The 56,428-nt window shown below is 65.0% G+C and carries 54 protein-coding genes and 1 tRNA gene (1 of these 55 cut by a window edge); 36 read left to right on the top strand and 19 right to left on the bottom strand.

The features are described from left to right. Both AC4BCK_RS10200 and AC4BCK_RS10205 read left to right on the top strand, forming a co-directional pair. On the top strand, positions 1-980 hold the 3' portion of the coding sequence (locus AC4BCK_RS10200) for a 3-oxoacyl-ACP reductase (protein ID WP_174174494.1). Its footprint begins 361 nt before the window's first position; only the last 980 of its 1,341 coding nucleotides appear in the window; its start codon lies beyond the left edge, outside the window; the stop codon is at positions 978-980. After that, positions 977-1,888 carry a MaoC family dehydratase gene (locus AC4BCK_RS10205; RefSeq protein ID WP_251420119.1) on the top strand — a complete coding sequence of 304 codons (912 nt, stop codon included), beginning with the start codon at positions 977-979 and terminating at the stop codon, positions 1,886-1,888. The genes AC4BCK_RS10200 and AC4BCK_RS10205 overlap by 4 nt, the downstream gene beginning before the upstream one ends. Here the strand turns inward: AC4BCK_RS10205 and AC4BCK_RS10210 are convergent. From AC4BCK_RS10210 to AC4BCK_RS10230, 5 genes are all read right to left on the bottom strand, one after another. After that, positions 1,885-3,003 (bottom strand): FUSC family protein, encoded by a 1,119-nt coding sequence (locus AC4BCK_RS10210; protein ID WP_246255866.1) that lies wholly within the window; start codon positions 3,001-3,003, stop codon positions 1,885-1,887. The two genes, AC4BCK_RS10205 and AC4BCK_RS10210, sit on opposite strands and share 4 nt — an antisense overlap. 80 nt (positions 3,004-3,083) lie before the next feature. Next, positions 3,084-4,193 carry a serine hydrolase domain-containing protein gene (locus AC4BCK_RS10215; RefSeq protein ID WP_251420118.1) on the bottom strand — a complete coding sequence of 370 codons (1,110 nt, stop codon included), beginning with the start codon at positions 4,191-4,193 and terminating at the stop codon, positions 3,084-3,086. Positions 4,194-4,233: 40 nt separating this feature from the next. Further along, positions 4,234-5,331: a glutathione S-transferase family protein gene (locus tag AC4BCK_RS10220; protein ID WP_363955907.1), complete on the bottom strand. Its 1,098-nt coding sequence runs from the start codon at positions 5,329-5,331 to the stop codon at positions 4,234-4,236. Positions 5,332-5,340: 9 nt separating this feature from the next. Continuing rightward, positions 5,341-6,081: a M50 family metallopeptidase gene (locus AC4BCK_RS10225; RefSeq protein ID WP_310110636.1), complete on the bottom strand. Its 741-nt coding sequence runs from the start codon at positions 6,079-6,081 to the stop codon at positions 5,341-5,343. Positions 6,082-6,241: 160 nt separating this feature from the next. After that, entirely contained in the window at positions 6,242-6,544 is a 303-nt protein-coding gene (locus tag AC4BCK_RS10230; protein ID WP_066275770.1) for a DUF4193 domain-containing protein, read from the bottom strand. Between the two features lie 211 nt (positions 6,545-6,755). On the opposite strand from AC4BCK_RS10230, the gene AC4BCK_RS10235 reads away from it, so the two are divergent. The 4 genes from AC4BCK_RS10235 (at position 6,756) to AC4BCK_RS10250 (ending at position 10,514) form a co-directional block, all read left to right on the top strand. Further along, positions 6,756-7,901 carry a glycosyltransferase family 9 protein gene (locus tag AC4BCK_RS10235; protein WP_310110642.1) on the top strand — a complete coding sequence of 382 codons (1,146 nt, stop codon included), beginning with the start codon at positions 6,756-6,758 and terminating at the stop codon, positions 7,899-7,901. Beyond that, positions 7,898-8,869, top strand: coding sequence for a glycosyltransferase family 9 protein (locus tag AC4BCK_RS10240; RefSeq protein ID WP_364273275.1), 972 nt, complete (start codon positions 7,898-7,900; stop codon positions 8,867-8,869). The genes AC4BCK_RS10235 and AC4BCK_RS10240 overlap by 4 nt, the downstream gene beginning before the upstream one ends. Before the next feature lie 73 nt (positions 8,870-8,942). Continuing rightward, entirely contained in the window at positions 8,943-9,167 is a 225-nt protein-coding gene (locus AC4BCK_RS10245; protein ID WP_174174479.1) for a hypothetical protein, read from the top strand. 360 nt (positions 9,168-9,527) lie between these two features. Beyond that, entirely contained in the window at positions 9,528-10,514 is a 987-nt protein-coding gene (locus AC4BCK_RS10250) for a metallophosphoesterase family protein (protein WP_251420113.1), read from the top strand. Between the two features lie 279 nt (positions 10,515-10,793). Here AC4BCK_RS10250 and AC4BCK_RS10255 read toward each other — a convergent pair. Further along, positions 10,794-10,876: transfer RNA gene (locus AC4BCK_RS10255), tRNA-Leu, on the bottom strand. 171 nt (positions 10,877-11,047) lie between these two features. Between AC4BCK_RS10255 and AC4BCK_RS10260 the strand changes: the two genes are divergently transcribed. Both AC4BCK_RS10260 and AC4BCK_RS10265 read left to right on the top strand, forming a co-directional pair. Continuing rightward, a complete protein-coding gene (locus AC4BCK_RS10260; RefSeq protein ID WP_490566883.1) occupies positions 11,048-12,352 on the top strand; it encodes a M20/M25/M40 family metallo-hydrolase in 1,305 nt (434 codons plus the stop codon). Positions 12,353-12,362: 10 nt separating this feature from the next. Beyond that, entirely contained in the window at positions 12,363-13,523 is a 1,161-nt protein-coding gene (locus tag AC4BCK_RS10265; protein WP_490566884.1) for an acyl-CoA dehydrogenase family protein, read from the top strand. On the opposite strand, the gene AC4BCK_RS10270 is transcribed toward AC4BCK_RS10265, so the two are convergent. Further along, entirely contained in the window at positions 13,520-13,753 is a 234-nt protein-coding gene (locus AC4BCK_RS10270; RefSeq protein WP_174174473.1) for a DUF5703 family protein, read from the bottom strand. The two genes, AC4BCK_RS10265 and AC4BCK_RS10270, sit on opposite strands and share 4 nt — an antisense overlap. 39 nt (positions 13,754-13,792) lie before the next feature. On the opposite strand from AC4BCK_RS10270, the gene AC4BCK_RS10275 reads away from it, so the two are divergent. Then, positions 13,793-14,059: a hypothetical protein gene (locus AC4BCK_RS10275; RefSeq protein WP_104187157.1), complete on the top strand. Its 267-nt coding sequence runs from the start codon at positions 13,793-13,795 to the stop codon at positions 14,057-14,059. Positions 14,060-14,069: 10 nt separating this feature from the next. On the opposite strand, the gene AC4BCK_RS10280 is transcribed toward AC4BCK_RS10275, so the two are convergent. After that, positions 14,070-15,005: an aldo/keto reductase gene (locus AC4BCK_RS10280; protein ID WP_174174471.1), complete on the bottom strand. Its 936-nt coding sequence runs from the start codon at positions 15,003-15,005 to the stop codon at positions 14,070-14,072. A gap of 52 nt (positions 15,006-15,057) precedes the next feature. Here AC4BCK_RS10280 and AC4BCK_RS10285 point away from each other — a divergent pair, with 52 nt between their 5' ends. Continuing rightward, positions 15,058-15,891 carry an undecaprenyl-diphosphate phosphatase gene (locus tag AC4BCK_RS10285; protein WP_174174468.1) on the top strand — a complete coding sequence of 278 codons (834 nt, stop codon included), beginning with the start codon at positions 15,058-15,060 and terminating at the stop codon, positions 15,889-15,891. A 15-nt stretch (positions 15,892-15,906) separates the two neighbouring features. Next, positions 15,907-17,184, top strand: coding sequence for a cysteine--1-D-myo-inosityl 2-amino-2-deoxy-alpha-D-glucopyranoside ligase (gene mshC / locus AC4BCK_RS10290; protein WP_174174466.1), 1,278 nt, complete (start codon positions 15,907-15,909; stop codon positions 17,182-17,184). A 48-nt stretch (positions 17,185-17,232) separates the two neighbouring features. On the opposite strand, the gene AC4BCK_RS10295 is transcribed toward mshC, so the two are convergent. Continuing rightward, a complete protein-coding gene (locus AC4BCK_RS10295; RefSeq protein WP_104187148.1) occupies positions 17,233-18,138 on the bottom strand; it encodes a PAC2 family protein in 906 nt (301 codons plus the stop codon). A gap of 151 nt (positions 18,139-18,289) precedes the next feature. Here AC4BCK_RS10295 and AC4BCK_RS10300 point away from each other — a divergent pair, with 151 nt between their 5' ends. The 18 genes from AC4BCK_RS10300 to AC4BCK_RS10385 all read left to right on the top strand — a co-directional run bounded on the left by AC4BCK_RS10300 (position 18,290) and on the right by AC4BCK_RS10385 (position 38,725). Further along, a complete protein-coding gene (locus AC4BCK_RS10300; RefSeq protein WP_310110662.1) occupies positions 18,290-19,024 on the top strand; it encodes an HAD family hydrolase in 735 nt (244 codons plus the stop codon). Next, positions 19,021-20,187, top strand: coding sequence for a site-2 protease family protein (locus tag AC4BCK_RS10305; RefSeq protein WP_174174462.1), 1,167 nt, complete (start codon positions 19,021-19,023; stop codon positions 20,185-20,187). Before AC4BCK_RS10300 ends, AC4BCK_RS10305 begins: the two co-directional genes overlap by 4 nt. A 93-nt stretch (positions 20,188-20,280) precedes the next feature. Further along, positions 20,281-21,348, top strand: coding sequence for a tRNA (adenine-N1)-methyltransferase (locus AC4BCK_RS10310; protein WP_174174460.1), 1,068 nt, complete (start codon positions 20,281-20,283; stop codon positions 21,346-21,348). Between the two features lie 82 nt (positions 21,349-21,430). Then, entirely contained in the window at positions 21,431-23,182 is a 1,752-nt protein-coding gene (gene arc / locus AC4BCK_RS10315) for a proteasome ATPase (protein WP_174174458.1), read from the top strand. Further along, positions 23,179-24,849: a depupylase/deamidase Dop gene (gene dop, locus AC4BCK_RS10320; protein ID WP_174174456.1), complete on the top strand. Its 1,671-nt coding sequence runs from the start codon at positions 23,179-23,181 to the stop codon at positions 24,847-24,849. The genes arc and dop overlap by 4 nt, the downstream gene beginning before the upstream one ends. Before the next feature lie 85 nt (positions 24,850-24,934). Further along, a complete protein-coding gene (locus AC4BCK_RS10325) occupies positions 24,935-25,138 on the top strand; it encodes a ubiquitin-like protein Pup (protein ID WP_104187137.1) in 204 nt (67 codons plus the stop codon). An 81-nt stretch (positions 25,139-25,219) separates the two neighbouring features. After that, a complete protein-coding gene (prcB, locus tag AC4BCK_RS10330) occupies positions 25,220-26,041 on the top strand; it encodes a proteasome subunit beta (RefSeq protein ID WP_174174454.1) in 822 nt (273 codons plus the stop codon). A gap of 1 nt (position 26,042) precedes the next feature. After that, positions 26,043-26,753 (top strand): proteasome subunit alpha, encoded by a 711-nt coding sequence (gene prcA, locus AC4BCK_RS10335; RefSeq protein ID WP_174174452.1) that lies wholly within the window; start codon positions 26,043-26,045, stop codon positions 26,751-26,753. A gap of 13 nt (positions 26,754-26,766) precedes the next feature. Then, positions 26,767-28,131 (top strand): Pup--protein ligase, encoded by a 1,365-nt coding sequence (pafA, locus tag AC4BCK_RS10340; protein WP_104187131.1) that lies wholly within the window; start codon positions 26,767-26,769, stop codon positions 28,129-28,131. 111 nt (positions 28,132-28,242) lie between these two features. Next, entirely contained in the window at positions 28,243-29,205 is a 963-nt protein-coding gene (locus tag AC4BCK_RS10345; protein ID WP_251420226.1) for an FKBP-type peptidyl-prolyl cis-trans isomerase, read from the top strand. Between the two features lie 35 nt (positions 29,206-29,240). Then, on the top strand, positions 29,241-29,636 hold the full coding sequence (locus tag AC4BCK_RS10350; protein WP_066275847.1) for an FKBP-type peptidyl-prolyl cis-trans isomerase: 396 nt from the start codon (positions 29,241-29,243) through the stop codon (positions 29,634-29,636). Between the two features lie 104 nt (positions 29,637-29,740). Continuing rightward, entirely contained in the window at positions 29,741-31,720 is a 1,980-nt protein-coding gene (locus AC4BCK_RS10355) for a helix-turn-helix transcriptional regulator (RefSeq protein ID WP_251420109.1), read from the top strand. A gap of 10 nt (positions 31,721-31,730) precedes the next feature. Further along, on the top strand, positions 31,731-32,075 hold the full coding sequence (locus AC4BCK_RS10360; protein ID WP_174174448.1) for a hypothetical protein: 345 nt from the start codon (positions 31,731-31,733) through the stop codon (positions 32,073-32,075). Between the two features lie 32 nt (positions 32,076-32,107). Beyond that, positions 32,108-32,380 carry a Sec-independent protein translocase subunit TatA gene (tatA, locus tag AC4BCK_RS10365; protein ID WP_174174446.1) on the top strand — a complete coding sequence of 91 codons (273 nt, stop codon included), beginning with the start codon at positions 32,108-32,110 and terminating at the stop codon, positions 32,378-32,380. A gap of 48 nt (positions 32,381-32,428) precedes the next feature. Beyond that, positions 32,429-33,223: a twin-arginine translocase subunit TatC gene (gene tatC, locus AC4BCK_RS10370; protein WP_174174444.1), complete on the top strand. Its 795-nt coding sequence runs from the start codon at positions 32,429-32,431 to the stop codon at positions 33,221-33,223. Positions 33,224-33,243: 20 nt separating this feature from the next. Beyond that, on the top strand, positions 33,244-36,177 hold the full coding sequence (locus AC4BCK_RS10375; protein ID WP_490566885.1) for a DEAD/DEAH box helicase: 2,934 nt from the start codon (positions 33,244-33,246) through the stop codon (positions 36,175-36,177). Between the two features lie 54 nt (positions 36,178-36,231). Beyond that, on the top strand, positions 36,232-37,887 hold the full coding sequence (locus tag AC4BCK_RS10380; RefSeq protein ID WP_310110693.1) for an amidohydrolase: 1,656 nt from the start codon (positions 36,232-36,234) through the stop codon (positions 37,885-37,887). A 94-nt stretch (positions 37,888-37,981) separates the two neighbouring features. Then, positions 37,982-38,725: a polyprenol monophosphomannose synthase gene (locus AC4BCK_RS10385; RefSeq protein ID WP_174174438.1), complete on the top strand. Its 744-nt coding sequence runs from the start codon at positions 37,982-37,984 to the stop codon at positions 38,723-38,725. Between the two features lie 111 nt (positions 38,726-38,836). Here the strand turns inward: AC4BCK_RS10385 and AC4BCK_RS10390 are convergent, their stop codons facing one another. From AC4BCK_RS10390 to AC4BCK_RS10410, 5 genes are all read right to left on the bottom strand, one after another. Continuing rightward, positions 38,837-39,184: an RNA polymerase-binding protein RbpA gene (locus AC4BCK_RS10390; protein ID WP_013600997.1), complete on the bottom strand. Its 348-nt coding sequence runs from the start codon at positions 39,182-39,184 to the stop codon at positions 38,837-38,839. A gap of 260 nt (positions 39,185-39,444) precedes the next feature. Further along, entirely contained in the window at positions 39,445-40,386 is a 942-nt protein-coding gene (locus AC4BCK_RS10395) for an SPFH domain-containing protein (protein ID WP_066275863.1), read from the bottom strand. 33 nt (positions 40,387-40,419) lie between these two features. Then, positions 40,420-40,884 (bottom strand): NfeD family protein, encoded by a 465-nt coding sequence (locus tag AC4BCK_RS10400; RefSeq protein WP_471898490.1) that lies wholly within the window; start codon positions 40,882-40,884, stop codon positions 40,420-40,422. Positions 40,885-41,008: 124 nt separating this feature from the next. Further along, the gene (locus AC4BCK_RS10405) at positions 41,009-41,893 is read right to left on the bottom strand and encodes a putative RNA methyltransferase (RefSeq protein WP_400634686.1); all 885 of its coding nucleotides are present in this window, start codon (positions 41,891-41,893) and stop codon (positions 41,009-41,011) included. A gap of 99 nt (positions 41,894-41,992) precedes the next feature. Beyond that, positions 41,993-42,667: a peptide deformylase gene (locus tag AC4BCK_RS10410; RefSeq protein WP_363955924.1), complete on the bottom strand. Its 675-nt coding sequence runs from the start codon at positions 42,665-42,667 to the stop codon at positions 41,993-41,995. Between the two features lie 59 nt (positions 42,668-42,726). On the opposite strand from AC4BCK_RS10410, the gene AC4BCK_RS10415 reads away from it, so the two are divergent. After that, entirely contained in the window at positions 42,727-43,149 is a 423-nt protein-coding gene (locus tag AC4BCK_RS10415; protein ID WP_174174430.1) for a nuclear transport factor 2 family protein, read from the top strand. On the opposite strand, the gene AC4BCK_RS10420 is transcribed toward AC4BCK_RS10415, so the two are convergent. Genes AC4BCK_RS10420 through AC4BCK_RS10430 form a run of 3 tightly spaced genes read right to left on the bottom strand, consistent with a single transcriptional unit; the run spans position 43,146 to position 46,219 of the window. Further along, positions 43,146-44,321, bottom strand: a complete 1,176-nt coding sequence (locus AC4BCK_RS10420; RefSeq protein WP_251420105.1) for an FAD-dependent oxidoreductase — start codon at positions 44,319-44,321, stop codon at positions 43,146-43,148. The genes AC4BCK_RS10415 and AC4BCK_RS10420 overlap by 4 nt on opposite strands. A gap of 1 nt (position 44,322) precedes the next feature. Next, positions 44,323-44,973: a methyltransferase domain-containing protein gene (locus AC4BCK_RS10425; protein ID WP_490566906.1), complete on the bottom strand. Its 651-nt coding sequence runs from the start codon at positions 44,971-44,973 to the stop codon at positions 44,323-44,325. 49 nt (positions 44,974-45,022) lie between these two features. After that, positions 45,023-46,219, bottom strand: coding sequence for a type III polyketide synthase (locus tag AC4BCK_RS10430; protein ID WP_251420104.1), 1,197 nt, complete (start codon positions 46,217-46,219; stop codon positions 45,023-45,025). Between the two features lie 416 nt (positions 46,220-46,635). Here AC4BCK_RS10430 and AC4BCK_RS10435 point away from each other — a divergent pair, with 416 nt between their 5' ends. The 4 genes from AC4BCK_RS10435 to AC4BCK_RS10450 all read left to right on the top strand — a co-directional run bounded on the left by AC4BCK_RS10435 (position 46,636) and on the right by AC4BCK_RS10450 (position 50,186). After that, the gene (locus AC4BCK_RS10435) at positions 46,636-47,742 is read left to right on the top strand and encodes a tyrosine-type recombinase/integrase (protein WP_490566886.1); all 1,107 of its coding nucleotides are present in this window, start codon (positions 46,636-46,638) and stop codon (positions 47,740-47,742) included. Next, positions 47,736-48,074, top strand: coding sequence for a helix-turn-helix domain-containing protein (locus AC4BCK_RS10440; RefSeq protein ID WP_217432637.1), 339 nt, complete (start codon positions 47,736-47,738; stop codon positions 48,072-48,074). Before AC4BCK_RS10435 ends, AC4BCK_RS10440 begins: the two co-directional genes overlap by 7 nt. 565 nt (positions 48,075-48,639) lie before the next feature. Then, positions 48,640-49,581: a recombinase XerD gene (locus AC4BCK_RS10445; RefSeq protein WP_490565905.1), complete on the top strand. Its 942-nt coding sequence runs from the start codon at positions 48,640-48,642 to the stop codon at positions 49,579-49,581. A gap of 77 nt (positions 49,582-49,658) precedes the next feature. Continuing rightward, on the top strand, positions 49,659-50,186 hold the full coding sequence (locus AC4BCK_RS10450; protein WP_251420661.1) for a hypothetical protein: 528 nt from the start codon (positions 49,659-49,661) through the stop codon (positions 50,184-50,186). 396 nt (positions 50,187-50,582) lie between these two features. Here the strand turns inward: AC4BCK_RS10450 and AC4BCK_RS10455 are convergent, their stop codons facing one another. Beyond that, positions 50,583-52,166, bottom strand: a complete 1,584-nt coding sequence (locus AC4BCK_RS10455; RefSeq protein ID WP_364273238.1) for an alpha/beta hydrolase — start codon at positions 52,164-52,166, stop codon at positions 50,583-50,585. Between the two features lie 202 nt (positions 52,167-52,368). Between AC4BCK_RS10455 and AC4BCK_RS10460 the strand changes: the two genes are divergently transcribed. Further along, on the top strand, positions 52,369-53,415 hold the full coding sequence (locus AC4BCK_RS10460; protein WP_251420103.1) for a M12 family metallopeptidase: 1,047 nt from the start codon (positions 52,369-52,371) through the stop codon (positions 53,413-53,415). A gap of 383 nt (positions 53,416-53,798) precedes the next feature. On the opposite strand, the gene AC4BCK_RS10465 is transcribed toward AC4BCK_RS10460, so the two are convergent. Beyond that, positions 53,799-54,590 (bottom strand): AfsR/SARP family transcriptional regulator, encoded by a 792-nt coding sequence (locus AC4BCK_RS10465; protein ID WP_490565906.1) that lies wholly within the window; start codon positions 54,588-54,590, stop codon positions 53,799-53,801. 446 nt (positions 54,591-55,036) lie between these two features. Here AC4BCK_RS10465 and AC4BCK_RS10470 point away from each other — a divergent pair, with 446 nt between their 5' ends. Beyond that, the gene (locus tag AC4BCK_RS10470) at positions 55,037-56,392 is read left to right on the top strand and encodes an alpha/beta fold hydrolase (RefSeq protein WP_363958894.1); all 1,356 of its coding nucleotides are present in this window, start codon (positions 55,037-55,039) and stop codon (positions 56,390-56,392) included. The last annotated feature ends 36 nt before the right edge of the window (positions 56,393-56,428 follow it).

Raw genomic sequence — 56,428 nt, forward strand, 5'->3', positions numbered from 1 at the left:
AGGCAGATTCCCCCGCCGCTGCGGCTGCCCGCCAGGGGATCGACGGGTTCCTGCGTTCGCTGGCGAAGGAACTGCGCGGGGGCGCCACCGGCAACGGCATAGTTCTCCGGCAAGGAGTCCAGGCAACAAGCGCAAGTTCCCTGGCCGCCCTCCGGTTCTTCCTTTCGGGCCGTTCCGCCTTCGTGGACGGGCAGTTCATCACCGTGTCCAGCGCCTCCGGTGAGCCCGCCCGCGACGTTGACCAGCCACTGGCAGGCAAGATTGCCGTTGTGACCGGAGCAGCCCGCGGCATCGGCGCAGCCATTGCACGCACCCTGCACCGTGACGGCGCAACGCTCATCCTTGTCGACGTTCCGGCAGCCGGTGACCAGCTGGCAGCCGTGGCGAACGAGGTCCGGGGGACAGCCCTGCAGCTGGACATCAGCAGGGACGACGCCGGGCAGCGGATCATCGGGCACGCGGCACAGCGCCACGGTCGTCTGGACATCATGGTCCACAATGCAGGCATCACCCGGGACAAGCTGCTCGCCAACATGGACCACTCGAAGTGGAGCTCGGTGATCGGCATCAACATCACCGCGCAGCTCAGGATCAACGAAGCGCTGCTTGCATCCGAACACTTCCGGGAATCACCACGTATTGTGTCTGTTGCTTCCACCAGCGGCATCGCCGGCAACAGGGGGCAGACCAACTACGCGGCGTCCAAGGCAGGGGTAATGGGAATGGTCAGGGCCAGTGCTCCGCTCCTGGCAGCGCACGGGGGAAGCATCAATGCGGTGGCCCCGGGCTTCATCGAAACCGAGATGACGGCACGGATCCCCTTCGCCGTCAGGGAGATCGGGCGGCGGCTGAATTCGCTGCAGCAGGGCGGCAGGCCAACGGACGTTGCGGAAACCATCGCGTTCCTGGCAAGCGACGCCGCCGCGGGAATCAACGGGGAGGTCCTGCGGGTATGCGGGCAGAACATGGTGGGGGCATGACTTCCGCCCAGCCGGTCATTCTTGGGGAGATGCCGTCGCTGTCCAAACTGTACGTCAATGCCGCAGCGCAGGCCGCCCGCCGCAGGCTTTTGGGCGCCCATGACGGAACCGCCCTGCCGGCTGAAAGCCATGAAGTGCGGGGCGTCGCCGTCGACGTTGCCACCCTGACCGCGTACCAGCACCTGATCGGGGAAACAGCCAGCGACGTGCTGCCCGCCGGGTTTATCCACGCCCTCGCCTTTCCTTTGGCCATGAGCGTGATGAACAGGGACGATTTTCCCTTGCCGTTGCTCGGTATGATCCACCTTCGGAACAGTGTGGAGCAGCGGATTCCCGTACTTTTCACGGACGCCCTGGATATCACCGCCAGGGTGGAGAACCTTCGTGGGCATCGTTCAGGCACACAGGTGGACGTGATCGCCGAGGTGCGCCGGGCAGGAACAGCCGAGGTCTGCTGGCTGGGAATCTCCACCTACCTTGCCAAGGGAGTCTTCCTCCCGGGCATCGACAAGCCGTCCCCGGCTCCCGACCGGGCCGACTTCAAGGCGCCGGATCCCACGGCCCTCTGGCACCTCGGTGTTGATACCGGCCGTGCCTACGCCGCAGTATCCGGCGACTTCAATCCCATTCACTTGAGCGTGCTCTCCGCCAAGGCACTGGGAATGCGGCGGTCCATCGCGCACGGCATGTACCTTGCCTCGAGGGCGCTCGCTGACGTAGGCCCGTCCCGTGGTGATTCCTTCGCCTGGGACGTGGACTTTGACGCCCCGGTGTTCCTTCCCTGCAGGGTCGCGTTGGAGATTACAACAGTGGAGGGTTCTGCCGGGGCGTGGGGCCGGTCCGACTTCGTGGCCTGGAATCCACGTTCAGGCCGGCGCCATTTCCACGGTTCAGTGCGCGCCCTCTAGGCAGCTGTCCGGACAGCCCGCAGGATCCGGTGGAGGCTCAGGAGGACCGATTCGGACGCCGGAACCATCCCCTGGTCCGGCTGCCTCCCGGCGGTGGCAGCGAGGCAGGCTTCCACCGCCGTCCTGGCCTCCTTGAGCTTCTCTTCCTGTGTGGCCGGGTCATCTTCGCTGAACGAGCGCAGAAGATCCCCGGCTGACTTCAGGGCGTCAGCCAGCGGGGCGTTGTCCTGCAGCGGCACCCCATACGGCACGTCGCTCTCGTAAATGACATCCGACAAGACGTCCGTAATGTCCTGGATGTGGAAGGTCACCCGCTCCAGTTCGCGCAGGTTGCGGTAATCGAGGTCAACGTCACGCGGGTGGAGCTTGCGCCGCGGGTTTGCCCGGCGGCTGGCGTCGGCCTCCTTGACAAGGTGCCGGACGGAGCGGGCAGCGGCCGAGAGCTCGTCCGAACGGCGCGACCAGTCCTCGTGCTTGGGCGGCCACTCTTCCAGGAGCGCCTTGCCCATGTCCGTGAGCTGTTTGCCGAGGGCGATGCGCAAATCGTCCAGGCTGGCTGCCGCGGCATTGAAGTGCAGCGGTGGAAAGATCAGGAAATTGACGCCGATTCCCACCGCCACTCCCACACCCATCTGCAGGAGGTAGCCGAACGAAAAATCGTCCGGGTTGCTGCCGCCGACCAGCAGGACCAGCAGCGCCGCCGTCGGAATCCAGTCACTGCCCTTGCCAATTCCCGGAAGGCCGCCCAGCAGCACGCCAATGCCCATGATCAGTGCCACGGCAAGGGGCGACGGATCGGTCACGTTGACCAGCACGAACGCAAGGCCGATGCCCATGGCGAGTCCGGCGAGGGCCTGCATGCCCTGCTTAACCGAACCGGCAACATTGTGGTACATGGCCACCAGCGCGCCGAGTGGTGCGTAGTAGGGATAGTTGGCAGCCGCGCCCGGCATCAGGGGTGCGATCAGGAACGCCACTCCGGCGGCAACTGCCGCTTTTGCCGCCAGCTGGAGCCGCTGTGTTGCAAAGGCCGCAGACAAGCCCGATACCGCCTGTTTGAGGAAAACGGTCCCCCTGGCCCAGCGGGCGTCCGGGCGTATTTTAGGCTTGGTCATCCGCACAACGTTACGGGCGACCTACGGCTGTGGACAAAGCTGCTGGTCAGGCGTCCGCGGCGGCACGGGCGCAGGACGGTTCAGGACAAATCCGCCGCCGATCGGCGTACTTCAGCGGCCAGGCGGTGTGCACGGCCAGGTGTCCGGCCGTCCTCCTGCCGCTGCGGGATGTAACCGAAGCCCAGGCCATAGACCGGGTCCGCGAACCCGAGGGCGGCGTTGGCCCCCTCATGCCCGAACGCACGGTGGCTGCCGAAGTTGCGCGACGGGTGCGGTTTCATGAACACAACGGCGAACGCGTTGTCCAGCCCGGAGGAGCGGTCAAGCCCCCACGCCTGTTCCCGGGACATGAGGTCGACTGTCGCTGCGTTGAGGAACGGTGTCCCTCCGTTGGTGCCCGTGGTGGCCGCGGCGTAGAGGCGGGCCAGGCCTTCAGCGGTTCCCACCCCTCCGGCCGCGGACATTCCTGCGGCCCGGACAGCGCGGATGTTGGGGAGTTCCATGATGGTGCTTACGGGGGCGTTGCTGTTCAGGCCTTCAAGGCTGAGCGGATCCAGCCAGGGCTGTTCCGGGCCGGCCGAGTAGAGGACGTTCCGGTAGCGGGATTCCTGTTCGGCCGGGAGTCCGAGGAAAAAGTCGACGCCGAACGGACGCCGGATCCGCCGCTCGTACACCTCCTGCAGCGTTTCTCCGGCAGTGCGGCGGCACAGTTCCTCCATGATGATCCCGATGGTGAGCGCGTGGTAGCCGAACTGCCTGCCGGGCTCCCAGGCCGGGGCCGCTGCGGCGAGCCGGGCGGCGGCGGCCGGAGTGGTGAACTCTTCCAGGGGGAAGCCGCCTTCAACCCCCATAAGCCCGGCCTGGTGGGACAAGGCCTGCCGGACCAGGAGCCGGTCCTTTCCATGTACGCCGAACTCCGGCCAGTAGTGGGCCACGGTTTGGTCCAGGTGCAGCAGTCCGTCCTGCACCAGCAGTCCGATCACCATGGCGGCCACCCCCTTGGAGCAGGAGTACGCCCCTGTCACGGAGTCCGGAGCCATCTCCGGCCCCCCGGACAGCCCGACCACCTGGACACCGTCCCTGTACGCGGCCAGCTGCGCGCTGTACTTCGGGTCATCGCGAAGAAATGAGTCGAACAGTTCAAGGACACCGCCATATCCGGGCGCCACAAAGCCGTGTGATGTCTGCATGGCGCAAGTCTAGCCGGAAAGCGCTTACCGCATGCTGCCCCTACGATTCCGGAGCAGCCCCGTGGCCGGGCTCCACTTCCTCGCCCTTCCTGACTGGTCCGGGCGGCGTGCCGTCTCCAAAGGGACGGCCGCCAAGTGCTTCCCGGCCGTGGGCTTCCAGCCAGCCACTCAGGTCCGGGCCCGCAGGAACGATGCCTGTGGGGTTGATGTCCTCATGGACGATGTAATAGTGCTGCTTGATCTGCACGAAGTCGATGGTGTCCCCAAAGCCCGGGGTCTGGAAGAGATCCCGGGCGTAGCCCCAGAGGGCGGGCAGTTCGTTGAGTTTCTGGCGGTTGCACTTGAAGTGGCCGTGGTAAACGGCGTCGAAGCGTGCCAGCGTGGTGAACAGCCGGACATCCGCTTCCGTGATGGTGTCGCCCACAAGGTAGCGCTGCCCCGAGAGCCGGTCTTCCAGCCAGTCAAGTGCCGACCACAGCCGGGCGTAGGCGGCGTCGTAGGCTTCCTGGGAGCCAGCAAAGCCGCAGCGGTATACCCCGTTGTTGACCTCGGTGAACACACGCTTGTTGACCTGGTCGATCTCCTCCCGCAGAGTCTCCGGGTACAGGTCCGGCGCCCCCGGCCGGTGGAACTCCGTCCACTCAGTCGCGAAGTCCAGGGTGATTTGGGGGAAATCGTTGGTCACCACGGCGCCGCTGGCCACGTCCACGATTGCCGGGACGGTAATGCCCCGCGGGTAGCCAGGGAAACGTGTGAAGTAGGCATCCTGGAGCCTTTCGATACCCAGGACCGGGTCCACGCCCCCCGGATCGAGGTCAAAGGTCCACGACCGCGCATCATGGGTGGGGCCGGGCTGTCCCAGGGAAATGGCGTCCTCCAGTCCAAGCAGGCGCCGGACGATGACAGTCCTGTTGGCCCAGGGGCAGGCACGTGCGGCGATCAGCCGGTAGCGGCCCGCCTCCACGGGCCAGCCGGGCTCGCCATTGCTGCCCGGGGAGCCATCTTTGGTGATGCGGTCCTCGATGTAGTTGGTATCACGGTTGAATTCCGCTCCACCGGTGACATAGGCGCCGCGGGTACTGTGCTCTGCGCCGCCCACCACGGTGGCCTGCTGGGTGGTGTCCGTTTCCTGGCTCATGGGACCAGCCTATGCTCCCGCATACAGGACTGTGGAGATGGGCTGCCAGGCCCACAGCCAGGAGCCCGCCACCAAGGCCGCGAAAAGGATGATCCAGACGCCTGAGGGGACTGAGGTAGCGCGCCACAGCAGGTAGGCGTCAGAGCTGGCCAGCCGTTCCCGCCGGCGCAGGTGAAGGTGTGCCAGCTTGATCAGGTCGCGCACGGCGGCCACCAGCAGTGCCACCCCCAGGATGACGGCCACATGCCCTACGAATGCCTCCGGTACCAGAAGGATCAGGAGCACCGACGCTGACATCGCGGTGACGGTTATGAGGATGCCCGCAAGATTGCGCAGGAACAGCAGCGAGGCAGCCAGGGCCAGGCCGCCGGCCATGATGGCGGCCGGACCCCAGCCGTTGAACCCGCACCAGACAAAGGCAGCACCCACGATTGCCGGGACCGGATACCCCCAAAAGCAGGACCATGCACTGGCGAGCCTGCTGCGGCTATAGGTTGTGGTGGTGCCTGAATGGTCGAGGCGGAGCCGGATGCCTGACAGCCGCTGGCCGCTGATTAGTGCAGCGACCGCGTGCCCCATCTCGTGTGTTGCCGTGGCCAGCAGGCCGAAATACCTCCACGACCGGCGCGGGACTGACAGGGCTGCAGCTACCACCAGGGCCAGTACCAGCTCGGTAAGAGTCACGCTCGGGGCGTCTGCGCGGCTGAAGGCGTCCAGCAGTCTGTTCCAGGGGTCGCCGGATATGTTCATCAGGACCAGGTGCCGGCCGGGTCATCGTGTGCCATACGCGCCACAGTACCGGGGCCTCCTGGGTGCCGGCTTAAAAACCGAAAGGCACGCCAATGTGAGGGCGTGCCTTAGGATCGGTGGGGCCACGGACGTTCCCGAAGCCCCACGTCGACTGTGTTAACTAGCCTTCGCACTCGGTGCAGTAGCTGTGGCCATCCTTCTGGCGAGCAATCTGGGACCGGTGACGGACCAGGAAGCAGGAGTAGCAGGTGAATTCATCCTCAGCCTGCGGGATGACCTGTACCACGAGCTCTTCGGCCACGAACTCGCCTCCGGGCACGCCTGCGCCGTCGAGCCCGTCAGCCTCATCCAGCTCAAGTACAACGCTGCGCGCGTCGGGAGCATTTGCTGACTGGAGCTGCTCGAGTGAGTTGTCCTGCGATTCCTTGACGTCGGAGCGCAGTTCATCGTAATCGGTTGCCACTTTAGGTGCTTCTCTTTTCTTTGGTTCGCCTGTCGCGTATGAAACGTACAGCATCAAGAGGCTATTCCCCAATAGCCGGAGTATGTTGACCGTCCGCGGGGTAAGGGTTGAACGGACAGCAGCCCGCGCTTATTCACAGCAGCACGGGTGCAGGGCGGAGGAGGACGCAACGTACCGCGGCGTTCTCCGCACTATAAGTAAGGGGTATACGTTGGAGCAGCTCACTGCAGAGTTCGGTGGTTCCCGGCGGGCAGGAACCGGTGTCGGCCCTGTCCTGGAAAAGTTCCAGGACGTGACGAGGATCGCTGTACTTCGTGGGGGAGGCCTGGGCGACCTCGTCTTTGCCATCCCCGCCATATCCGCCCTCAAAGCGGCCTACCCCGAGGCATCAATCACCTTGCTGGGCACGCCCGTGCACCAGGCACTGCTTGCCGCCACTATAAGTCCCGTGGACGAGGTGTGCATCCTGCCGTTTGCTGAAGGCGTCCGCCCCGGAGGGGAGAACGCGGAGGAGCTGGAAACATTTTTTCGCGAGATGCGCGGACGGCAGTTCGACCTGGCCGTCCAGCTCCACGGCGGAGGGCGCTATTCAAACCCGTTCCTCCTTCGCCTCGGCGCCCGGCACACGGTGGGCACACGGACGGCGGACGCCGCCAGCCTGGAGCGTACGGTTCCCTACCTCTATTACCAGCACGAACCGCTCAGGGCATTGGAAGTGGCCGGCCTGGCCGGCGCTTTTCCCGTCGACTTGGAGGCCCGCCTGGCGCCGGCGCCGGGACTGGCCCGTCCCGCCGTCGCCATGGACGACGACGGCGTCGCACCTTTGGTGGTGATGCATCCGGGCGCTACGGATCCCCGCCGCCGGTGGCCGGTTGGGCGGTTTGCTGAACTTGCGTCGGCGTGCGCCGCGGACGGGTTCAGGGTTGTTGTTGTCGGGGACGGGAGCGAACAGGAACTGGCCGCGCAGATCGCGGAGCAGGCAGCCTCCACGCACGTCCGTTCCCTGGCGGGGACCCTGGACATGGGCGGGCTTGTGGCGATCCTGGCCGGTGCGGCCGCAGTAGTAGCCAACGACAGCGGCCCCCGACACCTCGCCCAGGCACTGGGAGTCCCCACTGTAGGGATCTTTTGGGCAGGGAACGTCATCAACGCCGCGGCGCTGGGCAGGAGCCTGCACCGCATCCATGCATCCTGGGTAACGGCCTGCCCTTCCTGCGGGATAGACGTCACCCAGGTTGGATGGACGGCGCCCAGGTGCCCGCACGACGATTCCCTGGTGGCCGATGTTGCGGTGCGTGATGTTTACGAGGACGTGCGGAGCCTGGCCGCCACCGAGCTGCCGGCGGAGGACGCATGAGCGGCGGGGAGGTCCTCGCTCAGCCCGCACCGGGGAATCACGGCGATGGAAGACCGGAGCTCCTGGTGCTTCGGGCACTGAAGCTGGGGGACCTGCTGGTGGCCGTGCCTGCCCTTAAGGCTCTCCGCCGCGCCTATCCCGGGCATCGGCTGCGGTATGCGGCGCAGGGATGGCTGTCCGAGGCATTGGGACTGGTAGGAGGCTACGAGCTCCTGCCCACCCACGGCCTGGACGAGCCGCTGGCTGTGGAACCCGGCGTGGTGGATGTTGCAGTAAACCTGCACGGCAGTGGTCCCGAGAGCCAGGGACGGATTGAGGCCCTGCAGGCGCGGCGCACCATCGGGCACCGGAGCCGCCACCGGGACGGGCCGCCGTGGCGCGACAGGCTGCATGAGAGGGAGCGCTGGGCCGCACTCCTGGAGTGGCACGGCATCGAAGCTGATCCGCTGGACATCCGGCTGAATGCTCCCCGTCAGCCCAGCCCCGTTCCTGCAGCCACCGTTCTGCATGTCGGGGCAGCCTATGGCAGCCGCCTCTGGCCTGCCGAGCGGTTCGCCGCCGTTGCATCCGCGCTCGCCGTGGCCGGGCACAATGTCGTCTTTACGGGCGGAAGCGGGGAGAGGGAACGTGCACTGGAGGTATGCCGGCTGTCCGGGCAGTCCGAACACGCCGTGCTGGCCGGACGGCTGGGCTTGGGCGAGTTCGCTGCAACCATCGCAGCAGCCCGGCTGGTGATCTCCGCTGATACCGGGGCCGCGCACCTGGCGTCCGCCTACGGGACGCCTTCGGTAGTACTGTTTGGGCCTGCTCCGCCCGAAATCTGGGGCCCGCCCCCGGGTCCGCACATAGTCCTGACCCGGGCTGAGCTGCGACGGGGTGACACGTTTGCCCACCGGCCGGACCCTGCCCTGCTGGCAGTCACCGTGCAGGATGTCCTGGCTGCGGTGGGAGAACTGGGCGTCCTGTAGAGCTCCCTGCACGCGGCGAAATCGAGCGTGGACTCATCTCTCTTTGCCCTTCTGCACGGCCTAAAATGTAGCTATGGGCACTGAGCTGGAAATTGCCTTGGTATTGTCCACGGCGTTCCTTTGGGTCACGGGCACATTCGCAATACTCTCCGCCATCGACCGTTCGGAGAGGAAGGCCCGGCGCCGGGAGCGCAGGGCCAGCCGGGCCGGTAAGCGCCGCGTCCTGTACAGGCCGGCAGTCAAGGGTTCGCGGCTCGCGGAAGGCACCACGCCCCCACGGCCACTACATCCGCAGTGACGCTGCCCGCTGCGCCTGGCCCTGCCGGCACAGGCGGGTCCCGGCACCAGCAGATGGCCAAGGGGAGCCTCGACGGCCCACACAGCCCCGTTACCAAATCGTTGACATCCGCCGCGCTGCCTTCAGTGCGCCTGGTCCGTCTACTGCAGGAATGCCCTGACGGCCGTGCACACAGGCGCTGACCAGCAGGGAGACGGGTACGGCCCGGCACCTGGCGGGAACCTGGCCTCCGGAGGGCAGCCGTGGGGCGGCACCCCCCGCCCATTGTCCTCCTCGACCACACCGGTAGGATCGCCTCAAGTTACAAACCCACTACGCATCCCGGGGGTTGGTTCATCCATGTTTCGGAGCACGAGGTCGGTGAGGCAGCTGCTGGCCGCCGGAATGGCAGCCCTGGGCCTGGTAGTCCTGGCCGCTTGCGGGTCCCCCGAGGAAAAGTCCGTACATTTCACCGCTGCCGGGGACATCGGCCTGGGCGAGGGCGCACTGGCGGTGCTGGACACGGTGGCCGGACTGAAACCGGACTTCAACATCGCGCTCGGTGATTTCCCGTACGAACCCGGTGCCGACCAGGAATTCTGCGACATGGTTACCGGAAAGCTGGGAGCGGACTTCCCGTACCAGCTGCTTCCCGGAAACCATGAGAGTGACGGCTCTGACGGGGACATCAAGAAGTTGGCAGCCTGCCTGCCTAACAGGCTTCCCGGCCTGCAAGGCGACTACGCGGAGCAGTGGTTCGTGGACGTGCCGCAGGAAGAACCCCTGGTGCGGATCATCGTGGTTTCACCTGGCATCGAATTTTCGGCCGGCAAGCTCGACTATTCAAAGGGCAGCGATCGGTGGAACTGGACGGAAAAGGCGATTGACGGAGCGCGGGCGGAGAGCATCCCCTGGACAGTGGTGGCCATGCATACTCCCTGTTTCACGATGGGACGGTATGCCTGCGCAGCGGGGGAGTCTCTCACCAACATGCTGATCAGCAAGAAGGTGGACGTGGTCCTCAACGGCCATGAGCACCTGTACCAGCGGACGCACCAGCTCGGCTTCAGCGACCGGTGTGAGTATATGGCAGTCAAAACCGTTGAGAAGAGATGCGTGGTGGACACCGGTGACTCCATGACCCAAGGCAGGGGAACGGTCTTCATCACCGTGGGCATTGGCGGGCGGACCCCCCGCGAAATCAATCGCGACGATCCCGAGTCGCACTACTTCGCCTCCTGGTCAGCCGGCAACCACAATTCGACCCTGGGGACGTTGGATGTGACCGCAACCAGCAGCCGCATGGACGTGAAACTTGTCCCCGCGGACGGCTACACCTTCTCTGATTCCTTCAGCATCCGGAAGTGACCACGGACGCGGGGTTCGCCACAAAGAGCAGGGCCGGGAACTAAGTCCGGGCGGTGAGTGGAGCCGGCGACGGCTGGGGGGCGAGCACACGTGGTCTCAGGCGTGTGCTCTCGTCGCCGGCTCCGTGAACAACACTAGGATCTGCGTGGGGCGGGCACACGAGTAGTTAGTACCTGCTTTGGAAGAACCCGTTACGCGTCCAGGTATACCGGCAACCGGAACCTCAGGCACAGACAAAGAAGCCCCGGAAAATCACTGATTTTCCGGGGCTTCCGTTTGTGCGCGGAGGGGGACTTGAACCCCCACCCCCTTTCGAGGACTAGCACCTCAAGCTAGCGCGTCTGCCATTCCGCCACCCGCGCAGGTGGTGATTCGGAAACCGTTTCCGCTTTTCAGCGTTTCGCGTTTCTCCGAAGCAGCGAGAAAAACTCTAACACGACTTTTCCTGAAACATCGAATCGGGCCAAGTGGGTAGGCTGAGGGCAGTGCATCAGCGCTGCACCAGCCAGTCATTTCCCAGTGAGGAGCCCTCCATGCCTGACGTCCTGCCCGAGGATGAAGTTGTCCGGATCTGCCAGGAACTCATCCGGATAGACACCTCCAACTTCGGCGACGGGTCGGGGCCGGGGGAGCGTGCCGCGGCAGAGTATGCCGCCGGGCTTATCGAGGAAGTCGGCATGGAAGCCGAAATTTTCGAGTCTGCCCCCGGGCGGGCCAACGTAGTCACCCGCATGGCAGGTGAGGACCCATCCGCCAGCGCCCTCGTGGTGCACGGCCACCTGGATGTGGTGCCGGCGCTTCGGGACCAGTGGTCTGTGGACCCGTTCGGCGCGGAACTGAAGGACGGGCTGATCTGGGGACGCGGCGCCGTCGACATGAAAGACATGGATGCCATGATCCTTGCCGTGCTGCGGGGTTTCGCCCGCACCGGCCGGAAGCCCAAGCGGGATATCATCTTCGCCTTCTTCGCGGACGAGGAGGCGGGCGGCGCCTACGGTGCCCGCTACGCCGCGGACAAGCGCCCGGAGCTGTTCGAGGGCGCCACCGAGGCGATCTCCGAGGTGGGCGGATTCTCGGCCACCATCGGTGGCCAGCGGACGTACCTCCTCCAGACAGCGGAAAAGGGCATCTCGTGGCTGCGGCTCGTGGCCCACGGCAGGGCCGGACACGGCTCGCAGATCAACACGGACAACGCCGTGACGCGCCTGGCCGGAGCCGTGACGCGCATCGGCGAGTACAAGTGGCCCATTGAGCTGACCCCCACCACCCGCCAGTTCCTGGACGGCGTGACGGAACTCACGGGCGTGGAGTTCGACGCCGACAACCCGGACGTCCTGCTCAGCCAGCTGGGGACCGTGGCCCGGTTCGTGGGCGCAACACTCCAGAACACCACCAACCCCACGCTGCTCAAAGGCGGTTACAAGCACAACGTCATCCCGGAGTCCGCGGAGGCGCTGATCGACTGCCGCACCCTGCCCGGCCAGCAGGAGCACGTCCTGGAGATCGTCCGCGACCTGGCCGGCACCGGCGTCGACGTCAGCTACGTGCACCAGGATGTCTCCCTGGAGGTGCCTTTCGCAGGCAACCTGGTGGACTCCATGATCGACGCCCTGCACTCCGAGGACCCCGGCGCCAAGGTCCTGCCGTACACCCTCTCCGGCGGCACGGACAACAAATCCCTGAGCAGGCTCGGCATCACGGGCTATGGCTTTGCGCCCCTGATGCTGCCGGATGAGCTGGACTTCACCGGCATGTTCCACGGGGTGGATGAGCGGGTTCCCGCTGATTCCCTGAAATTCGGTGCACGGGTCCTCAACACCCTCCTCACCAACTACTGAGCGGGCCGCCATGACCCCCGAGGAAGTCCTGCCCGACGCCCTCCTGGAGCGGATCCGGGGCCGTGCCCCCGGCTACGACCGGGAGAACGCGTTCTTCCATGAGGACCTTGCGGAACTTGTCGGGGCCGGCTACCTGAAGTTGTTCGTACCAACGGACGACGGCGGCCTGGGCTTTGGCCTCGAAGCGGCGGCGCAGTGCCAGCGCAGGCTGGCAACGGCTGCGCCAGCCACGGCACTGGCCGTGAACATGCACCTGGTGTGGACCGGCGTCGCGCATGTCCTCCAAGCCCGCGGCGACAGCTCCCTTGGCTTCGTCCTCAAGGAGGCGGCGGAGGGCGAGATCTTCGCATTCGGCAACTCCGAGGCCGGCAACGATGCGGTCCTCTTCGATTCGCGGACCACGGCCACGCCCTTGCCCGGCGGCGGATACTCCTTCACGGGGACCAAAATCTTCACCAGCCTCTCGCCGGCGTGGACCCGGCTGGGAATTTTCGGCAAGGACCCTGGCGGGCGGGATGGGGAAGGCGAGCTGGTCCACGGCTTCATCACGCGCGAAACGCCCGGATACCGCATCGTGGACGACTGGGACACCTTGGGCATGCGGGCGAGCCAGTCCAACACCACCATCCTGGACGGGGCCACAGTTCCGCCTGAACGGATCTTCCGCAGGATTCCCGTCGGTCCCGGAAGGGACCCGCTGATCTTCGCTGTCTTCGCCTGTTTCGAGACGCTGCTCGCAGCCGTCTACACGGGCCTGGGGGAGCGGGCCCTCGCCGTGGGCGTGGCGAGCGTGAAACGGCGCACCTCCTTCAGGAACAACGGACGGAGCTACGCGCAGGATCCGGACATCCGCTGGAAGGTTGCAGAGGCGGCCATGGCCATGGACACCCTGTACCCTCAGCTGGCCTCAGTGGCCGCGGACGTGGACGCCCTGGTGGACCACGGACCGCAGTGGTTCCCAAAGCTGGTGGGGCTGAAGGTGAACGCCACGGAGACTGCGCGGCGGGTTGTGGACCTGGCCATCCGCGTCAGCGGGGGATCGAGTTATTTCCGGGGTTCAGAACTGGAGCGGCTTTACCGCGACGTCCTGGCAGGCATGTTCCATCCGTCCGATGATGAGTCCGCCCACAACACCGTTGCCAACGCCTGGCTGGGACCGCTGGAAGGCTAGACCGTCCGTTGGACCTGCAACACCCGCCGGCGCAGCCAGAAGCGTCGGCCCCCGCCCACGTACAGCTTGCTGCGCTCCAGCTCCCACTTGCCGTACTCGGAATGTTCCACCAGGCGGCGGCGTGCCTCAGGGAGTGAATCATCAGGACTGACCGTCAGTACGAGGTACTCGTACTGCCTCAAATAGTCCCGTTCCCGCTGGACCGAGCTGGTGAGAAATTGTTCCTTCATTGCTCTCCATTTTCGTCCTTTTCCGGCTAACGTGAAGTCATGAGCATCGATCCGCGTGTCGCGCTTCAGTCCTTGACCACCGCTATGGAAGAACACCTTATAGCAGCATCCAACCGCCGCGGAGATGGTGACCCCTCCGTCGAGGCGGCGTTCTTTGCGGTCGCAGACGCCTTCGAAGTTTATGAAGATGCGCTCTATGAGGCCTACAACGAGGTAACCCCGCTCCAGGTCTTTGATGACGAGGACGACGAGGACGAAGAAAGCGACGTGGATGACGACGAGGACCTGGAGATCGTCCAGGAGTAGGGCCGCGGGCTTACAGCGGCGCTGAAACATCCTCAAGGGCCCGGGCAATTTCGGGCGGCAGCGGTGTGAGCTGCGCGTCCAGCAGTTCTTTCAGCTGGGCGGGCGTGCGCGGACCCACAATGGCGGTGGCCACGCCGTGCTGGGACAGTAGCCAGCTGAGGGAGACGTCCTGCGGAGTCCGCCCCAGGCCCTTGGCCGCCATGCATACGGCCTCCACGGTCCGGGACGGCTTCTCCTCCAGGTAAGGCTCCACGTACCCGGCTTCGGCCGCTGAAGCGGCCCGCGATCCGGAGGGGATGCTGCCGCGGTACTTGCCTGTCAGCACACCGCGGCCCAGCGGCGCCCAGGCCATAAGCCCCAGGCCTGCATCTTCCACCGCGGGAATGAGCTCAGCTTCGGGCCGGCGCTGCAGGAACGAGTACTCGGACTGGACCGCAACCAGCGGGAACCCGGCAACCGCAGCCGCCTTGGCTGTCTGCCATCCGTTGAAGTTGGAAACGCCCGCATACCGCGCGCGGCCGGTACGGACCGCGAATTCCAACGCGGACAGCGTTTCGTCCAGCGGAACGTTGGCGTCCCAGGCCTGGGCAAACCAGATATCCACGTAGTCGGTGCCCAACCGTGCCAAACTCGCGTCGAGCCCGGTGAGCATGGCGTTGCGCGAGGTGTCCACCCCGCGCCGGCCATCCGGCGTCGTCAACCCTGCTTTGCTGGAGATGGAAATCTCCGTCCGCGCCACCACGTCGCCCAGCAGGGAGCCAATCATTGCCTCCGACCTGCCGTCGCCGTAGGACGCGGCCGTATCAACGTGCCGGCCGCCCGCGTTAAGGAAGGTGCGCAGGAGTTCCGAGGCGTCCTGTTCGTCGGTTTCGCCGGCCCAGCCCATGGTGCCGAGGGATAGGGCGGACACACGCAATCCACTGTTGCCGACGTAACGCTGCTGCATAGCAGCAAGCTTACGGGCAGAACCGGCACTGCCTATGACGTAGGGTCTTAGCGTGAACTGGTTTGAGGCGGCCCTGCTGGGCCTAGTGCAGGGACTGACCGAATTTCTACCGATTTCATCAAGTGCGCATCTTCGGATTGTGGGGCAATTCCTGCCCAATGCGGCTGACCCGGGGGCAGCGTTCACAGCCATCACCCAGTTGGGCACGGAGACGGCGGTCCTGGTCTATTTCTGGCGGGACATTGTCAGGATCGTCAAAGGCTGGACAGGTTCGCTTACCGGGAAGGTATCGCGGCAGGACCCGGACGCCCGGATGGGCTGGCTGGTCATCCTGGGAAGCCTGCCCATCATCGTTCTTGGCCTCCTGTTCCAGGACCAGATCGAGTCTGTGCTCCGCAGCATGTGGATCGTGGCAACCATGCTGATCGTCTTCGGGCTTTTCCTTGCCGTTGCGGACGCCATCGGCAGGCAGGAACGGGACCTCAGCCGGCTGACCTACAAGCACGGCATCCTCTACGGCTTCGCGCAGGCCCTGGCCCTGATTCCCGGTGTTTCCAGGTCCGGAGGAACCATCACCGCCGGCCTCCTGATGGGTTACACCCGCGAGGCCGCCGCCCGCTATTCGTTCCTTCTTGCCATCCCCGCGGTGTTCGGCAGCGGGTTCTACCAGCTCTACAAGACCGTCACCAATGAGGGCATCGCCGGACCGTACGGATTGCCGGAAACCGCCCTGGCCACGATGATCGCCTTCGTTGTGGGATACGTCATCATCGGCTGGTTCCTGAAGTTCGTGTCCACCCGCAGCTACCGGTTGTTCGTCTGGTACCGGATCTTCCTGGGACTCGCCCTGTACCTCCTGCTCGGTTTCAATGTCATCAGCGCCTAGCACTAGGCTTGGTGTGTGAAATCCTGGATATCCCGCCCCGTTCCTGACGTGCCCGGAAGCATGCCCGCCATCCGGCTGTTCGACACAGCGGTGCGCCGCGAGGTGGTACTGGAGGACGAGGGCCGGCCGTCCATGTACGTCTGCGGCATTACGCCGTACGACGCCACCCACATGGGGCACGCATCCAGCTACGTGGCTTTCGACCTGCTGAACCGGGCCTGGCGGGACTCCGGCCGGGACGTTGCGTATGTGCAGAATGTCACGGATGTGGATGATCCACTCCTGGAACGTGCCGAGGCGACGGGTGTTGACTGGCGGGACCTGGCTGCCGGCCAGATCGAGCTTTTCCAGACAGACATGGAAGCGCTCAACGTCCTGCCGCCCGACCACTATGTGGGCGCCGTGGAGTCCATTGGGCTGATCGTCCCGGAGGTGGAACGGCTTGTGAGCCTGGGGCTGGCCTACACCGTCAAAGGCACCAATGGCGAGCCTGACGGGGACGTCTATTACGACGTCGAAGCGGCGGGCAAGCAGTCCGTCGCACCTGATGCGTGGACCTTGGGGTGTATCTCCGGGCTGGCAGAGAGCGAGATGCTTGAGCTGTTCGCGGAACGCGGCGGCGATCCCGGACGGGCCGGCAAACGGCAGGCACTGGACCCGCTGCTGTGGCGTGTGGCGCGCAAAGGCGAACCGAGCTGGCCCGGCGGCAGCCTGGGAGCAGGACGGCCCGGCTGGCATATTGAATGCACAGTCATCGCACAGAAGTACCTGCCTTCCCCCTTTACCGTCCAGGGCGGCGGTTCGGACCTCATCTTCCCGCACCACGAAATGGGCGCCGGGCACGCATACTCGCTTGCAGGCGTTCCGCTGGCCAAGCACTACGCCCACGCCGGCATGGTGGGCCTCGATGGCGAGAAGATGAGCAAGTCAAAGGGAAACCTGGTGCTCGTGTCGAAACTTCGGGCGGCGGGGGAGGACCCCGCGGCGATCCGTCTTGGCATCCTGGCCCACCACTACCGCTCCGACTGGGCCTGGACCAACGAAGGGTTCGAGGAGGCCAAGGCCACACTTGCTGCCTGGCGCCGGGCCCTGGGCCATGCCCCCGAAGGATCCGCCGCCCCCCTGGTGGCCGAGATGCGCGCAGCGCTTGCCGCCGACCTCAACGCTCCTGCCGCCGTCGCGGCGGTCTCCCGCTGGGCGGAGCAGGCAAACGCCGACGGCGGACCTGCAAGCCCTGCCGACCAGGCCCTGGTCAAGGATGCGGTGGACGCCCTGCTGGGCGTGCTTCTCTAAACGGCGCCCAGAGCGTGAGGCGGTGCCCGGTTTTCAGGGCGCCGCCGGTTACGGCCGGTCCTGGCCCCGACGCTTGAGGTACCGCTCGAATTCGCGCGCTATCGACTCACCGGTGGCTTCCGGGAGATCGGCCGTGTCCTTTGCTTCCTCGAGCTGCCGGACGTACGCCGCGATCTCGGGATCCTCCGTAGCCAGTTCGTCCACTCCCCGTTCCCACGCGTCCGCTTCCTCAGCCAGTTCGTGCGTGTCCAACGGAACCTGGAGCAGCTCCTCGATGCGGTGCAGGAGTGCCAGCTGGGCTTTCGGCGACGGCGCCTGGGCAACATAGTGGGGGACGGCGGCCCACAGCGAAACAGTGGGGATGCCTGCCAGCAGCGCCACCTCCGACAGCACGCCGACGATCCCCACCGGGCCTTCATACTGCGAGGCTTCGAGGTTCATCCGTTCACGCAGCGGGGCGTCGTCCGACGAGGTGCTGACCGGAATAGGCCTGCTGTGCGGAACATCGGCCAGGAGGGCCCCGACCAGGACAACATAGTCAACGTTCAGCGCCTCGGCATGGACCAGGAGTTCCGCGGTGTAGGCGCGCCATTTATAGGACGGCTCCGTGCCCTGGACAAAGATGACGTCCACGTTGGAGTCCGGAGCGCTTGCTTTATAGATCCGTGTGGACGGCCATTTGATTTTGCGTTCCCCGGCTGCGTTCCGGCGCACGGTGGGGCGCGTGAACTGGAAGTCGTAATACTCGTCGGCGTCGATGGAGGCGACTTTTTTACCGCCCCACAACTTGTTCAGGTAGCGCAGGGAGTCGCTGGCCGCTTCCCCCGCGTCATTCCAGCCTTCAAAGGCGGCAAGCATCACTGTCACGCGCTGTCCGTCAGCTACCGGCTGCAGGAACCGCTCCTGTTCGGGCCCGGCACCCGGTTCTGTGGTGTCTCCCTCGAAGCTATTCATTTCTTCACCCTACGTCCAAGGACCTTGGCTGTGCAGTGAATGAAGCGCCGAAACATCACGCAAAAGCATTACCGCCGGTGCCGGGGAGCGCCATATTCGCCAAGGGCGTAGCCATCAGCCTGCGCCCAGCCAGTCCCCGTAGACTGGGGGCATGCGATTGCCAGCCGACAGTTCCCCGCTCAAAGCCGTCCTGTGGGACATGGACGGGACGATCGTCGATACGGAGCCCTACTGGATCGCAGCCGAACACGCGCTGGTGGAGGCCCATGGCGGGACATGGTCCCATGAACAGGCCATGCAGCTGGTTGGGCAGTCGCTGACATTTTCGGCCGGGCTCCTCAAGGATGCCGGCGTGGAGCTGGAAATCCGGGACATCATCGACACCCTCACCGGCGCGGTGGTCAGCAGCGTCCGGCGCCAGGTGCCGTGGCGGCCGGGTGCACGCGAGCTCCTTGAGGAACTCCACCTCGCCGGTGTCCGGTGCGCCCTGGTCACCATGTCCGAGGGCCCGCTGGCCAGGGAGGTGGTGGCCAGCCTTCCACGGCAATACTTCGAGGTCCTGGTAACAGGGGACACCGTAACGCAGGGCAAACCGCACCCCGAGGCGTACCTGACCGCCGTCGAATGGCTGCAGGACGCGGACCCGGACCTGGGCCTGCACCACTGCGTCGCTTTGGAGGACTCGGTGCCCGGGGTTTCCGCGGCTGTGGCGTCCGGCGTGGCAACCGTGGCAATTCCCCACATTGTTCCGCTGCCCGAGGATGAGCGCTACACCCTCTGGGATTCCCTGGCAGGCCGCACCGTGACCGACCTCGAATCGCTTCTCCCCGGTGCTCCGGTTCGCGGATCGGGTGGACCGGCCACGCCGCTTGGAGACCGCAGGTGACCGAAACCACTGTCCCGGCCAGGCGCGAAGGCATTCCGCTGGGCAGGATTGCCGGCGTCCCGGTGGTGCTGGCCTATTCCTGGTTCATCATCGCCGCCTTCACCGTCATTGTGTATGGACCCGTCCTGGCCCGCCAGAACCCGGCCCTCGGCGTCAGTGCCTACATCGTGGCGTTCGCCTACGCCGTCCTGCTCCTCGTCTCGGTCCTGGTCCACGAACTCGCCCACGCCCTGACGGCAAAAATCTACGGCTGGCCCACGCAGAAGATCGTGCTCAATCTGTGGGGCGGGCACACCCAGTTTGAGAGCTTTACCGCTTCGCCGGGGCGCTCCGTTCTGGTGGCCCTCGCCGGGCCGGCTGCGAACTTCATCCTGGCCGGAGGAGCCTGGCTGCTGCTCAGCACGGCAAGCATGGGCAGTGTTGCCGAGATCCTCACCAACATCTTTATGTGGGCCAACTTCCTGATCGCCGTCTTCAACGTGCTCCCGGGCCTTCCCCTGGACGGCGGAAGGCTGGTCGAATCTGCAGTGTGGAAGGCCACGGGCAGCCAGGCCAAGGGCACGGTGGCGGCCGGGTGGGGAGGCCGCATCATCGTCGTCGCCATCGGTTACTGGTTCGTTGCCAGGCCGCTGCTTGCCGGGGATGCTCCTGATTTCAGCCTGCTGATGATCACCGTGCTGGTGGGTGGTTTCCTCTGGATGGGCGCCTCGGCATCCATCCAGCAGGGAACCCTCCGGGGCCGGCTCCACCTGGTCAGCGCTGCAGGGCTGTCCACCCCCGCAGCCGGCCTGCCTTCAACGGCCACAGTGGAGGATGCCCTCCGGTACGGTAGCGGTGGAGCGACGTCGCTGGTGGTCTGCGGACCGGGCGGCCGGCCGGAGGCAGTTGTGGATCCGGCCGCACTGTCCACCGTTCCTGTCCACGCCGCCGCGTCGACCCCCATCACCGCAGTCTCCTATGCACTGGCTCCCGGCGCATACGTCCCCGAGTGGTCCAAGGGACAGGAACTGCTCCAGTTCCTGTCCCAGCTGGAAGGACGGCACTACGCCGTCGTAGACCACAACGGCAAGGTGACCGGGCTGCTTTCCCAGGACGCTGTCCTGGCCGCCATCACCGGCAAACCGCGGCGGCCCGATACGCGCCGCCAGGACCAGAACCGGTAGAGTTACCTGCCGGCCGGTGCATTGCCGCCGCACACGCCGGAATGTTTCCCCACAACATGCAGGCGCCACAGTTTTACAGGAGCGAGGAAAGTCATGAGCAGCGAAACCGCCGTCAACGAAGCCACAGGAGCAGCGGTCCCGGCCGGGGCTGCAACCGGCGGCTCGCAGCCGGTGGGCGCCGCCCGGCGCCGGGGCCCCTTCCGCGAAGGTGAGCGCGTCCAACTGACGGACGAACGCGGCCGCATGAACACCATCACCCTCGAAAGCGGCGGGGCGTTCCACACCCACCGCGGCTTCCTGAACCACGACGACATCATCGGCAAGGTGGACGGCTCAGTCGTCGTGAACAACGTTGGGCAGCAGTACCAGACCCTGCGCCCCCTGCTGTCCGACTTTGTCCTGTCCATGCCGCGCGGCGCCGCCGTCGTCTACCCCAAGGACGCCGGGCAGATCGTCACCATGGCGGACATCTTCCCCGGCGCGCGCGTCGTGGAGGCTGGTGTTGGCTCCGGCGCCCTGTCCATCTCGCTGCTCCGGGCCGTTGGGGACAACGGTTACCTGCACTCCTTCGAACGGCGGGAAGAGTTCGCTGACATCGCCCGCGGAAACGTCGAGACGATCTTTGGCGGCCCGCACCCCGCCTGGCAGGTCTCCCTGGGCGACTTCCAGGAAGAGGTTGTCCGGAGCGAGGCGCCGGGTTCCGTGGACCGCGTGGTGCTGGACATGCTGGCGCCCTGGGAATGCCTGGATGCCGTGGCCACGGTGCTTGCCCCAGGCGGTGTCTGGATCAACTACGTCGCCACCGTGACCCAGCTTTCGCGCACTGCCGAGGCCATCCGGGCGGACGGCCGTTTCACCGAACCCGATGCCTGGGAGTCGCTGGTGCGCGGCTGGCACCTGGAAGGGCTCGCCGTCAGGCCGGACCACCGGATGGTGGCCCATACCGGCTTCCTGCTGGTCACCCGCCGGCTGGCCGACGGCGTCACCGGTATCTCCGTCAAGCGGCGCCCCTCCAAGACCGACTTCAACGAAGAGGACGTCAACGCGTGGACGCCCGGTGCTGTGGGGGAGCGGCAGGTCTCCGACAAAAAGCTCCGGCGCGCAGCCCGGGACGCCATCGCAGGCACAAACGTCAAGGACGATCCCGAGGTCACGAACTAGTCCACATTTCGGGAGTCTCCATCCCTACCTGCCTTCTTGGGGCTAATGTCTTAATAGAAGCGCAGGAAGGGGCTGATACATCATGGAGACACCAAACCAGGACTCCGGACGTACACCGGCAGAGCAGTCTGCCGCCAACGACCTCTCGGTTGCAGACCGCCAGGTCAACATCCTCCGGGACAAGCTCAGGCACATAGACCGCCAGCTGGCCGCGGCAACGCAAAACAACACCAAGCTGGTCAGCATGCTTGAAACGGCAAAGGCTGAAATCCTTCGGCTGAAGAACGCCCTGGACCAGGAAGGGCAGCCGCCCTACAGCTTCGGAACCATACTGCAGCTGAATCCAAGGCGGCAGGCGTCCCCCGGCAGCAGCGGGCAGGCGGCCACCGAGGAATCGGTGGACATCTTCAATGCCGGCCGGAAGATGCGCGTTGGCATCAGCCCTCTTGTGAACATGAACCAGTTGGCCGTGGGGCAGGAGGTCCTCCTGAACGAGGCGCTCCTCATTGTCGCCGGACTCGGCTACGAGCGCGCGGGCGAGCTGGCCACGCTCAAGGAGATGCTGGGTGCGGACCGCGCCCTCGTGGTGGGGCGCGCCGATGAAGAACGGGTCGTCCGGCTTTCCGGTGCGCTCCTGGCCGAAAAGCTCCGGGTGGGCGATGCCCTTTCGATTGATTCAAGGACCGGCTACGCCCTCGAAAAAGTGCCGCGCTCCGAGGTGGAGAACCTGGTCCTGGAGGAAGTCCCGGACATCACTTATGAGGATATTGGCGGCCTGGGGCCCCAGATTGAGCAGATCCGTGACGCCGTCGAACTGCCCTTCCTCCACCCGGACCTGTACCGCGAGCACGGACTCAAGGCGCCCAAGGGCATCCTTCTCTACGGCCCACCCGGCTGCGGAAAGACCCTCATTGCCAAGGCCGTCGCCAACTCACTGGCTGCCCGGGCCGCGGAGCGTTCCGGCAACGTGGACCTCAAGAGCTACTTCCTGAACATCAAGGGGCCCGAACTCCTCGACAAGTACGTCGGCGAAACCGAGCGGCACATCCGGCTGATCTTCTCCCGGGCACGCGAAAAGGCCTCGGACGGCAGCCCTGTGGTGGTGTTTTTCGATGAGATGGATTCCCTCTTCCGCACCCGCGGCACCGGAATCTCGTCCGACGTCGAAACGACCATCGTTCCGCAGTTGCTCAGTGAAATCGACGGCGTTGAGCGGCTGGACAACGTGATCGTCATCGGCGCGTCAAACCGTGAGGACATGATCGATCCGGCCATCCTGCGGCCGGGCCGGCTGGACGTCAAGGTCAAGATCCACCGTCCGGATGCCGAGGCCGCCGCCGATATCTTCAACAAGTACATCACCCCCGACCTGCCGTTCCATGAATCGGACCTGGCAGAGCACGACGGCGATGTGCAGGCCACGGTGGACGCCATGGTCCAGCGGACGGTGGAAGCCATGTACTCCACGGACAAGTCCAACGAGTTCCTGGAGGTCACCTACGCCAACGGGGACACGGAGATGCTCTACTTCAAGGACTTCAACTCCGGCGCGGTGGTTCAGAACGTGGTGGACCGGGCCAAGAAGTACGCCATCAAGGATCTGCTGACCACCCACCAGAAGGGGCTGCGGATCGAGCACCTGCTGCGCGCCGTCGTCGACGAGTTCCGCGAGCACGAGGACATGCCCAACACCACCAACCCTGATGACTGGGCGCGGATCTCCGGCAAGAAGGGCGAACGGATCACCTACATCCGCACTATTGTCCAGGGCAAGGCGGGCCAGGAACCCGGCAAGTCCATCGAGACCATGCCGACAACAGGCCAATATCTATGACCGCTGCACCGGAGCCCGCCGCCGGGGGAACCTTACCGGCCGGCGGGGCCATGCGGGTCATGGGCGCGGAAACCGAATATGGCATCCACGCCCCGTCCGCCCCCTCTGCCAACGCCACCATGATGAGTGCCAGGGTGGTCCAGGCCTATGCGCAGGTAACCCGCCAGCGCGCCGCCGGCGGCGCGGAGACCCGCTGGGACTACACGGACGAGGAGCCGCTGCACGACGCCCGCGGCTGGACGGTGGACCGCAGTTCCGCCCACCCGAGCCAGCTGACGGACCAGCCGCCGGTCCTGGATGCGGAAGCGGTGGCGCTAGCCTACGGCCGCGAGGAACTTGAGCTTGACGGCCAGGACGAGTCCGGGACGCTCCTGATGAACATGGTCCTGGGCAACGGTGCACGGCTGTATGTGGACCATGCGCATCCCGAGTACTCCAGCCCGGAGGTGACCAACCCCCGGGACGCCGTGAAATGGGATGCGGCCGGTGACCTCGTGGCCCTGGCCGCCGTCCGCCGCCTTGCGGCAGATCCGGACCTGCCGCCGGTCAACCTCTACAAGAACAATACGGACAACAAATCCGTGTCCTACGGCTCCCACGAGAACTACCTCATGCCACGCTCCGTACCCTTCGGCGATATTGTGCGCGGGCTGACGCCTTTCTTCGTCAGCCGGCAAATCATGTGCGGGTCCGGCCGGGTGGGCATCGGCCAGGACAGCTCAACGCCGGGATTCCAGATCAGCCAGCGCGCTGATTTCTTCGAAGCGGAAGTGGGCCTGGAAACCACCATCCGCCGGCCCATCATCAACACCCGGGATGAGCCGCATGCCACCGCCGACAAGTACCGGCGCCTCCACGTCATCATTGGCGACGCCAACCTGAGCCAGGTCTCCAACTATTTGAAGTTCGGAACTACGGCGATGGTGCTCAGCCTCATCGAGGCAGGACTGGCACCCAAGGTCGAAGTCTTCGAGCCGGTCGCCGCCCTCCAGAGGGTGAGCCATGACACCACGCTCACTGCCAAGCTCAGGCTGCTCGACGGCAGGAGGGTCACCGCCCTTGACCTGCAATGGATGTACCACGAGGCCGCTGCCAAGCTTGCCCAGGACACCGGCGTCGGAGACAAAGTGGACGGCGACGGGCATACGCACGATGTCCTGGAACGCTGGGCCGCCGTCCTGACCCAACTCGACAACGACCGGGCCGCCGCCGCCTCCTCAGTGGAATGGCTGGCCAAGCTTTCCCTGCTCGACGGTTACCGCGAACGTGACGGGCTGGAATGGAACGATGCCCGGCTGGGGCTCGTCGACCTACAGTGGGCAGACATCAGGCCCGAAAAGGGACTCTATTACCGGTTCCTTGCCAGGAACAGGATGCAGCGAATCCTCGAGGACGCGGACATTGCGGCGGGAGTTTCCGAGCCGCCGGCCGACACCCGGGCATTCTTCCGGGGCAGGTGCATCAGCAGCTTCGGCAAGGATGTGGTGGGCGCCAGCTGGGACTCCGTCATCTTCGACGTCCCGGGATACGGGCGGCTCCAGCGCGTACCCACCAGGGAGCCCCTCCGGGGAACCAAAGCCCTGACCGGCGCGTTATTCGAACGCTACCGGGAGGCGGGACCGTTCCTGGCAGAGCTTCTGGGACATAACGCTCCGCCTGCGGCGTAAACCGCCACCGGAGGCCCGCACCGTGGCAGGATGGGCATATCGGAGGATCCGCCGGATCCGATGACGGATATAAGGAGGGGTAACAATGGCAGGCCAGGAGCAGCAGCAGCCGCAATCGCGCGACAGCCAGGTCGAAGAGGACATTCCCGAGGCACCGCCCGCGCCGCCCGAGGCACAGGCATCAGCATCGACGGAGGGCGTCGACGACCTCCTCGACGAGATCGACGGCGTCCTCGAATCCAATGCTGAAGAGTTCGTCCGGGCGTTCGTCCAAAAGGGCGGTCAGTAACCCGGATTCGGAGGCTGGCGGAAGCCGCGGAAGGCCCGAATCTGTACCGACGTTGAAGGACCACGTTCAAGGAGTGCATGAGTGCAGGAATCAACCGCCAACCAGGTAGCCGCCAACGCCACCTCTTCATTTACCGAGCACCTGCAACGGGACCGGCCGGAACTCCTTCCGTATAACCGGTCCCTCCAGGCAGGTGCGCCGGCGGCTGCCCCCTTGCAGGTTCCGCATGCCACCACCATCGTTGCCATGAGTTACGACGGCGGTGTGCTGATGGCGGGCGACAGGCGCGCCACCATGGGCAACGTCATAGCCAGCAGGCACATCGAAAAAGTCTTCCCCGCCGACCGCTACTCCGTCCTGGGGATCGCCGGGACTGCCGGAATTGCCATCGACCTGACCAGGTTGTTCCAGGTGGAACTCGAGCACTACGAGAAAATCGAGGGCACGCTCCTCAGCCTCGAAGGCAAGGCCAACAGGCTGGGTGCCATGATCCGCGGCAATCTTCCCCTTGCCATGCAGGGACTCGCCGTTGTGCCCCTCTTTGCAGGGTTCGACACCAGCGCCGGTGTTGGCAGGCTCTTCTCCTACGACGTCACTGGCGGCCGGTATGAGGAACGTGAACACCACACGGTGGGATCCGGTTCGGTTTTTGCCCGCGGTGCCCTGAAGAAGCTCTGGCGTCCCAACCTCACGGCAGCCGAAGCCGTCGCCGTCGCGGTTGAATCCCTCTATGACGCGGCCGACGACGACTCCGCCACCGGCGGTCCCGACACGGTGCGGCAGCTATGGCCTGTCATCTACACCGTGGACAGTTCGGGCGCGCGGCGGGTGCCCGAGGGCGAACTGGCTGCAGCCTCGCGTAACGTGATCGAGGCGCGGACCATCGCCGGACGGGAGGCCTGAGATGACACAGCAGTTCTATGTTTCACCCGAACAGCTGATGAAGGACCGCGCGGATTTTGCCCGCAAAGGCATTGCCCGCGGCAGGTCCGTCGTGGTCATCAGCTGCGAGGACGGAATCGCTCTCGTCGCCGAAAACCCTTCACCGTCCCTGCATAAGATCGGCGAGATCTACGACAAAATCGCCTTCGCCGCCGTCGGAAAATACAACGAGTTCGAGAGCCTCCGCCAGGCGGGTGTCCGCTACGCCGATGTGCGCGGGTACTCCTACGACCGGGAGGACGTCACCGCCAGGGGGCTGGCAAGCGTCTACGCGCAGAGCCTTGGAGCGGTGTTCACTGCAGAACAAAAGCCCTTCGAGGTGGAGCTGGCCGTGGCCGAGGTCGGGGCCACCCAGGCAGAAGACCACCTCTACCGGCTGACCTTTGACGGGTCCATCGCCGACGAACATTCCTTTGTTGTCATGGGCGGCCAGGCGGACAAAGTCTCCTCTGTCATTGGACAGGGCTGGCGCAGCTCCCTGGACTTCGCGGACGCAGTGCGACTTGCCATCACCGGCCTCGTTCCCCGGGGAGAAGCGGAAGAACAGGCAAAAGCACTTCCGGCAGGCGCGCTGGAGGTGGCGGTCCTGGACCGGCAGTCAGAAGCCACGCGCGGGTCCAGGCGCGCCTTCCGCCGGCTCAACGACGCGGACATCACTGCACTGCTGGCCTAGGAGGACAGGACCGATGGACAAGAGAATCTTCGGCATCGAAACCGAATTCGGGATTTCATACTCGAGCCCGGACTCGAGGCCCCTCGCCCCCGAGGAAGTGGCCCGCTACCTTTTCCGCAAGGTGGTCAGCTGGGGGCGTTCTTCCAACGTGTTCCTGACCAACGGCTCCAGGCTCTACCTTGACGTGGGATCCCACCCGGAATACGCCACCGCCGAATGCGACGACCTGGCGCAGCTCATCGCCCACGACAGGGCCGGAGAGCTGATCTTGGACGACCTCGTGGACGAGGCACAGGCCCGGCTGGCAGCCGAGGGCTTCAACGGAACGGTGTACCTCTTCAAGAACAACACCGACTCCGCCGGCAACTCCTACGGCAGCCACGAAAACTACCTCATTCCACGCCGCGGGGAGTTCTCCCGGCTCGCTGAGATCCTGATCCCGTTCCTGGTTACCCGCCAGCTGATCGCCGGTGCCGGAAAGATCCTGAAGACGCCCCACGGCGCAACCTACGCGTTCTCCCAGCGGGCCGACCACATCTGGGAGGGCGTTTCCTCCGCCACCACCAGGTCGCGTCCCATCATCAACACACGCGACGAGCCGCATGCTGACGCAGAGTTCTACCGCCGCCTCCATGTCATCGTGGGGGACTCGAACATGTCAGAAGCCACGGCCCTGATGAAAATCGGCACCGTGGACCTCGTCCTGCGGATGATCGAGGCCGGAGTGATCATGCGCGACATGAGGATGGAAAACCCCATCCGCAGCATCCGCGAGATTTCCCATGACCTCAGCGGCCGGGCACTGGTCCGGCTGGCCAACGGGCGCCAGCTCACCGCACTTGAAATCCAGCAGGAATACCTGACCAAGGTCACGGCATTCGTGAAGGAGCACGGCCCGCACAACCCGCATGTCCCGCTCATCCTCGACCTGTGGGAGCGGACCCTGAAGGCCATCGAAAGCGGCGACTTCCGCGGGATCGACACCGAAATCGACTGGGCCATCAAGAAAAAGCTCATGGACAAGTACCGTGAGCGGCACGGCCTGGGGCTGGACGCACCCCGGATAGCCCAGCTTGACCTTACCTACCATGACATCTCGCGCAGCCGCGGTCTCTACTACCTGCTGCAGTCACGCGGTGCGGTGCGCCGGATCGTGGACGATACGGTCATCAAGGACGCTGTGGACGTCCCTCCCCAGACCACACGGGCCAAGCTCCGCGGAGACTTTGTCCGCCGCGCACAGGAACTGGGCCGGGACTACACCGTGGACTGGGTCCACCTGAAGCTGAACGACCGGGCACACCAGACAATCCTGTGCAAGGACCCCTTCCGGAGCGTCGACGAGCGCGTGGATGCCCTCCTTGACTCTATGGGCTGACACCCAGCTTCAGGGGCTATTCTGGATAGGGCCCTTTAGAGGGCCCCCGCGATGCCGGCCGTTGCCATGCGGAACATCGCATCCACCCTGCCCCGACGAAAGTTCTCTTACGTGCGCCGACTACTAGCAATTCTTCTTCCCGGTCTGCTGCTGCTGACCGCCTGCGGCGGTTCAACCGCAGAGCCGGAACGCACCAGCGTTTCCGCCGGCGAGACTGCCAAGTTCGACTCCCTCAAACTGACCGACAACGGGGACAAGAAAGCTCCCGGAGTGGAATTCACCAAGCCACTGGAAGTGGCAGAACCCACCATCAAGGTCATCACCGAGGGCAGCGGCGAGCCCGTGAAGGCAAACCAGGTCGCCAACATCTCCATCCTGGCCCTCAACGGCACTGACGGCAGTACCCTTGAGGACACCTTTCCCGGTGAGCCCGAACCCCTTGAGCTCAACGACGAACTGAAGACCAGCAGCGAGGTCATCTACAACGCTTTCGTCGGTGCCAAGGTGGGCTCCAGCCTGGCCCTGGCTGTCCCCGGCCAGCAGAGCGCACCCGCCCCGAGCCCCTCGGACGGAGCAAGCCCGAGCCCCTCCGCGGCAGCCCAGCCCACACAGCTCCTGATCATCAAGGTCCTGTCCGCCGAGGACGTTGCGCCGGTTCTGGAAAAGCCCGAGGGCGAGACCGTAACCCCGCCGGCCGGACTGCCCACAGTGTCCGAAAAGGACGGTGTCCCCGAAATCAACGTTGAGGGTGTGGCTGCCCCGACGGCCCTGGTTTCCCAGGACCTCATCAAGGGCAACGGCGCCGCCGTGAAGGAAACCGACACCCTCACCGTGAACTACGTGGGCGTCACCCTGGAGGGCGGCACCAAATTCGACTCGAGCTTTGACCGCGGCGAACCCGCAAGCTTCCCGCTCACCGGCGTCATCAAGGGCTGGACCCAGGGCCTGGCCGGCAAGACGGTAGGCTCCCGCGTCCTCCTGGTCATCCCCAAGGACCTTGCCTACGGCGACGCCGGACAGGGTGAGGCCAAGGGCGACCTGGTGTTCGTCGTGGACATCCTCGGGGCTAAGTAGCAAACACAAGCATCACAGACATCAAAGGAGCAACCATGTCATTTGGACAGCGTGAATTCGACCGCCAGAAGCCCGAGATCGATTTCCCGGAGGGCGACGTCCCCACCGAACTGGTCATCACCGACCTCATTGAGGGCGACGGACGCGAAGCCAAAGCCGGCGACACCGTTTCCACCCACTACGTCGGCGTGGCCTGGTCCACCGGCGAAGAGTTCGACGCCTCCTGGGGCCGCGGTGCCCCGCTGGACTTCCGCGTGGGCGTCGGCCAGGTCATCCAGGGCTGGGACCAGGGCCTGCTTGGCATGAAGGTGGGCGGCCGCCGGCGCCTGGAGATCCCCTCGGAGCTGGCTTACGGCTCCCGCGGCGCCGGCGGAGCAATCGCTCCGAACGAAGCCCTGATCTTCGTAGTGGACCTCGTCGGAGTCCGCTAAAAAGGATCACCGGCAGCGACAAGAAGCGCGGCAGCACCAGGACGCACATCCTGGAGCTGCCGCGCTTCCTGCGTTCCGCCGCGGACTTTAGTAACGTAACCAGAGTGCCCGTATCCCGTACTGAACGCCTCCTCAACCTGCTGATCGCACTCCTGAACACCCGGTATGGGCTGCGCCGCAGTGAGCTGCGCGAAAAGGTCTACCACGATTCTTCCGGCAATGACGTGGCCTTCGGCCGGATGTTCGAGCGGGACAAAAACGACCTGCGCCAGTTCGGCTTCGAGGTGGAAACCCTGACGGATATGGGGTGGAGCGAGGATGATCCCGCCACCACCCGCTACCGCATCGGCAAGGAATCCAACCGCCTTCCGGATGTCCAGCTGGGGCCGGACGAATGGACTGTCCTCCTCCTGGCCTCACAGCTGTGGGAGCGTGCCGCCCTTGGCACTGCCGCGCAAAGCGCACTCCGGAAACTGCAGGCGTCGGGACGCCTTGCCGACGTCGCCCTTCCGGCCGGTGTCCAGCCCCGCATCAAGCCGGCAGGACAGGCCTTCGACGACCTGGTCTCTGCACTGCACGCCCGCCACCCGGTGACCTTCATGTACCTTGCGGGCAGCACAGGCAACGAGGAGCTGCGGACAGTGGAGCCGTGGGGCCTGGGCAGCCGGTTTGGCCAGTGGTACCTGGTAGGCCACGACCGCGCCCGGCAAGCACCGCGCCACTTCCGCCTTTCCCGCATCACCAGTGCGGTCACGACCCTGGAGAAGGAGTTGTACACGCCGCCGGCGGACTTCAACGTCCGCCGGGAGCTGGACCGCCTCCCTGAACTGCCGCTGCGCACCGCCGTCGTCGAGGTCCGCGAAGGAAAGCTGCTGGCACTGCGGCGGCGCAGTTCCGTTGAGGGTGGCGCGGCCGGCCGGCCTGGGAGCGGCTACGAGCGGCTGGCCGTGCAATACCGGGATCCCGAGGCGCTGGCTGAGGAACTGGCCTCCTACGGACCGGACGCACAGGCCATAGCCCCGCCTGGGCTTGTGGCCGCAGTCCTCCGCAGGCTGCGCGCGGCTGCGGAGTTCAGCGCCGAACCTGCGCCTGCATACAGCTTCGGCGCAGCCCGCGCTGTTGCCGTCCGCAAACGCACGTCCGAGGACCAGCTCAAGCGGATGCTGCAGCTGGTGCCGTTCCTGGTGCACAACCAGGGCCTGCACATCCAGGACGTGGCAGACCGGTTCGGCATCACCAGGAAGGAGCTGGAGGACGATTTGCAGATCCTGATCTGCTCCGGCCTCCCGGAGGGGTACCCGGACGACCTTCTGGACATCCACTGGGACGACGACCATGTTTACATCACCCAGGACCTGGACCTCACAAAACCGGTCCGCTTCACTGTGGAGGAAGCCTGTGCCCTCCTGGCGGGGCTGGAGACGCTGAACGGCCTGCCGGAAGTGGCGGAGGGCGGCGCGCTGGAATCGGTGACCCTGAAGCTGCTGGCGGCCGCGGGCGAAGAAGGCCTCCGCGCGGCATCCCTTGCCGGCCCGGAAGTGGCACCTGCCGACGCTGCCACCCACGCCACGGTCAGGCAGGCCATCGAATCCCGCTCCCAGCTCCGCCTCCGCTACCTTTCGCCCCAGCAGGACACCATCACCGAGCGGGATGTGGACCCATTCCGCCTGTATTCGCTGGACAACACCTGGTACTTCGAGGCCTACTGCCACCTGGTGCACGGACTTCGGAACTTCCGCCTGGACCGTGTCCAAGACGTGCACCCGAACGGTGCTCCCGTCTCTGCCGGCATCACGCCCGCCGAAGGAGTCCCTGCCAGGCTCTTCACCGCCAGCGACGACGACACCACCGTCACCGTCCAGCTCACGCGGCGGGGGAGGGGGCTGGCGGACGACTACTACGCTGAACGCACGGCAGAGTTGCCCGACGGCGGGATGGTGGCCGAGATCCGGTTCGGCACGACGGACTGGCTGCCGATGTTCGTGGCCCAGCATGGCGGTTCTGCCAGGATCCTGGCACCAGGTGAGCTCGCGGAGGCGTCCCGCAGGTGGTTGGCGGCATCCCTGGCCAGGTACGGCGGCTAGACTTCTCAGCATGCCTTGGTGGTCCTGGATCCTGATATGGGTGGCGCTCGTTGCGCTCTCACTGCTCTTCTATGTCCTGTTGGGCATTCGCCTGTTCCGCCAGTTCATGGCGACCGTCAAGGATTTGGGGGCCGCCGGCGAGAAGCTGGGACACCTGGGCCCCATGGATGTGCCGGACGATGCCGATCCGGCAACGCCGCCGCCGGGTGCGGCGGTTTTTGCCTCGCCCACGCTCATGCGACATGATTACGAGGCATCCAAGTCGTCCCGACGGGAAATGCGCCGCCTGCGACGAGTGCAGCGCAAGAAAGACCGGGGCCAGCCCCAGGCGCTCGGCGATCTCGACTTTACTTAGAAGTAAAATGAACTTAGACGAAAGGATTTCCCGTGGGAAGACTCTTTGATGGCCCCTGGCCCATCGTAATTATCATTGTTGTTGCTTTGCTTCTCTTTGCCGCACCGAAACTTCCGGCCATGGCACGCAGCCTTGGACAGTCCATGCGGATCATCAAGTCCGAGGTCAAGGAAATGAAGAACGACGGCAAGCCCGAGTCCACCGACCCTTCAGGCCCGGTGGAAGGAACCATCGTCAACCACCCCAAGGCGAAGCCAGGCGAGCCGACCGACGGCACTGACGTTCCGCCGTCGAACCGCGCCTGACCCCCAGTGGCACTGTCGCGGGCCCGTAAAGCCAACCCCGAGGGGCGGATGGCTCTTTGGGACCACCTCAAAGAGCTGAAAAACCGGCTGATCAAGTCGGCCATCGGCGTCGTCATTGGCGGCATCGGAGGATGGATACTTTACGATCCGCTGCTGAAAGCCCTGGCCGATCCGGTCAACCGCATCTCCCAGCAGACGGGCGGGCTTTCGGCCATCAACTTCGGGACCATCGCGTCCCCCTTCGACTTCAAACTCCAGATGTCGCTGCTGATTGGCGTGGTGATCTCCAGCCCGATCTGGATTTACCAGTTGTGGGCCTTCATCACGCCCGGACTCACGTCCAAGGAGCGCCGGTACACACTGGGGTACATGGCGGCTGCGGTCCCGCTGTTCCTTGCCGGCATCTGGGCAGGCTGGCTCGTGGTCCCGCAGGTGGTCAGGGCACTCACCCAGTTCACCCCGGACGGTTCGTCCAGCGTCATCGATGCGCGCACCTACATCGAGTTCGTCACCCGGATGGTCCTGGTGCTGGGCGTCGCCTTCCTGGTGCCGGTGGTGCTGGTGGGCATCAACATGGCCGGCATCATCTCGGGCCAGACCATCCTGAAGGCCTGGCGCATCACCGTGTTCCTGGTGTTCGTCCTTGCCGCGATTGCCGCCCCCGGGGCCGACGCCATTTCGATGTTCATGCTGGCGGGGCCGCTGCTGGTGCTGTTCTTTGCGGCAATCGGCATTTGCCTGATGAACGACAAGCGCCGGGCGCGCCGGGAGGCCAAGCGGGCAGCTGAAACAGACGCAACAGCAGACATCGCCACCCCGGGCAGTGAGCTGAAGAACCTCTAGGCGCCCGTTAGGCTTGGGGTATGTCCTCCAACACCGGGCCTTCTTCCTCTGGACCGTTCCCTCCCGGACGCACTGACTTCGAAGAGCTTTCCCCCGCAGAGCGGTACCAGGCCAGCGCCGAACGCAGGGCCGAAGCTGCGACGTACCTCGGAGCGTTCGTCCGCACACTCGAGTTCGAGCTCGACGACTTCCAGCGGCAATCCTGCCGCTCCCTGCAGGAGGGCAGGGGAGTGCTGGTGGCGGCCCCCACGGGAGCCGGGAAAACGATAGTCGGGGAGTTCGCCATCTACCTCGCCCTGGAGCGTGGGCTCAAGGCGTTCTACACCACCCCGATCAAGGCCCTCAGCAACCAGAAGTTCACTGAGCTTGCCGAGAAGTACGGCGCCGGGAATGTAGGGCTGCTCACCGGCGACACAAGCATCAACGGTGACGCTCCCGTCGTCGTGATGACCACGGAAGTCCTCCGGAACATGCTGTACGCGGACTCGGCAACCCTTGACGACCTGGGCTATGTGGTGATGGATGAGGTCCACTACCTCGCCGACCGCTTCCGCGGCGCCGTCTGGGAGGAAGTCATCATCCACCTCCCCAGCGAGGTGCAGGTGGTCTCGCTCAGCGCCACCGTCTCCAACGCCGAGGAGTTCGGCGCGTGGCTGGACACCGTGCGCGGCGACACCGACATCATCGTCTCCGAGCACCGGCCGGTACCCCTGTGGCAGCACGTTATGGTGGGGCGGCAGGTCATGGATCTGTTTGCCGGCGAAACCACCTTCGATGAAATCGCCCCGCCCGTGGACGGCGACGGGACGCAGCCGGTCCCGTCTGCTGACGGCACCAAGGGGCGCGGCTTCGACGTCAATCCCGACCTGCTGAAGGTGGCGCGCAGCGAAATCCAGCAGAACTTCCGCAGCCGCCAGGGAGGACCGGGCGGACGCGGCCAGCGCGGAAGGCGCGGCAACGACCGGCCCGGCCGGGGCGGGGACGAACGGGGTGTGCGCCCGGCCAGCCGGCCGCAGGTCATCGCAAGCCTTGACCGCATGGACCTGCTGCCTGCTATCACCTTCATCTTTTCCAGGGCGGGCTGTGACGCTGCGGTGGCGCAGTGCGTGGGATCCGGGCTGTGGCTCACCACAGAGAGGGAACAGGGCATCATCGCCCAGCGCGTTGATGAGGCCGGGCAGGACATTCCGCCCGATGACCTCGACGTCCTGGGCTTCTGGACCTGGCGTGACGGCCTGATCCGCGGCTTCGCAGCACACCACGCCGGCATGCTCCCCACCTTCAAGGAAGTGGTGGAGAAGCTCTTCGCTGATGGCTTGGTCAAGGCGGTTTTCGCCACGGAAACGCTGGCACTGGGCGTCAACATGCCTGCCCGTTCCGTGGTGCTCGAAAAGCTGGACAAGTTCAACGGCGAAGCCCACGTGGACATCACGGCCGGCGAGTACACCCAGCTGACCGGCCGTGCCGGCCGCCGCGGCATCGACGTGGAGGGCCACGCCGTGGTGCTGTGGCAGCCGGGAACGGATCCGACGGCGGTCGCCGGCCTTGCGTCGCGGCGCACCTACCCGCTGAACTCGAGTTTCCGGCCCACCTACAACATGAGCATCAACCTCCTGGCACAGTTTGGCCGGGCAAGGGCCCGCGAGATCCTTGAGTCCTCCTTTGCCCAGTTCCAGGCTGACCGGTCCGTGGTGGGATTGGCGCGGCAGGTGCGCAGCCGGGAGGAATCGCTGGCCGGGTACGCAAAGTCCATGACCTGCCACCTGGGTGACTTCACCGAGTACGCACGGCTGCGCAGGGAATTGTCCGACGCCGAAAACGCCGGCTCCCGCACCAAGTCCCGCGTCCGGAAATCGCTCAGTGACGATTCCCTTGCCCGGCTGCTGCCGGGTGACGTGGTGGACGTTCCCGGCGGCCGGGCACCGGGTCCGGCTATTGTGCTCAGTTCAGACCACACCAGCCGGGAGCCGCGGCCCGCCGTCCTGACGCTGGACAACCAGCTGCGCAGGATCGGGACCGACGACCTGGAGGGACCCATCGCTCCGGTGACGCGCATCCGCATTCCCAAATCCTTCAACGCCAAAGTGCCCAAGTCCCGCCGGGACCTCGCCTCCTCGGCCCGGAATGCACTGCGCGAAAACCGGCCGCCCGCACCGGGCAATAACCGCAACAACGACTTTGGCCTCGCCACCGCACTGCCCAACCAGGAAAAGCGTATTGCGGACCTCCGCCGCGCGCTCCGTGCCCACCCGTGCCATGGCTGCAGCGAACGCGAAGACCATGCCCGCTGGTCCGAGCGCTGGTGGAAGCTCCGCCGCGAGACAGACGGGCTGGTGCGGCAGATCCAGGGCAGGACCAACACCATAGCCAAGACCTTCGACCGCGTCTGTGATGTCCTCTCCACCTACGGGTACCTAGAACAGGCAGCGGACGGGCAGCTCTCCATCAGCCCTGACGGCCAGCGTCTCCGGCGGATCTATGGTGAGAAGGACCTGCTGATTTCCCAGTCGCTGCGGCTTGGCGCGTTCGACGACCTGGACGCCGTGGAGGTCGCGGCCCTCGCCAGCGTGCTGGTGTACCAGGCGAAACGCGAAGACCGCGGGCTGCGCCCACGGATGCCCAGCATTTCGCTGGAGACGTCGGTGGATATTGTCGTCCGTGAATGGTCCGCACTTGAGGATGTTGAAGAGGACAAGAAGCTGCCGCTGACCGGCGAACCTGAACTGGGGCTTGTCTGGCCTGTCTACAAGTGGGCCAAGGGCCGGCACCTGCAGGACGTCCTCAGCGGCACGGACCTGGCCGCAGGTGACTTTGTCCGCTGGGTCAAGCAGGTTGTGGACCTGCTGGACCAGCTCGCCAAGATCCCCGGGCTGGAACCGCGCCTGGCCAGGCTCTGTGCCGAGGCCATATCCCTGATCCGCCGCGGTGTCGTGGCGTATTCCTCCGTCCTCTGACCCGCAACGCCGGCTGCCCGCCGGCGCGCCCAACGCCAGGAGCACTGCCCCCGTATGTCCCAGCCTGAACCGCTGCCCGCCCAGCGCCCAAAAACAGTCCTTTACCGGAACGGCTCCGTCTACACCGCCGCCGACCCCTTTGCCACGGCGATGGTGGTGGACGGCGGCACCGTGGCCTGGGTTGGATCCGAACAGGCAGCCACCTCCATCGCGGACAGCTCCATGGAAATCATCGATCTCCGCGGCGCCCTCGTTACCCCAGGGTTCGTGGACTCGCACATCCACCTGACGGAGACGGGTATTGCACTGGACTCCCTCCGGCTGGGCGGAATCCGGTCAGCCACGGAACTGCTCGACGCCGTGGCAGCTGCCCCCGGAGACGGCCCGGTCCTGGGCCACGGCTGGGACGAAACCGCCTGGCCCGACAGCAGCCTGCCCACCGCCGCGGAACTCGAGCGGGCATCAGCGGGACGGCCGGTGTACCTGTCCCGGGTGGACGTACACTCCGCCCTGATTTCCGGGTCACTCGCCGCTGCGGCCGGGGTCAGTCAGTTGGACGGGTTCGACGGCGGCGCCAGAGTCCGCCGGGCCGCGCACACGGCCGCCCGGCAGGCAACCCGTCGCCAGCCCGAAGAAGTGTTGAAGCGGCACCAGGCGCGGGCACTGTCCGAAGCGGCAGCCAACGGCTACGTGGCGGTGGCCGAAATGGGCGCACCGCATATCGGCGGTGCCGAGGACCTGCGGCTTGCAGGGGCCTGGAACAGCGGTGCGTCCGGAACCGCGGGGGTCCCCGAGGTCCTGCCCTACTGGGGGGAACTGGCGTCCTCGGAGGAGCATGCCCGCAGCCTCCTGGACCAGTTTGGTTTCGCGGTGCGGGGACTCGCCGGCGACCTGAACATCGACGGTTCCGTGGGCTCCCGGACGGCTGCCCTGCGGTCCGGGTACAGCGATGCTCCTGGCGAGCAGGGCCACCTTTATCTCAGCGTGGAAGAGGCCGCGGCGCATCTGGCGGCCTGCTCGCTTGCCGGAGTCCAGGGCGGTTTCCACGTGATTGGCGACGCCGGGCTGGACGCCGCGCTGGCCGCGCTGGAACTGGCCGCCAAGGAAGTCGGGGAGCAGCGGGTGCGCGCTGCCGGCCACCGCTTTGAACACGTGGAGATGGTTGACTCGTCCGCCGTCGGGGTGTTGTCCCGGTATGCCGTAACGGTCAGTGCCCAGCCGTCGTTTGACGCCGCCTGGGGAGGCCCGGGAGGGCTCTATGAGAAGAGGCTGGGGGAGCGCAGCCGGTCCATGAACCCGTTCGCCAGCCTCTACGCAGCCGGGGTGCCCGTCTGCTTCGGCAGTGACAGCCCCGTGACGCCGCTGCGCCCGTGGTCCAGCGTGAGGGCGTGCCTGGAGCACCACAACGAGGATGAGCGGATCTCGGCCCGTGCCGCCTTCCTGGGCCACACGCGTGCGGGCTGGCGGGCGGCGAATTACCCCGACCCGATGGCCGGCCAACTGGTCCCGGGGGCCCCCGCGAGTTTCGCTGTGTGGGAGGTTGAGGAACTGATGGTCCAGGTCGCCGACGGGCGGGTCCAGTCCTGGAGCACCGACCCGCGGGCGCGAACGCCGCTGCTGCCTGCCCTGGATACCGGCAGTGATCCGGTGTGCCTGCAGACTGTCCGCAACGGCGTCGAACTTTACGCAAGCCCGGCGCTGCGGTCCTGACCGGAGCGCTGCCGTCCTATAATTGATAGTTGCGCCCACCGCCGATCCGTTCGCAGCCGGGCGCACTGACCATTTCCCCCAGGAAAGGCCCCCTGTGCGAGTCCTCACCATCATTCCCACCTACAACGAACTGGAATCGCTGCCCAAGACCCTTGAGCGGCTTCGCGCGGCAGTTCCTGCGTCGGACGTCCTGGTGGTGGATGACAACAGCCCTGACGGCACCGGCCAGCTCGCGGACCGTTTCGCCGCTGAGGATTCCCAGGTTCATGTCCTGCACCGGAAGGGCAAGGAAGGGCTCGGAGCCGCGTACATTGCCGGCTTCAGGTGGGGCCTGGACGCCGGATATGACGTGCTGGTGGAGATGGACGCGGACGGTTCCCACCAGCCGGAGCAGCTTCCCCAGCTCCTGGAAGCTGTGGAGCAGGGCGCTGACCTTGCCATGGGCTCCCGCTGGGTTCCCGGCGGGAAGGTCGTGAACTGGCCGCTGTACCGCCAGGCCATTTCCCGGGTGGGCAGCACCTACGCCCGCCTCATGCTGGGGCTGAACATCAAGGATGTCACCGGCGGGTACCGCGCGTTCCGCAGGACAACGCTGGAGAAGCTCAACCTGGACCAGGTGGATTCCGTCGGCTACGGCTTCCAGGTGGACCTCGCCTTCCGGGTGGCCCGGATGGGACTCCGTATCGAGGAACGGCCCATCACTTTTGTTGAGCGGGAACTTGGAGCCTCCAAGATGAGCGGCAACATCGTGGTGGAGGCCATGATCAACGTCACCAAGTGGGGTCTGCAGGCACGCTGGAACACACTGACCCGCAAGAAGGCATCCGGCCGCTCCTAGGGCTACAGCACCGCCGCCACGGCGGATGGCTCAACCAACGGAAAAGGGAGCCGCCCCGCACGAAAGTGCAGGGGCGGCTCCCTTTTCTGTCAGAGCAACAGTCCAAAACCTCTAGGCGGAGCGGCGCTCTCCGCGGCGTTCGCGCAGGATGGTCAGCCGGTCTTCGAGGATCTGCTCAAGCTCGGGCAGCGAGCGGCGTTCCAGGAGCATGTCCCAGTGGGTACGGACCGCTTTGTCGTTGCTGGTGTCGGGCCGTTCGCCATCAACCAGGAGCGCTTCCTTGCCGGTCTTGGAAACCCAGACAGGGGGAATTTCCGCTTCTGAGGAGAAGGTGACGAAGACCTGCTCGCCGTCCTCGCACCGGTACTCAACACGCTGGCGCGGAGCCGGCTCTACTCCGGACTCGGTTTCCATGCTCTGTGCACCAAGGCGCATGCCCCGCAGGCTGCGATCGCTCATGATTTCTCCCTCTGGTCGGTTCGCGGTGTACAACACCGCGCTAGCCGGTGGCGGCGAAGCGCCGCCGGACTACTGTGTGCTCTGTGCTGCATCTCTAGATTCAACGCATCGCGAAGCTTTGTTGTTCCAGCGGATCTGCTCCGGCCGGACAAATACACAATTATACCGGCATCCCGGTGGAACAGCCAAAAGGAGGGACCCGCCCTGAAGCGGATCCCTCCCTCACGGCCGGCCAGGATGCTGAATCCGGGTGCCGGGTTCTACGGTTCGGACGGCTTGGCCCCGACTTCGTCGAACAGGCCGCCTGCGGATTCAGGGGTAGTCCCGCCCAGTGCGTTGCCGATTCCCTTGAGTGCCTCGCCGACCTCGCTGGGAATGATCCACAGCTTGTTCGAGGAGCCCTCCGCCAGCTTGGGCAGTGTCTGGAGGTACTGGTAGGCCAGCAGTTTCTGGTCCGGATTGCCCTTGTGGATGGCGTCGAACACCTTCTGGATCGCCTGCGCTTCGCCGTCAGCACGGAGGATTGCTGCTTTGGCGTCACCTTCAGCCGCAAGGATCGAGGCCTGCCGCTGGCCCTCAGCGGTCAGGATGGCTGACTGCTTGGTTCCCTCGGCAGTCAGGATGGCCGCGCGCCGGTCGCGCTCGGCGCGCATCTGCTTCTCCATTGAGTCCTGGATGGAGTGGGGCGGATCGATGGCCTTCAGCTCCACACGGGAAACCCGGATTCCCCACCGGCCGGTGGCCTCGTCCAGGACGCCGCGGAGCTGGCCGTTGATCTGGTCGCGGGAGGTGAGTGCCTCCTCCAGGTTCAGTCCGCCAACGACGTTGCGCAGGGTAGTGGTGGTCAGTTGCTCAACGGCCTGGATGTAGTTGGCAATCTCGTACGTGGCCGCGCGCGGATCAGTTACCTGGAAGTAGACCACGGTGTCGATGGAGACCACCAGGTTGTCCTCGGTGATGACGGGCTGCGGCGGGAATGACACCACCTGCTCACGAAGATCGAGCAGAGGCAGGAGCCGGTCAACGAAAGGTATCAGGATGGTCAGTCCCGGATTAAGCGTCCTCTGATATTTGCCCAGCCGCTCAACTACTCCCGCGCGGGCCTGCGGAATGATCCGGACCGCACGGACCAGAACGATAATCACAAACACGATCAGGACCACCAGCACTATGGCGAGTGCGGCTCCTCCTGCGTTATCCATACATCTCCTTTTTCCCCAATTGATCAGGCTGTATCAGGACTTGCCGTCGGCATCCGATGCCGCCGAGACGACGGCAGTGGCGCCGTCTATCGCGGCTACGACTACTTTTTGTCCGGCGGGAAGGACCCCCGCAGCGGAACGCGCACTCCAGATGTCCCCGCCGATTTTCACCAGGCCGCCGTCGGACGAGACGGGCTCCATCACTACTGCCTGCTCGCCGATCAGCCGGTCTACATTGGTCCGCTGCTCGGACGGCCCCTTCTTCAGGTGGGACAGGGCCACAGGCCGGACGAACGCAATCATGAGCAGGGAAACGACGCAGAAAACCACAATCTGCAGCCAGGGGTCCGCGCCGGCGAAATCCGCCACCATGGCGGCGAGGGTACCTCCACCAAGCATGATGAAAAAAAGGTCAAGCGTGATCATCTCGATCACTGCAAAAGCGAGGAAAGCCGAGAGCCACAGTGCCCACCAGTTTTCGCCCAACCATTCAAACATCGTGCTCCCCCTTCGCTACGGGAGGCCCCGTCCAGGGCCGGCCAGTAACTGTCCTTCCATCGTAGTGCTGGCGTCCGCCTTATGGGGGGCACTGCACCTGTGTGGGGGGATAGTGGCCAAGTCGTTACGCTGACGGGGGCTCTGCGGGCCGGAAGACAGTGAGCCGGAACCTTGCCTCGGTGTGAATAGTCCCGGGCTCGTTCTCAAGCCGGCCTGCGATGGCACTGAGGTCAAGGTGGTGCCCTGCGGGTCCCATGAAGGCAAGGTCGGCTGCTTCCTTGCGGGTCAGCGATAAGGGGAATTCGATGTCGAGGGTTTCCGCGGCGGTGAAATGGGGGGCCATCGCCGCAGCCAGCCGGCTGTCCTTGCCTTCTTCAATACCGAGCATGCCCGTGATGCGGGCAATGGAGCCGAGGTGCCCGGAGCGTGGCGTGACCACCACCAGCCGGCCCGTTGGCCGCAGGACACGGGCGAACTCCAGGGCATTGCGCGGCGCGAATATGACCGTGATGGCGTCGACCGAATTGCCGGCCACCGGCAGCGGCTGCCACACGTCCCAGACCAGGTTCAATGCCTCGCTGTTGAGCCGGGCAGCGCGCCGGAGGGCGAACTTGGAGATGTCCATGCCCACGGCGGCTACGCTCCGGCCCGCTGCTGCCGCGTGGTCCAGCAGGACCCGCAGGTAATGTCCGGTTCCGGTTCCGGAGTCCAGGACGACGGCGGGTTTGCAGGTCAGGGAAGGTACGACGGCGGCCGCTACGGCTTCTGCGAGGGGCCGGTAGTGCCCGCCCGCCAGGAAGTTGAACCGGGCCTCCACCATCCCGGCGGTATCAGCCTCGAAGGCGGTGCCTTTGCCCACGAGCAGGTTGTAATAGCCCTGCCGGGCCGCATCGAAGCTGTGCCCGGAGCTGCAGCGAAGGCGGCTCTGTCCTGGGGCATCCGGCCCCACCCGCTCCAACGGCTGGGAACAAACAGGGCACAGCAGCGGGAGGTCCGCGGGGGAAGGCATAGCCACTATCTTAGGGCTGTCTACAGGGCTGCCCGGCGGGCAGAGGCAAGGGTGCTGCGCATGGCTGCCTTCGCCGTACCTGTGACAGCCATACCTTGATCAGGGGAGGGTGACGGGTCCGTCGCCGAACCCAAGCCCCTCACGCGCCTTGCCGATTCCGGGCTCAGCCCAGTGGGCGGCGTACTCGGCGTTGCTGCTGAGCGAGCGCAGCTGGGCGCGGTCAATGTAGAGAACGCCGTTCAGGTGGTCTGTCTCGTGCTGCACGATGCGGGCCTGCCAGCCTGAGAACTCCCTCTGTGCCCGTGAGCCATCCGGCACCTGGAAGTCCAGCAGGACTCTTTCGGGCCGTGCAACCACTGCCTGCAGTCCGTTCAGGGAGAGGCAACCCTCATAAAAGGACGCCAGCTCCGTGCCCAGCGGGGAGTACCGGGGGTTCAGGAGCGCCATGAACTCCAGGGGACTCCGCTTCCGCACCGCTGCCGCCTCGGGGTCGACGTCGTACTGGTCCTCAATGACGGCTATCTGGAGTGGTATGCCGAGCTGCGGCGCTGCCAGCCCCACTCCCGGAGCCTCATGCATCACCTGCCGCATGAGTTCGATGAGCCGGTCCAGCTGGCCGGGAGACAGCTGCCCGTCAAAAGCGGCGGCGCGCCGGCGCAGGGCGGGATGCCCGGCCTGCACGATGGGCGGCAGCGTCCCCGCCGACAGGATCTGCTCCACAGTCTCCCTGATCTGTTCGTCGCTGAGGGTGGTCTCCGGCGGATTCTGGCTCATGGGAAAAGCCTACTGGCGGTGTGCGGTCCTGCCCGCCGGCCTGGGCTAGTGTCTTTTCCATGGCTGAACACCCCTCCCTGAATACCCCCGCACTGGACTGCGTCCTGGGATTCATCCGGGTCCTCGAAGCAGGCGGCGGATCCGCTGAGCTCCGGCCCTTCCTGGCGGAATCCTTCGTGCTGGTTGAAGCGCCGCACCTCCTGGCTCCGGAAGGTTCCACCCGGACGCTGGCCTCTGTCCTTGCCGGTGCCGACCAGAGTTCGGAGGTGGTGTCGGACCAGGAGTTCAGCATCAGGCGCACCACCTGTGAAGGCGGGAGGGTGGCGGTGGAGGCGGACTGGTCGGCGACAGTGCTGCTGGATCTGCCGTACTGGGACAGGGGAGAGACCATCCGAGCCAGGACGTCATCGGTCTTCGAGGTCAGGGACGGCAGGATTGTGAGCCAGGACAGCTACGACTGCTACTTCCGCGGTAGTTCCTAACGGGCGTGCCCTTCCGGCGCTCGTGGCTGCTGCATGGTGAAGCGCCTGGCCGTCCACCGGTTAAGTGCCGGAACCGATGCGGCGGTGCCAATGGCCAGGTTCCGCAGCTGCAGGAAGGGCGACGGCAGGGGACGGCCCAGCATCATGTTGATTTCGGACTGGCGCCTGGCGATGACGGCGGCCCGCCACTGCCGGGCCTCGAACTCCTTCAGTGCCTCTTCCACCGGCTCTCCTGCCAGGCCCTGGCGGATCAGGGGCGATAGGGCCCGGGCAGCCATCCAGCCAAGATTCATGCCCTGGCCGCCGATCGGGCTGATTTCGTGCGCAGCGTCCCCGATCAGCAGCGCCCGTCCCGCCACGGTGCGGCGGGCCAGGGCGGACCGCACGCTGAACGCGCTCAGCATGGTGTTGGTCTCCACGTCCGGCAGGATTCCCGTCCGCTGCAGCACCAGGCGGGCCAATCGGCGGGCGTCTGCCGCCTCCGCCGGCTTGCCGAGGCGCACCACCCACCGCCGCAGACCGGCCGGCAGCGGGAATGACTCAACGATTCCCCCGGATTCAAGGTACAGGACTGCCATCTGCCCGTGGTGTCCGGAGTCCGCAAAGTCGCCCATCAGGTAGTGGTCCGGATAGGCCTTGGTGCGGACGGGCACGCCAAGAACCTGGCGCATCCGCGATTTCGCGCCGTCGGCGGCGACCACATAGGACGCCGTGAGGTCCCGCGGTCCCGTCCCTCCAGCGGAAGGTTCGACGACGACGGCGGCCCTTGCGCCGTCGTCGTGCAGTCCCGTAACCCTGACGCCCCTGACAATGGCCCCGCTGTCGAGGGCAAGGACGCGATCCTCCAAAAGCTGTTCTGTCCGGTGCTGGGGAAGGGCCAGTACGAACGGGAAGGCTGCGGATACGCCGTCGAAGGACATGCTCCCCACTGTTCGTCCGCCGCTGACCGCAAGGCCTGTACGGATCGGTACCCCCTCCTGCACCATGGCGGCGGCCAGCTGTACCTGGTCCAGAGCGTCGAGGGCGGGCGGGTGGATTCCGATGGCGCGGGTATGGATGTTCCGTTCCGTCCTCTGTTCGATGATGCGGACCGAGACTCCCTCCTGGAGGAGCGCAGCGGCCAGGTAAAGGCCCACCGGTCCGCCGCCAACGATCACCACGTCCGTGGCCATGTCAGTTCCCCTGGTATTCGAGGACCTGGTGGAAGGCGCTGCCGGTCCGGACCGCCCAGCCCGGGGGAGCGAGGGCGCTTAGTTCCGCGCGCGTATAGCTCCGGCGGATGGAGGTCAGCCCGTCCGCGCGGATGAAGGAGTGGCGGAAAGGAAGTGCTGCAGCACTGAACAGGGCGTAGGCGGCGGGGCTGCGGCGGAGATCGTTGTGGAGCGCTGCTTTCCGGGCAAGCGTTTCCGAGTGCGCCAGCAGCTCCTGGAGCTGGCCGGCATCAAGGTGGTGGAGGACATGGTTCGAGATCACGAAGTCGTACTGCCTGCCCTCCTGTACGAGGTCGGCACTGTGGGCCAGACGGAAACTGACGCCCGGAACGGCAGTCCTGCGGAGGGCGAAGGCGGCGGCGCGGGGATCCGGATCAATGCCTGTGATGTGGAGTGCGAGCCGGTCGCGTGCGGCCCAGCGCGCCAGCATGGTGGCGAGGTCGCCGCCTCCCGACCCGATGTCCAGGAGCGTTCCCGGGCGGGAGGCGGCTGCAAGGAAGGGGCGCAGTTCACGAACGTACAGGCGCCGCCATCCGGACAGCACGCGGTTCACCAGGGCAAACTGCCTGTAGGTATTGTCCAGGGCCTCGGGGTCGCAGTCGGGCAGGTCCATGATCTCCGTGGCCCCGGCGTCGCGCTGCCGCAGCAGGAAGTCCACCTGGTCAGGCCACCGGAGCTTCCGCCGCCAGCCGCTCCTGCCCGTTGTGTTCTTCCGGTGCAGGGCGCGGGGCCTGCCGCAGTTTGGTGAACAGCGCGGTCTCCACCGTGAGCCCCGGACCGAACGCCATGGAGCAGATCCGTTCGTCTCCCGGCTCGGGTGCCTGTTCCAGGATGCGTTTGATGACAAACAGGACCGTGGCGCTGCTCATGTTCCCGTAGTTCCTGAGGATTTCACGGGCCGGGACCAGCTGTTCCTCCGTCAGGCCGAGCCGGGACTCGACCTTGTCCAGGATGCTCCGGCCACCCGGGTGGATGGCCCAATGGCGGATGGCGGAGTAGGGGAGTGCCGCGAGTTCCGGCTCCCGGGCCAGGAGCGGCTGGAGCGCACCAACGATGTGGTCATCAATGATGTGCGGAACGTAATTGCCCAGGACCATCTCGAATCCGTTGTCGCCGATGTTCCATGCCATGGAGTCTTCGCCGACGGGCGTGAGGACCGTTTCGAAATGATCCAGTTGCAGCAGGGCTTTGTCCTCCATGCCCGGCCTGGCTGTCACGACGGCGGCCGCGGCGCCGTCCGCGAACAGCGCCGATCCCATGATGGTGTCCGGATCGTTGGAGGTGCGCACGTGCAGCGAGCACAGTTCCGCACAGACGACCAGGACCACCGCGTTGGGGTCGGCCTCGCAGAACGACTTGGCGGCGCGGAGGGCTGGAAAGGCCGCATAACACCCCATGAAGCCGAGGTGGTATCGCTGGACGGCAGGGTCCAGGCCGAGTTCCCGCACGATCTTGTAGTCGGGCCCGGGGTTGAAGAAACCCGTGCAGGAGACGGTCACCAGATGAGTTATGTCAAGTAAATCGAGTTCCGGGCAGGCCTCGACGGCGGCACGGGCAGCGGCGACGAACAGTTTCGTGGCCTCCCGGCCGAAGATCTCGTTGCGCACTTTGGTGCTGGGATTCAGCAGCAGGCCGGTGGCGGCGTCGTAGAACTGCGGGTCCTCGGCCTGGAAATCGTTGGTCATTTCCTCAACGGCCGTAAACCGGGTGTCGATGGCCGCCGCATCGAAGCATGTGCCCACCAGCCGCGAACCGAGCCGGGTCAGTCCGGGCTGCGCCGCAAAAACGTCCCGGGCCTCGGACTGGATCAGCATCGTTTTCGGAACTGCAGTTTCAAGTGAACGCACGTAGACCGTCATTGGTTCATTCTTAGCGAGCCGCGGGATAAAGGCAACGGTGGTCGAGGCGCTGACCTGCGGACTTGTTGAGTGTTTCTCTGAGACGCCGGCGTGGCGGATCAGGCCGCTTCCGGGGTCACTAAGATAACGCCGATAATCTACATTATGTAAAGTAGTACTCTGCGTATTGCATCAGATGAATCAATTGTGCGATCCCCCGGGACCAGCAAGGAGTTCTCTAACTTCCTTGAGATTCCGCGGATTTTGCGGCCTGACGGCTTTGATGTGCCGCGGCCCAAGCGCTCCTGAGGGCTGCAACGCCGAATCTCGAAGAGGCCAATACAAGCGTTTGACCTGCGGTTTTGTGCTGATGATGCATTTGATGAATCATTGATTCAGGATTTGAGTGCAAACTTCGATGGAACTGTGGGTCGAAAATGGCGGTCGACGCGTCCGGGCGTGTGCTGCAGCTGAGCGCTGTTCAGCTGCTGCATCCCGAGGAACAGACGCTTGAGGACATGCTGACCGGGTGGCGCAACCAGCAGCTCTCCAGGAACCTCCAGTTCGACACGATCGACAAGGGCATCGAATGCGTCCGCCGGTTCGTGAACCATGTGAACGAGTTCCCCTGGAACTGGGCACCGGAGCATGTCGAGGAGTATTTCGGCGACCTCCGCTCGATCCACCAGCTGAAGCACTCCACCGTCCGCGGTTACCAGTCGACGCTCCGCCGGTTCACGTCATACGTGTCGAACCCCGACTACGGCTGGGACCAGGTCTGCGAACAGCGCTTCGGCACACACCCGTCCCAGGTCTTCTTTGACTGGAACACCGCCTCCCACACGCAGGAGTACGAAGGACGCGCCTCCAAGCGGCCGTTCACAAAGACGGAACTGCAGATGCTGTTCGATCACGCCGACGACCAGGTCGAACTCATCGCCGCCTCAGGCAAGAAAGGCTGGCAGGCAGCCTACCGGGACGCCGTCATGCTGAAAGTCGCCTACTCGTACGGGCTCAGGTTCAACGAGCTCCGGCACCTGCAAACCATCGACTTTGCGGCCAACCCCCAAGCACGAAGGTTCGGCAAGGCAGGCGTCTGCAAGGTCCGGTTCGGCAAATCACGCAAGGGCTCCCCGCACAAACCCCGCAGCGTCCTGACGGTCTTCGACTGGACCGCCGGCGTTATCGAGGACTGGCTCGCCAACGGACGCGGCACGCTCGACACCCTGGACCTCTTCCCCAGCGAACGCGGCGGCCTGATCTGTGAACCCACCCTGCTGCGCCGGCTCCGGCGCTACCTCAACGAGCTGGGCCTGCCGCTGGATGGCCTGGACCTGCACTCGCTCCGGCGCTCCTATGCAACGCACCTGCTGGAGGACGGATGGGATCCTAGATTCGTGCAACATCAGATGGGCCACGAACACGCCTCAACCACCGGGATCTACCAGTTCGTCAGCGACGACTTCCGCAACACGACCCTCCGGGCGGCGCTGGACCGCACCATGGATGAAGTCCTGGGCGTGCAGATGAGGGGTCAATGGTGAGACGCGAAGTCGAATACAAATGGCGGCTCTCTGAGCTCATGGCAGCGCGGGGACTGCACAACACCACGGACCTCATCCCCCTGCTGGCCGAGCGCGGCATCACCTTGTCCCGGCCACAGGTCTACCGGCTCGTCAACCAGAAACCCGAACGCGTTGCGCTGCAGGTCATCGCGGCGATCTGCGACATCTTCTCCTGCGGACCCGAAGACCTCATCACCGTCACAGCCGCCGACGTCCGCGCCCGCAAGACAGGAACCAGCGCCCCCAACGTCGTTGACCTGAACCGCACCGTCAGACCACGACGGGCACGCATCATCGACGATGACCACTGACAAACCCGAAGGCCTCAGCCCCCGCAGCACCAGCCGCGGCCGGCCCCGCACCACCGGGACCGCGACGTGCGCACGTTGCGGCCGGGCCGCCGGCCGAACACGCGCCACCTGGCCCGAAGGCCGAATCTGCGGGCCCTGCTTCACCACCGCCACCCGCACCCACGGGACCTGTCCGGATTGCGGCCAGCACAGACTTCTACCCGGACCACAGGACAGCAGCGGAGGGCCCCGCTGCGCGCCCTGCGCCGGCATCCTCCATGACTTTCACTGCACCCGCTGCAATGTTGAAGGTGAGTTTTACCGACGCGGTATCTGCGCCCGCTGCGCCCTCCGGGAGGACCTCAATGAGCAACTGCTGACAGAATCTTCCGACCCCGAAACAGCCAGCAGAATTGTCGATGTCCTCTGCAAAGCAGACCGGCCTGAAAGCATCATCACGTGGAAGCGCTCCCCCAAAGTCCAAGCCCTCCTCCGCTCTCTATCGAGCGGGGAGACTCCGCTGACGCACGAAGGACTCGATGCCGCGGCTGAGTCAGCGAACCGCGAAGCCAATCACCTGCGCGCCTTGTTCATTCATCACGGACTCCTCCCCTACCAGGACCCGTATTTGGCCCGGTTCGAGACCTGGGTTGACGACAAGCTCCGCGACTTGTCCGAGGAGGTCGCCAAACCCGTCGCGCAGTTCGCCACCTGGCATCACCTCCGGCGCATCCGATCCATGACAACACCGGAGAAGAGTGCCCAGGCCCCGGTGCACTCCGCCAAACAGGAGATCACGGAGACCATCAAGTTTCTGGACTGGCTCTGGGAAACCCACCAGCGGACAGCGGCGAACTGCAACCAACAAGACATCGAAACCTGGCTCGCAACCGGTCCCACGACCAGAAAAGCTGTCCGCACCTTCATCGTCTTCATCAAGAACACCGGCACAAACCACCGAGTGGACATGGGCCACTACACAGCCAAGACCCGCCCCGCGATCACCCAGGACCAGCGCGTGGCCTGGCTCCGGGAACTGCTTACAGGCACCAGCGAGTCCCTGACCTACCGAGTCGCCGGCATCCTGCTGCTTCTCTACGCCCAGCCGCTCGTTCGGGTCGCCAAACTCCGGACCGACGCTATCGAAACCAATGAAAGCACCGGCAACATGTGGATCACCTTCGGCCCGCATCCAGTGCCCATTCCCGAACCTTTCGCCGACTTGCTTCGAGAGCACCTTAAAGGCCGTCCGAATCTCAGAACAGGATCAGACGCACAAAGCCCTTGGCTCTTCCCGGGGACCCGGGCCGGACAACCACTTCACCCAAACGGCATCATGGATAGGCTCCGCAGCCTGGGCATCGACCTGCGCGGCGCACGAAACACTGCCCTGGACGAACACCTGTTAGTCTCACCGCCGCCACTGGTCGCCGACGCCCTCGGCTACAGCCATCAAATCGCGTTCCTCCACGCCGACGCAGCAGGCGACGCCTGGTCCCGCTACGTCAACCTCCGAACCAAACCATGACCTTCCCGCCGCAGCTCGGGCCACGACTACACGCACTTTCCTCCGCCACGACTGTCAGCCTGCGCTAGGCTCACACCATGACGGTGCATGGCCAGTTCCAAGGAGATCGAGCCCGCACGCCCGAAGAGGAGAAGTTCCTGAAGGAGCTCGCTCGCGGCATCGCCGGCTGGCCCCCGACGAACCCCAAGCTTGATTCCTTTAAAGTGTTCGCACGCATCAAACCGCTAGTCGTGATTCTGGACGTCCCTGGTATCGAGACGCCGGACGCGTGCACACTTCAGGTTGCGTACTGGCACGACGGACCCAGCGGCCGCACTTTGGAAGGTGAATGGGGAGATAGCCACGTCTTGGACAACCATGTCTACGACGGAGATGGCCTCACAATTATCGGCTTGGAGGAAGCGCCGGATACCTACGGCCACTTCGCAGCCAACTGGCTGGAACGTCAGCTTAAACGCCCCGTGGAACGGCTTGATTGGCTACAGGGTGGACAGGCCAAGGAGTCAACATGGCGCCTGCAAGACTCGGGAAAAAAAATTGCCCGAAGTGGCCGGTCGTTGCGCCTTCCCTCCAAACAACCCGATCGCGTGCTCAAAGTTCGGTAGGGAGATTGGCTCTTCGGCTGCTATTTCCACTGACCAAGCGGCCCTACCGCAGGATGAATACGCTCACTTTGAATCCGCAGGGATGCCAGTAAAACTTTGGAAGAGGTACGGGGCGGTCCGCCCCCGGCCAGTTGACCTCCCCTGTTCCTGTGCCTTCCGGCCATCGACGGAACTCTCACATAACGTGACTTGGCCGAACGCATTCCAAAGGCGACCGCGCGCCGTCGTAATGTCTCCGGACTAATGAATGCCCACTGATCTTGCCGCAGCAGTGTGTTCGCCCGAGCGCCCGTTCGGGACACAGCGGGTACAGCCAGGAGCGACACGCCTTCGAAAAATTCTGTGGGGGGACACGCCGCTCCCCCGCAGCCGCGTCTGCCTCGGGCTGGGATGGCCTCAGAGGACCAGGGTCCGCGGAGTCACGGTGAGGTTGATTCCAGCCTTGGCACCCAGAAGGTCCTTCGCAAAGTCCGGAACGCCGATGTGCCCCCGCCAGCGGCCGGGAGTATCGTCCATGTCCCGCAACTGGTCCTTGTCCTCGGGATTCCAGTCGCGGACTGCTGTGGGAATGGCGCTGTTCCAGGCTGCCCATGCTTTGGGCAGCGGCCGGTCTTTGCCCGGAGGTTCGATGTCGACCACCAGGGTGTCCTGCCAGTCCTCGGTTTGCTCCAAATGGTCATCAAAGAAGAAGTGTCCTTCCTTTTCCCTGATGGACATCAACCGCAGCCTGAGCGCGTGACGGAGCCGGGGCACTTCCCTCCCGCCGACCCGCGGCCGCGGTGCTTTCGAGGAAAGAAAAGTGGTCAGCAGCGGCAACGGCGAGTCGATCGGGTCCCCTTCCTTCCAATGCTCGATCTGGACGGGACAGAAGTGCGCGGCACTCTGTTCGTGGACCATTACCGGCAGCCCCCGAATGGCCAGGCCAACATCAAGCTGGAACTCGACCTCAGGCGGGGCCTCCTTGCCGACAGTGAACCCTGCCAGCTCAACTTCGATCTTGAGGTCGCCGAAGAGGAAGCGCTGGAGGTTCTGGTATCCCTCTTCCGAATTGACGATGCCGTAACGGCCGCTGTGGCTTCGGTGCACCACCGCCAGCGGCGCACCCTGGACAGCGGCATTGTCTATCTGGACCAGGCCGTCGCTTCGGGCTCCTACCGCTTTGGACGAAAGGCCCAAGGCGACGTCGTAGTCGCCGGGATTGGAGCCAACAAGGCAAAACAGTTCATCCAGCGGAAAACCGTCATCCGGCATCTGCGTTCCTACAAAAGCGTCCCGCGTCAGTCTCCGCCTGAGTGCGGGCGGGGTGAGGTACTCATACATCCTGTCCGGTCCAAAAATGTCTGCCCCTTGAACACCAAGGACGTCACGGATTTTCTCAAGCAGGCCAAAGCCGACGGCGAAGCGGATTCCGCCATGCGGTGTGGCATAGGTGAACACCCGTGCCACGTACCTTGCCCCGGCGGCCGGGTCGACCTTGCCCTCTTTGCCGGCAAGGGTTTCCGGTATAACGCGCTGCAACAGTGAGCGGCAGATCAGCCCTCCCATCGAATGGGCCACCAGGAAAACCTTGGGGGCACCGGTCTTCTCAAGGACGAGCTTGATGAGCTCAAAAAGATCCCGGGCGGCGTCTTCGAAGGAGAAGCTCTCCCCCTCCTCGCCGAAGGTGTCTGCGGAGTCATCGTAAAACCGGTGGATCCATACCGATGCCGGGTTCACGGAGCCGGAGTCCACGCTGTTCAAGAAGGCCCACTGGTCGCCGTGGACGGGGACTTCGTATTTGTGGTCGGTGACAAGCCGCAGCATCGGGGACTCGAACTGGTGGAACTTTGCCCGTCCGTTGCCGTCGGCACGGACATGGACCGAGCCCTGGCTGAACCCGTAAAACGGATCATCCACTGCATTGTTAATGGCAGAGCCTGTCCCGGCGAAACCGCGGACATAGATCACCGGAAGCCTGCCATCATCGCCGGGGAATCCCATGCCTCGTCCTTCCTGCAACAACGAATCCGGATCTTTCTGCCAAAAGATGCTCCTGTTGTGGGCAGTGGACCACTGGAGGCGTTACCGCCGCGTTACCGCGCGGCCCTTTTTCTTGCACCAGCGGCCGACAGCCCGTGATAACGCGGCCGTAACGGCACCGCAGTGTACTGGTCTGAAGTGACCAGCTTTCGAGGAGCCAGCCGTGGATGACCGAGTAGCCGTGAATGACCAGCCAGCTGGCCGCCACTGTGACGAAAAGCCCCAAACCCGTCCGGTTCTCCGTCCGGATCTGTCGACCCGCAGAGAGCGCCTCATCCGCCTGCTAAGGCTCAAATGGGTCAACGGCACCGTGCTGCACTACTGGTTCCTGGCCGCGCCTGCGCCACAAAAGGAAGCAGTCCGCACAGCCTTCAAGGAGTGGAAGGACCTGGGCATAGGCCTGGAGTTTTCCGAAGTGGCGGACCGCAGCGAAGCGGAAGTCCGGATCGCCTTTGACCAGGGCGACGGCTCATGGTCGTACGTCGGGCGGGACGTCCTGGGCATCAGCGCCAACGAGCCCACCATGAATTTTGGCTGGGATCTCACAGATGAATACGGCCGCACCACGGCACTTCACGAGATCGGCCACACCCTGGGCCTGCCGCACGAACACCAGAACCCCTTTTCCGGCATCGTCTGGGACGAAGCCAAGGTGTACGAATACTTCGGCGGCGCGCCCAACCACTGGCCGCCGGAGCAGACACTGCACAATGTGCTCCGCAAGATTGACACCAGCGAGGTCGACGGGTCGTCCTGGGACCCTGATTCGGTCATGGAGTATTGGTTCCCCGCCGGGTTGATCAAGGAACCTGCGCGATTCCAATCGGGGCTTAATCCGCCGGGCGGCCTGTCCAACGCGGATAAGGAATGGGTGCGGAAGTTCTTTCCCGCCCTGCACCCCACGCTGCCTGTTCTCCACCCGTTCCAATCGGTGCCGCTTTCCCTGGTTCCCGGCGGCCAGGCTGACTTTGCGCTGGAGCCCCAGGCCTCGCGCAAGTACGAGATAGGCACCTTCGGTGCAGCCGATACCGTGCTGGTCCTGTTCGAGGAAGTCCAGGGCGGGTTGCGCTTCGTCGCCGGGGACGATGACAGCGGAGAAGACCGGAACTCACGGGTATCCGCGAAGCTGTTCCAGGGCAGGCGGTACGTGGTGCGTGTCCGTCTGTACTGGGCCGGAGAGTCCGGACAGACCGCTGTCATGCACTGGTGACCGCCCCGGCCATTCTTGCGCCAAAATTTCGGAAACGCGGGCCAACTCCTGATTTTCCTCCAGCAAGATCAGAACACCTGAACAGACGTCCCGCCAGGGAAAACAAGTTTCGGGCGGCAATAGGATGGGCCCGGGCGTATGCCCTGGCCCTCCCAGACATTGAACTCAACCCGGGGAGGCGTGACCGCGCGATGCAAGAGCACAGCTGGTCCGAGCCCGCTGGTGAGTCCGGTGCCGATCCGGAGCTCCCCTCGACAGGTTTGTTGATTATCCGCACCTGGCATGAACCGGGCCATCCCCAGGGCTTCAGGGCAAGAATTACCTACGGACAGACAGCCGGCCGGGGCCAGCACACTGTTTCTACTGCCGACCCAGCGGAAGTTCTAAAAGTTGTTAAGCACTGGCTCGCCGCCCAGCCAGGGGTCACCGGCCGGAACTAGGCGCTCCTTCGCCACGCGCTCCCGGCGTTCAAGGACGGGGGCAAGGAGTTCCCTGACCGGCTCCGCGGGCAGCAGCCCCATGTCCTCCTGCAGTTGCTGCCGGTACCGCTCATAGGCCCGCAACGCGGCCCCCGGATTGCCTCGCTGCAGTTCTGCCCGAATCAGGAGTCCGACGGCGTTCTCATAGAGCGGTTCGATGCCCACCGCCGCCTCTGCGGCTGCCCCTGCCGTTCCGTAGTCCCCCAATGTGAGCGACCTCGCGGCGATATCCGTGAAAATTTGCAGCCTGTCCTGCTGCAGGCGGCTTTGTTCAAACACCACCCAGTCTTCATACCAGCCGGGAAGCAGTGGTGCATCACGCAGCTCCCCAAGCAGGGAGGCGGCGCCTGCAACGGTGCCGGGCTGGCCCAGCGTTCGCGCATGTTCCCGGATCCGGTTCACATCGACCTCAACCCGGTCGCTCAGGGACAGCAACCTGCCCTCGTTGATGATCAGGCCCGGCACCTGCCGGGACGTCAGATGGACGCTGACCCGCAGGCTTTCGAGGGCCTTGGAATCCGGGTACTCGGGCCACAGCAGCCCTACGAGATAGCTCCGGAGACGTGGGCCCTTAATGGCCAGGGCCGCGATGAGCCTCTGCTGCCGTGTCGCGACGTGGACAACGACGCCGTCCTGGCGTAGGCGCCAGGACCCGAGCAGGTCCAGTTTCAATTCTCCATAGCCGTCGTCGTCCATGGGAACCTGATTTCGGTTCAGCTAAATGTGGTGGATCAGTAGAACTGAGGATCCTCATTTCGTTTGCCCTTGTCAATGCGTTCTGTCCCCTTTTTCCAAGGGGAGAGACCGCTATCGGTATGGCTTTACGGACAGCCAGCGCCGTGCGGCCTACCTCGGGACTTTTGGCTCTGCCTGCTGTAGCCGCAAAGCCGCATGCTGGATGTCCGTGCAAGAGCATGGCATGACCCTGAAGCAGCGTGGCCAGGAGGCTGCAAGCAGTGCCCAGTACCGGATCACCGACGCAACGGCCACCTTGGAAAGGCTCCTCCGGGTCTCCCGGCAAGATTATGTCCGGCAGGTATTCCGGGCCGGCCATCGCTGTGGCCCTGGCTGGAGAATGGGGGCTCCTCTCCGGGTGGTTGATGCCTCGGGGCCCGTTGACAACAGCGGAAGCACTGGCGACCATGGCTGTCAGCCTGTTCGTGGGCGTTTCTGCGGGAGCACTGATGCGGTCGCGCTGGGCGATGCTCTTTTCACCTGCCGTTTCCGTCGCCGTGTTTGAAGCAACCCGCATGGGTGTTGATGGACCAACCGTGGACAGCGTCCAGACCAGCCCTTACGGCCTTCTTGCCTTCATCGTAGGACGCGGTTTCCACGCCCTTCTCGGCCTCACTCCCATGATTCTCGGCGCGGCCCTTGGCGCCGCACTTATGCGGTCCGGTCAGCACTCCCCCGGCCGCCACGCAGCACTTTGGCGCGGAATTCGGAGAACTGCTGCCGTAGCCGTCGGCCTGGCGCTCCTAGCGTTGGCTGCCGTGATTGCCCGGCCGGCATCGACCGCCCCTTTGGTGGGCCCTGACGGCCAACCGCTGGCCGGAAGCATTGCAGAGCTTAGCTCTGTGCGGGCCGGGGACAAGGACCTGGGCCTGATGCTGCGCGGCGCCAGTACGCGTAATCCGGTCCTGCTGTTCCTGGCCGGCGGCCCTGGTGGATCCGAATTCGGCGCCATGCGCAACCATCTCCCTGCCTTGGAAGAAATCTTTGTTGTGGCCACGCTTGACCAGCGCGGCACCGGCACGTCCTACCCGGACCTTGACCCAACCTCCACCCTTAGCCTGGAGGGATACATCGAGGACACGCTTACGGTGACCAATTACCTGCGGGATCGGTTTGGCCAGGAACGCATATATCTCATGGGCCAGTCCGGCGGAACCATCCACGGCGTCATTGCCGTACAGCGGGCCCCGGAACTGTACCGCGCGTTCATTGGGGTGGGTCAAATGGTCAGTCCCCTCGAGACCGACCGGATTTTCTACCAGGACACCCTTGACTGGGCGAAAAAGACCAACAGCCAGGAACTGGCCCGTCAGTTGGAGGACATCGGTCCCCCGCCCTACAGGAGGATGCTCGACTACGAAACCGCACTGTCCCATGAATATGCTGTCTACCCCTACGACCACACCGGCAATTCGGAAGGTGAGGGCGGGTTCTCCGAGAACTTCCTCGTCCCCGAATACACCTTTACCGACCAGGTACATCTGCTCGGCGCGTTCATGGACACCTTCGCGGTCCTCTACCCGCAACTCCAGGACACCGACTTCCGGAAAACAGCTGTCTCGCTGGATATCCCTGTCTTTTTCGTCCAGGGCGCGCATGAGGCGCGCGGCCGGGTTGAGCCATTCCGCGAATGGGTATCGGTTCTCGCTGCGCCCGGCGTAGAGGTGGTGGAATTTGGGAAATCGGGGCACCGGCCGCTGTTCGAGGAGCCCGGCAAGTTCGTCGCTTACATGCGGGACACTGTTCTTGCCGGCACCGCATAACGAGTTTCTGCCCGGGCAGGCGGAACGCAGCCGGGC

This window comes from Pseudarthrobacter sp. As-47, from assembly GCF_058215595.1.

Bases quoted from the DNA above. Each gene is read 5' to 3' on its own strand.
- AC4BCK_RS10410 (WP_363955924.1), bottom strand. From the start codon at position 42,667: ATGAGCCAGAATCCGCCGGAGACCACCCTCAGCGACGAACAGATCAGG.
- AC4BCK_RS10400 (WP_471898490.1), bottom strand. From the start codon at position 40,884: ATGTTTGAATGGTTGGGCGAAAACTGGTGGGCACTGTGGCTCTCGGCT.
- AC4BCK_RS10405 (WP_400634686.1), bottom strand. From the start codon at position 41,893: ATGCCTTCCCCCGCGGACCTCCCGCTGCTGTGCCCTGTTTGTTCCCAG.
- AC4BCK_RS10275 (WP_104187157.1), top strand. From the start codon at position 13,793: ATGAGCATCGATCCGCGTGTCGCGCTTCAGTCCTTGACCACCGCTATG.
- arc (WP_174174458.1), top strand. From the start codon at position 21,431: ATGGAGACACCAAACCAGGACTCCGGACGTACACCGGCAGAGCAGTCT.
- AC4BCK_RS10325 (WP_104187137.1), top strand. From the start codon at position 24,935: ATGGCAGGCCAGGAGCAGCAGCAGCCGCAATCGCGCGACAGCCAGGTC.
- AC4BCK_RS10390 (WP_013600997.1), bottom strand. From the start codon at position 39,184: ATGAGCGATCGCAGCCTGCGGGGCATGCGCCTTGGTGCACAGAGCATG.
- AC4BCK_RS10465 (WP_490565906.1), bottom strand. From the start codon at position 54,590: ATGGACGACGACGGCTATGGAGAATTGAAACTGGACCTGCTCGGGTCC.
- AC4BCK_RS10395 (WP_066275863.1), bottom strand. From the start codon at position 40,386: ATGGATAACGCAGGAGGAGCCGCACTCGCCATAGTGCTGGTGGTCCTG.
- AC4BCK_RS10295 (WP_104187148.1), bottom strand. From the start codon at position 18,138: ATGAATAGCTTCGAGGGAGACACCACAGAACCGGGTGCCGGGCCCGAA.
- pafA (WP_104187131.1), top strand. From the start codon at position 26,767: ATGGACAAGAGAATCTTCGGCATCGAAACCGAATTCGGGATTTCATAC.
- AC4BCK_RS10265 (WP_490566884.1), top strand. From the start codon at position 12,363: ATGACCCCCGAGGAAGTCCTGCCCGACGCCCTCCTGGAGCGGATCCGG.
- AC4BCK_RS10455 (WP_364273238.1), bottom strand. From the start codon at position 52,166: ATGGGATTCCCCGGCGATGATGGCAGGCTTCCGGTGATCTATGTCCGC.
- AC4BCK_RS10225 (WP_310110636.1), bottom strand. From the start codon at position 6,081: ATGAACATATCCGGCGACCCCTGGAACAGACTGCTGGACGCCTTCAGC.
- AC4BCK_RS10430 (WP_251420104.1), bottom strand. From the start codon at position 46,219: ATGACGGTCTACGTGCGTTCACTTGAAACTGCAGTTCCGAAAACGATG.
- AC4BCK_RS10220 (WP_363955907.1), bottom strand. From the start codon at position 5,331: ATGAGCCAGGAAACGGACACCACCCAGCAGGCCACCGTGGTGGGCGGC.
- AC4BCK_RS10205 (WP_251420119.1), top strand. From the start codon at position 977: ATGACTTCCGCCCAGCCGGTCATTCTTGGGGAGATGCCGTCGCTGTCC.
- dop (WP_174174456.1), top strand. From the start codon at position 23,179: ATGACCGCTGCACCGGAGCCCGCCGCCGGGGGAACCTTACCGGCCGGC.
- AC4BCK_RS10215 (WP_251420118.1), bottom strand. From the start codon at position 4,193: ATGCAGACATCACACGGCTTTGTGGCGCCCGGATATGGCGGTGTCCTT.
- AC4BCK_RS10270 (WP_174174473.1), bottom strand. From the start codon at position 13,753: ATGAAGGAACAATTTCTCACCAGCTCGGTCCAGCGGGAACGGGACTAT.
- AC4BCK_RS10415 (WP_174174430.1), top strand. From the start codon at position 42,727: ATGGCTGAACACCCCTCCCTGAATACCCCCGCACTGGACTGCGTCCTG.
- prcA (WP_174174452.1), top strand. From the start codon at position 26,043: ATGACACAGCAGTTCTATGTTTCACCCGAACAGCTGATGAAGGACCGC.
- AC4BCK_RS10420 (WP_251420105.1), bottom strand. From the start codon at position 44,321: ATGGCCACGGACGTGGTGATCGTTGGCGGCGGACCGGTGGGCCTTTAC.
- AC4BCK_RS10350 (WP_066275847.1), top strand. From the start codon at position 29,241: ATGTCATTTGGACAGCGTGAATTCGACCGCCAGAAGCCCGAGATCGAT.
- AC4BCK_RS10245 (WP_174174479.1), top strand. From the start codon at position 8,943: ATGGGCACTGAGCTGGAAATTGCCTTGGTATTGTCCACGGCGTTCCTT.
- AC4BCK_RS10360 (WP_174174448.1), top strand. From the start codon at position 31,731: ATGCCTTGGTGGTCCTGGATCCTGATATGGGTGGCGCTCGTTGCGCTC.
- AC4BCK_RS10375 (WP_490566885.1), top strand. From the start codon at position 33,244: ATGTCCTCCAACACCGGGCCTTCTTCCTCTGGACCGTTCCCTCCCGGA.
- AC4BCK_RS10210 (WP_246255866.1), bottom strand. From the start codon at position 3,003: ATGACCAAGCCTAAAATACGCCCGGACGCCCGCTGGGCCAGGGGGACC.
- AC4BCK_RS10310 (WP_174174460.1), top strand. From the start codon at position 20,281: ATGAGCAGCGAAACCGCCGTCAACGAAGCCACAGGAGCAGCGGTCCCG.
- AC4BCK_RS10260 (WP_490566883.1), top strand. From the start codon at position 11,048: ATGCCTGACGTCCTGCCCGAGGATGAAGTTGTCCGGATCTGCCAGGAA.
- AC4BCK_RS10435 (WP_490566886.1), top strand. From the start codon at position 46,636: ATGGCGGTCGACGCGTCCGGGCGTGTGCTGCAGCTGAGCGCTGTTCAG.
- AC4BCK_RS10440 (WP_217432637.1), top strand. From the start codon at position 47,736: ATGGTGAGACGCGAAGTCGAATACAAATGGCGGCTCTCTGAGCTCATG.
- AC4BCK_RS10425 (WP_490566906.1), bottom strand. From the start codon at position 44,973: ATGGACCTGCCCGACTGCGACCCCGAGGCCCTGGACAATACCTACAGG.
- AC4BCK_RS10280 (WP_174174471.1), bottom strand. From the start codon at position 15,005: ATGCAGCAGCGTTACGTCGGCAACAGTGGATTGCGTGTGTCCGCCCTA.
- tatC (WP_174174444.1), top strand. From the start codon at position 32,429: ATGGCTCTTTGGGACCACCTCAAAGAGCTGAAAAACCGGCTGATCAAG.
- AC4BCK_RS10300 (WP_310110662.1), top strand. From the start codon at position 18,290: ATGCGATTGCCAGCCGACAGTTCCCCGCTCAAAGCCGTCCTGTGGGAC.
- AC4BCK_RS10380 (WP_310110693.1), top strand. From the start codon at position 36,232: ATGTCCCAGCCTGAACCGCTGCCCGCCCAGCGCCCAAAAACAGTCCTT.
- AC4BCK_RS10470 (WP_363958894.1), top strand. From the start codon at position 55,037: ATGGCTGTCAGCCTGTTCGTGGGCGTTTCTGCGGGAGCACTGATGCGG.
- AC4BCK_RS10450 (WP_251420661.1), top strand. From the start codon at position 49,659: ATGACGGTGCATGGCCAGTTCCAAGGAGATCGAGCCCGCACGCCCGAA.
- AC4BCK_RS10240 (WP_364273275.1), top strand. From the start codon at position 7,898: ATGAGCGGCGGGGAGGTCCTCGCTCAGCCCGCACCGGGGAATCACGGC.